This is a genomic window from Clostridium kluyveri (assembly GCF_001902295.1).
Taxonomy (GTDB): domain Bacteria; phylum Bacillota; class Clostridia; order Clostridiales; family Clostridiaceae; genus Clostridium_B; species Clostridium_B kluyveri_B.
The window spans coordinates 2,422,205-2,479,875 of record NZ_CP018335.1; the positions used below are offsets into that span (position 1 = coordinate 2,422,205).

Here is a 57,671-nt window from a genome sequence, read left to right on the forward strand (position 1 = left end):
TACCTGCATACTTCCACTGTTGACATATTTTCCTCCAATCCACAAAACACATGCTATTCCTATATTTATAACCAGGCTTCTAGTAGGAGAAAATACAGCCATTACACGCATTGCAAGGGCAGATAATCTTCCTAATTCCTCGTTTGCCTCTTTAAATCTTTCATTTTCATAATCAAACCTGTTGAAGGCTTTTACTACCCTTACACCAGATAAATACTCTCTCATCACAGAATTTACCCTATCTAAAGCTATCTGAACCTTCATAAAATACGGGTATCCTATATTCATATTGAAAAATATAAATACAGCTACAATTGGTATTACAATGAAAAGTATTACTGCCAGGTGTAAATCAAGCCTTGATGCCATAATAATACTTCCAATACACACAAGAGGTGATTTTACAAATATTCTCATAAGCCCATTTACAAAATTTTGCACTTGAGTCACATCATTTGTAAGACGTGTTATAAGAGAACTATTTTCAAATTTATCAATGCTGTCAAAAGAAAAACTTTGAATCTTTTCAAATAAATCTGCCCTTAACTCCGCACTAAATTTTTGAGACACCCTCCCAGATAGTATATTGCGTCCCGAGGCTCCCAATGCCCCTACAACTGTGACCATAAGCATTATCAAACCTTTTTGAATTACATAGTCCATCTGTTTGTTTGCCACACCTATATCAACTATTTTGGACATTATAGTAGGCTGCATTAAATCACATAATGCCTCAATAGAAAGAAAAAATATAGCAAGGCAGAATCCTTTCCAGTAATTATTTATATATTTTTTCATCAATTCCAATTTATACACCCCTAACATTACTCTATCCATTAATAATATTATTTCTATAAAATAAATTCAAATATAATATTTAAAATAATGCAAAAATGAAGATTATATTGTATAATTATCTAAAAATATATTGTTTTATTATGTAAACTCATATTTGATTCTAAAATTTTATTCCCAGAGACTAACTATATGAAGTCAAGTTAAAAATCAAAAGATTTTTATAGTTATTTAATTGAAAAAAGAAAGCATGACAAAAAGAGCAATGGAAAATTGCTTTTTGAAAAATATTAATTTTTATGGATAAGTTTATATTTGTGGAGCAAAAGTTGCATTGGTCTTTAGAAGATGAAATATTATACGTATCAATTTTTTAGCAACATGGCTCATGGCAACATAATAGTGCTTGCCTTCAGAGCGTTTCTTCGACAAATATGCAGAGAAAGTGGCATCTCTCATTGAAACAGTTCTCCCAGCCATAAGTATGGCCCATCTAAGGTAGGCAGAACCCCGTTTGACCATGGGTGTATGGGATGCAGTGTACTTTCCAGATTGATAGGTGGAGGGATCTAATCCGGCAAAGGCCAGGAGTTTACAGGGAGTGGTGAATCTTTTAATATCGCCGATTTCTGCCAATATTATAGCTGCCAGGGTATATGAAATTCCTGGAATACTAATAAGTGGGGAATTGATCTCAACAACGATTTCTTTTATGAGAAGCTCTAAGGAATCAATCTCGTGTTGTACTGACTGTATTAACCTAATGGTTTGCTTGAGTTCAAAACTTAGAGACCTTGAGTTAGTGCCAATAGAATTTGCAGCAGACTCCTTTAGAGAAATAGCTTTATCTTTTCCATACTTGCCCTTGGAAGCTGTATTTAGTATGTTTGTTAGCTTGGTCAGGTGGCAGGCAGCTATATCTTTTGGGCTTGGAAGTATGGATAAAAGGGCATAGGAAGAAGATTGATGAATTGACCAAAAAAGATCGGGCAGCTCGGGGAACATAATATCTACCAATCTATTGACAGATGTTTTCAACTTAGACCTATATCCAATTAAGCGATATCTATGCCTGGTTAATGACTTTAGCTCTTGAATCTGGTATGATACAGGAGAATAGGATTTTGTATCATCAGAAAAGAGCATTTTAGCAATAACCAATGCATCCGTTTTATCAGTCTTAGTTTTTCTAAGAGACTGGGCTTTACGGAAGAGATTTGTAGCTAAAGGGTTGAGAATGGAGAGCTTGAAGCCTTTAGCATACAAAAAGTTTTGGAGATTGGTGCTGTAATGACCTGTTGATTCAAGTCCTATTTTTACGTTGGAAATATCCTTGTCAGGCAGAATGGAAAGTATTGAAGAATAAAGTAATTCAAACCCTTGACGGGAATTGGATATACGTAAAGAATCATTATAAACAACACCATCTGAATCTATAATACAGCAATCATGTTTGTTTTTTGCTATATCTATACCAATATAAATCATAAGAACAACTCCTTTATAGTATTATACGCCATGTTCCACAAATCTCATGCAAATGTATCCTTGCTATATATAAAACGTCATGCGTTATCTAACTAATTAACAGATAAGCATAAGACAGTGGTTAGATCCTCAATTAAAATAGTCCAGCTATAGGTGATAAAACTAATCCACAGCGTCTTATGATAATTATAGTAAAAATCTCTAAGAAAGGAAAAGTATAATGAATTTTTACTATATGTTCATTATACAAGGTGATAACTTTGAACAAATTTTTAAATAAAATTTCCTATTATTTCAGAGACAGCTATGGTATGGATAAACTTTCTAAACATCTTTATATTGGAGGAATTATAATTCTCCTTATAAGACCTGCCTACACATTAGGGCTTGTATTTATAATATACAGCAGCTGGAGATGTATTTCAAAGAATAAATATAAAAGGTTCACGGAGTTACAGGCTTATGAGAATTTTATTTCGCCTTTAATTTATAAAGTAAAAAATTTTATAAATTCAAATAATCCACATAATCCCTATAAAGTATTCAAATGTCCAAATTGTGCTCAAAAATTGAGAGTACCAAAAAAAAAGGGGAGAATAACTATAACCTGCAAAAACTGCGGAACTTCATTTAAAGGTAAATCTTGATAACCTGACATAGGTAAAATAATTGAAGGGTTTATATTAATTTTTCTCATTGGACTAAAATTTAGGTGAGCATTTTCTCAATTAATAATGCTCACCTTACATCTTATTATATAATTTATCCGATCGCTACCATTGCTAACACCCCATCTTCTATCAAAATGGAGGATAAGCAGTGCTACGCGCCTGGATAAGTTCTTCTAAGGTTCAGCTGGAGAAAAGCAGTTCTTATAAGCAAACTCCACCTGAACCTAAGAATCACTTGATTTTAATGTTTATTGGCTAAATGTAACTTTTCAAGTATTTGTTTTCTGATCTCAATAAATTCGGATTCATTTCTATTTCTAGGCCTGTTAATTTTTACTTCTACCACATCCTCTATTTTTCCTGGACGTGGAGTCATAATTACTATTCTATCACTGAGATAAATTGCCTCATCTACATCATGGGTAACAAGCACTATAGTTGTTCCTCTTTTTTGCCAGAGTTCTATTAATTTATCCTGTAAATCCATTCTCGTAAAAGCATCCAACGCACCTAAAGGTTCGTCAAGAAGCAGTACTTTGGGATTATTTATAAGTGCACGGGCAAGAGAAGCTCTTTGGGCCATCCCTCCTGAAACCTGGTGAGGATATGATTTCTCAAATCCCTGAAGTCCTGTAAGTTTTATATATTCTTCAACTTCACCTTTATGTTCTCTATAAATCTTTCTGGCCTTAAGTCCTGCTGCAATATTATTTTCAATGGTTTCCCAGGGAAATAAATTTGCCTGTTGAAATACATATCCTCTTTCAAAATTAGTGCTTTCTATCTTTTTATCATCTAAAAACAACTCTCCAGACTGAGGCTTATCAAGGCCTGCTATAAGTCTCATAAGCGTTGTCTTGCCGCACCCGGATGATCCTACAAATGAAATAAACTCTCCCGCTCTAATACTTAGATTTACATTACGCAAGGCTTCAACTAAATTGCCATTTGCATCTATATAAGTTCTATCTACATTTTTTATTTCAATAGCAGCATTATTGAAAGCTGGAGATTTTTTCATTTTAACAGCCCCCTTTGCCATATAAGTACCTTATCTCTAATTTTAAATATAATTGCCAATACAATAGAAAAAACTACTGCCATTATGACTATGGCCGCATAAACTTTTGCATAATTCGACCAGCCTTTAGCCCAGTTTATATACCACCCCAGCCCTGCCTTTGCTCCTACCATTTCAGAAACCACAAGTGTAGTAAATGAAAGTCCTGTAGCTGTATAAATACCTGTAAATATGGATGGCATAGCACCGGGTATAGCTATTTTAAATATTAAGAATTTTTCATCTGCTCCAAGGGTTTTAGCTGCTTCAAAATAGGATTTAGGTATATTTTCTATACCTCCAGAAGCCATAAAAGCCACTGGAAACCATACACAAAGTACAATTAGAGCTGCCTCTGAAACCAAAGTTGATGGAAATATTACCATTACTACAGGTATCCATGCTACTGCAGGAACTACTCCTATGACTTTAAGTACAGGGAAAAACCAATAATACCATTGTCTGTACCATCCCATTAGAATTCCTGTTACCAATCCTAAAAATGTTCCTACTATAAAACCTATAACTAAAAGTCTCATGGAATAAGCAGTACTCATCAAAAGTGTACTCCAATCTTCAACAATTACCTGAATTATCTGAGCTGGTCCAGGGAAAAATGGCAGAGGCAGTATATTAGTTTTAGTAGACAATATATCCCATGCTGTAAATCCAATTCCTATAGCAAAATAAAATTGGGCTTTATGATTAAATTTTGCTCTTAGTTTTTCATTTGAAAAGGATATGATATATGTTATTCCCAGGTAAACTATAAAGAGTATCAGCATAACTCTATAGGGTAGTAAATTAACTTCCTGCACTGTAGGCAGTGCAAAATTTTCAATTAAAGCTACAATAAAAACAACAATTTGTAAAACTGTCCAAACTTTTGATCTGGGTTTCCAGTTTACTGTATCAGGCGCTCTTACTACATTTATTTTATCAGTGCCCTCTGGTAAAATTTTTGATTTGGATATAGCCTTTGAACTCACCAATTCACTTAAAATGCTCACTTTAATTCTCCTTCCTACTATATATGTGAAAATATGCCAATACTTTACTTGCCTGATGCATCATAATATACATCATTGGCAAATTTTTCAGGATCTGTATCCTTTTTTAAGAATCCAGTTTTATTTAACTGTCCTACAAAATATTTAACATCTTCTTTTGCAGCATCTGTAGTATATTGAAAATCATAATTTTTTATAAGTTCAGTAACAAGTTTTACATCCGTAGTTGATACATATTTTTTATCAACTTCAATTTTGGCAGCTTCTTCTGGATTCTTTGCTATCCAGTCATCTGCCTCTTTATATGCTCTTACAAGAGCTGCAATTTTTTCCGGATTCTCTTTGATTTCTTTATTAGATGCATATAAAAAACAACATGATTTTCCTTTAAACAATGGATCCTGTGCAATATCCGTTATAACTTTATAGTTATTATCTCGTTCAGCTAGGGTGGCAAATGGATCCCATGCAGCAAAAGCATCCACATCGCCTTTATCTACAGCTTTTGTCAATTGATCAAGTGGATAAGGTATCCATTTAACATCTTTGGTTGGATCAATTCCCGCATTAGCCAGTACAAGAGTGGTAATAGCCATTGGAGTTCCTCCTATTTCATCCACCCCTATTCTCTTTCCCTTCAAATCATTTGCAGTTTTTATAGGGGAATTAGGAGGTACAACCAATTTAATACAACCTTTATGCAGCCCACCTATAACTTTAATATCAAGGCCTTGTTGAACTGAAGGAAAAAATTGAAAATCACCATTGGTAACAGTAAACCCACCACTTGCAAGTCCGGTTTTTTGTTCTTCAAATGTTCCACTTACAAGAGTTACATCAAATCCTTCTTTAGCAAAGAATCCTTTTTCCTTGGCTATATAAGCTGGAGCACCACAAACTCCTCCTCCAAGAGCCTGAATTTGAAGTTTTCCATATTTGTATTTTCCTGTAGATCCAGTAGAAGAGTTATTTTGCCCACATGCAGTAAAAACTGGAATAGAAGCTGCTATTAAAAAAATAGCAGCTAAATTTTTAAATCTTTTCATGATAATCCCCTCATCTTTCTATTTTAATACTTCCTGAAGCTCTTCTGAGAAGGTTTTTTCAAATGCCTGCTCCAAATCCCAAATAAGATCTTCTGCATCTTCAAGTCCTATGGAAAGCCTTATTGTATTGGATTCTATATGTGAAAATTCTTTTTCCTTCGGAGTAAGCTCACTGTGAGTTGTCTTAGGTGAATTTACAATGAGAGATCTAGAATCGCCTATATTGGCATGATAACTAAATAATTTTATTGAATTTAAAAATTTATCTATTTGATCATCTGTGCCTTTAAGTCCAAAGGAAAATACAGAGCCAGCTCCTTTAGGCAAGTATTTTTTACTGAGTTCTTTATAGGGACTATCATTTAACGAAGGATATTTTATCCACTGAACATTACTGTTTTCTTGTAAATAGCTAATTATTTTTTTAGTATTTGACAACTGCTTTTCTATTCTTTCAGATAAGGTTTCCAGGCCCAATAACACCAGATAAGCATCAAAAGGACTAAGTGCTGCACCAAAATAATTCAAATAATTAAGTCTTATTCTCGTGATAAATGGAAAATCTGGGAATACCTCAATAAAATTCCTCGCTCTACCTTCAGGGTTTCTTAGAGTATAGTAAGGTTCCAAAAATTGTGGAAACTTGCCACTTTCCCAATTAAATTTGCCACTTTCCAGTATAATTCCAGCAATTACATTGCCATGACCATTAAGTGCTTTGGTAGCTGAATAAATTACAATATCGGCGCCATATTTTATTGGATTAAGAAGATATGGTGTAGCTAGTGTATTATCTACAATAAGTGGTATATCATGTTCATGCGCTACTTTTGCAATTTTTTCTATATCTGCTACAGCAGCATTTGGATTACTTATGCTTTCTACGAATATAGCCTTAGTATCCGGCTTTATTTGTTTTGCAAGAGCTTCTGGATTATTGAAATCATCAAACTTATCTATTTCAATACCAAATTTAGGATATAACTTTTTAAAACCATCCAATGTTCCTCCATAAAGATAAGGAGTTGTAAGTATCCTTCCTCCATCTTCAGCTACATTAAGAAGTGTATAGGTTATAGCGGCCATACCGGAACTTAGTGCAATGGCTGCTGCTGCTCCATCTAAAGCAGCAACCCTTTTTTCTAATACTTCAACTGTGGGATTACTAAGTCTTGAATAGATAAATCCCAGTTCTGAAAATGAGAACAATCTTCCTGCCCTGTCTGTACTTCCTAAATCAAATGCTGCAGTTTCATAGATTGGAACTGATACAGAGTGATTATGTTCTTTAGAATTATAACCTCCTCTTATTTTTATGGTATCAAATCTTAAATTTTCTTCTGACATTAAAAAACCCCCTTAAAAATTTATTAAAATTAATTTTATATAAAAAGGCCGCATCTTTTTAGGGATGCAGCCTCTGGTTTACCAGTGAGCTTTGCAAATATTATTTTTTAAAATTATATATTATTTTAATTATATATGATTATATAGCCAATTATGCAAATCCTTTATTACTTCGTCTCTATTTACCTCTCTAAGCATTTCATGCCTTCCATTTTCATATATCTTATAAGTTGCATCTTTAATACCATATTGTTTATATATTTTAAACAGTTCCTTTATACCCTTTCCATTATCTCCAAAGGGATCTTTACTCCCGGATATTGAAAATATAGGTAAGTCCTTAGGTATTCTTTCCACAACAGAAGGCTTGTGTATATCCTTTAAAGAATTAAATAAATCCTCAAAATAGCCGACCTTATATTCTACTGCAGCATAAGGAGAATTTAATGTATCCTCAAGCATTTTAGAATCACTTGTCAGCCAATCATAATCTGTTTTAGAAGGTTGAAATTCATCATTAAAATGCTCAAAAAATATATTTGAAGCTTCAATACTCACAGCCTTTCTTCCAATCTTTTTTGCCTCTTTACTTGCTGTTTCAATTAACTCTGCTATTTTTTTTATGTGAATCGGGCCTGTAGTCCCAGAATATATGATTCCATTTACCTCACTGCCATATTTATAGGCATATATCTGAGCTAAAACTGAACCTAAACTGTGGCCCAAAAGAAAATTTGGCAATGACGGGTTCTGCCTTTTTATAATATCCGTCAACAACTTTATATCTTCAACCATCCAATTTACTCCATCTTCTCCCATATATCCTGCATTTTCTGCATAGGATGGTTCATTTATGTCTCCTGCTGTTCTACCATGTCCACGTCCCTCATTAATATATACAATAAAACCAGCTTTAACCATCTCCTGGCTAAATTCTCTATAATAATCAGTAGTTTCTCCCATACCATGGGCTACTTGTATAACACCATATATATCTTTATCTTTAGTCGGATACCACTTTTCAGTAAAAATATCCACCCCCTGAGCATCCTTATAAAAGAATGTTTCAGATATATATACAGTATTTGATTTCACATTTGGAGTTACTTCTATATTATTTATACCCATATATTACACCTCTGTATTTTTAAAATTACCTATTTCAGACTTTATCTAAAGCCTGCTGAAAATCTGCTATTATATCTTCAATATCTTCGATTCCTACAGATACCCTGATTAATTCAGGTGTTACTCCTGCTTCTCTTTGTTGTTCTTCCGACAATGCCAAATGGGTTGTACTTGCAGGATGGATCACATAGGTTCTTACATCACCTAAATTAACAACTATAGAAGCTAATTTTAAATTTTCTCCTAAAGTTTTTGCCGCTTCAATTCCTCCCTTTACCCCAAAGGTTAAAATTCCACTTGCTCCTCCATTTAAATACTTTTTTGCTCTTTCATATTCTGGATCCCATTCCAGATAGGGATATCTAACCCATTGAATTTTAGGATGATTTGAAAGGTATTTAGCTAGATTTAAAGCATTATATGAATGTCTTTCCATTCTTAAATGTAGTGTTTCCAATCCCAGATTTGTTAAAAATGCATTAAATGGAGCTGGCGCTGCACCAAATTCTTCAACTAAATTGGTTCTTAATTTTCCTGAGAAAGCACGTTTTCCGAATTCATTGACAAATATCACGTTGTAGGGACCAGTGGGAGTAGTATAATCGGGAAATTTTCCATTTGCCCAATTAAAGTTTCCCCCATCAATAATTATTCCTCCAAGAGACACTGCATGCCCGTCTGAGTATTTAGTAGTAGAATGAACCACTATATTTGCTCCATATTCAAAGGGATTTATAAGATAAGGTGTTGCTATAGTGTTATCAACGATAAACGGTATATCCAATTTTACTGCCGCAGAAGAAAATTTATCAAAATCCAATACATTAAGTCCTGGATTTCCTATGGTTTCCCCAAATATCAGTTTAGTATTTTCTGTTGCTGCCTCTAAAATCTCTTCTTCAGAAGCTGTGGGGTCTACAAAGGATACATTAATCCCTAACTTAGGTATAATCGTATTAAAAAGATTATATGTACCTCCATATAGATTTGAATTTGCAATAATGTGATCTCCTGAATTTGCAATATTTATTATGGAATAGACTACTGCTGATTGTCCCGACGCAGTGGCAATTGCTTCAACACCACCTTGTAATTCTACATATTTTTTTTCAAGTGTTGTCACCGTTGGATTTCCTACTCTCGTGTACAGATATCCTCCTTGTTTATTTAATGCTGTTACATCTGCACTTACTGCCGCTACATTTGCCACTTCATCAAAAGTGTCATATTTATATGATGTACTTTGAACTATTGAAGCTACCCTTGGATCACCTGACTTAGGCGAATATCCTCCCTGTACTGCTTTTGTTCCTATTTTAAATTTTTCACTCATGAAAATCTCCTCTTTTCTAAATTTAGATATATTTTACAAGACATAGTAGATGTATGTGCACATTAGTTTTTATTTTACTAATAATTCTTTTGGAATATGGCAATATCCATTTGGATTTTTATCCAAATACTTTTGATGATATTCCTCTGCATCATAAAAATTTTTTAGAGGTTCTACTTCAGTTACAATAATCTTTTTATATTTTCTCTGCTCATTTTCCTTGGACTTTTTTATTACTTCAACATCTTTTCCATCAAAATAATAAATTCCTGTACGATATTGAGTACCTATATCATGTCCCTGTCTATCTTTTACTGTTGGATCAATTACCTTCCAATAATTACTAAGTAGTTGCTCTAATTTTATGATATTATCATCATATTCTATATAACAAGCTTCTGCAAAACCTGTATTATTTTTGCATACTAGTCCATAGGTTGGATTTTTTGTATTGCCATTAGCATATCCAACTTTAGTATAGACGACACCATCTATTGTATTAAAATAAGCTTCAATCCCCCAAAAACAACCTCCTGCTAAAACAATTTTTCCCATAAATTTAACCTCCCTGCATAATTTATAATTTTTTACTTTTTATGATTTTTAACTCAGATGCCATTTAAAATAAATAAAATAACTTAGACAACAGAAGCTTTTCTAATAAAAATGACTCTATAAGAATTTAATATTAATACAGAAAACATTAACAACCCATGAGCTACACTTTGCCAATAAAAATTAATCTCCTCTAAACTAAGACCATTGGATACAACTCCATAAAATATTACTCCAACCAATGTACCTGGTACATCTACAAAACCCTTCTCATTTAAAGTACTTCCAATAAAAACCGCACCTATAGCATCCATCAGATAGTAGCTTCCACTAAGGGGAACATAAGATTTTACTGCAGAAGCTCCAACTATTCCAGCTAATGCACAGATTACACTACATAGTACAAAAGCATAAAAGGTATATTTTTTTACGGGAACACCAGAAAGCTTCGCGGCTTCACTTTGAGAGCCAATGGCATATAAATATCTGCCCAATATGGTTTTCTTCAACAAAAAATGTACAAGTACTGATACCAAAATAGCTAAAATTACAGAAAATTTAAAATCAATTTGCCCTCCCCATTTTTGTACCACAAATATACTTCCATCTCCTAAAAATTTAAATACTCCATCCATCTCTGGCATATATACAGGTGTTCCTCCTTTAGTAATAATTTTTTCTATACTTTGTCCTATAAAAAGAGTTCCCAGTGTAGCTAAAAATATGGTAATCTTAACCTTCAACACCAAAAAGCTATTAAAAGCTCCTACAATAGCCCCTGAAAGCAGTCCAAAAATAATGGCTATTAGCCATCCAGAACCTGCTTCTAATAACAACACAGATACCATGCCTCCAATATCAAATGCCACAGCTACAGAAAGATCTATTCCTCCTGCTGCAACGACTAGACACAATCCTACAGATACTAAAGCAAGTATAGCTGATTGACTGAAAATATTTATTAAATTACCAGGATTCAAAAAATCAGGAGTAGTTACAGAAAGTCCTATAATTAATAATAATAATGCTATTATAGTGCTATATCGTATTAAAATATTTTTCAACATATTTTTAATTTAACCTCCTTTGCTGTGTAGTAGTAATTGCTACCGCCATCAATATTAAGACACCTTTAACTGCATAAACCCAATATGTTGGAACATTTATTAAGGTAAATCCATTTGTAAGCATTTCAACAAATAATGCACTAAGAATCGTACCTGGAATATTGGGTACAGAAGTATGTGAAAAAATAGCACTCATGTAAGCTGAAAGTAATATATCAAATAACATGACATCTCCTATTCCAGGCACACTGCCAGATAGCCGAGAAGCAGCTAGTACACCTGCAATTAATGCACTTATTGATGCAATAATATAAGTTAAAGATAAAATAAACTTTACATTAATACCTGATATTGTTGCAGCTTCAGGATTTCCTCCTACAGCATTTATCCAATTTCCAAATGCTGATTTATTTAAAAGTATATACAATATTATTTCAACTAATATAAATACCCAAACTGAACTTGGCAAGAATAAAAAACTTCCACTTGATAAAAATTGAAATATAGGATTAGACACATCTATGGGCTTATTGCCAGAAATAAGCAGTTCAGTTCCTTGTAATAAATACATCATTGACAATGTTGCAAGTAAAGGGATTATTTTAAGTTTTACAATCATAAAAGAATTTATAAATCCTATAAATAAACTGCAAACTACACTTATTCCTATTATCACTAAAAAAGAATAGTTTTTGCTTATTAAATAAGTTATAATAACACTGCTGATTGCAAGATTATTTCCTAGTGATAGATCGATTCCTCCTCTGATAACATGAGTACCGCCTCCAATTAATATTATAGTCATTCCAGAGGCAACAATTCCTAAGACACTAGCTTGATTCAATATATTTAATATGTTTTGCAATTGTAAAAAAGATGGTGAAATAATTGAAAATACTATAGCCAGAACAATAAATATTATATATCCACAATATTTAAATAAAATATTAGTAAACTTTAAGGACTTAGCATTTACTGCCAATTGAGTCATTTTTATTTCCCCCCATCATAGAAATAAATACTTCATTTGTTGTTATACTATTTCCATCAAATTCATTTATAACTTTTCCTCTATACATTACTAAAATACGATCAGACAATCCCACTAACTCCTGTATATCTTGTGAAATTAATATTATTCCTGCTCCTTGTTCGGCCATTTCACTTATAATAGAGTAAATCTCTACTTTTGCACCTACATCAACTCCTGAAGTTAACTCATTTAATATAAAAAGCTTAGAATCGCTATTTAGCCACTTTCCAATGGCAACTTTTTGTTGATTTCCACCACTGAGCAGACCGGCAGCCGTTTCCTGACTAAAAGTACGAATTCCTAATTTTTCTATCAGTTCATGTACCTTGTCATGTTCATATGTATTGTTAATTATTCCTTTGTCACTTATTTTTTTTAAGCTTGAAATAGTTATATTTTCTCGAACAGACATATTTTGAATTACACCTAACTTTCGTCTATCCTCAGGTATATATGCAATTCCCAGCGCTACTGATTTTTCAGGACTATTTTTTAATAATTGTCTCCCATTAAATTCTACAGCTCCACCAACTATTCCACTGCTATCATAAATAGCTTTGCCTACGTCAGTATGTCCAGATCCCATCAACCCTGTTATACCGATTATTTCCCCGCTATGAACTTGAAAACTCACATCAGTAAATTGCCCACTATGAGTCAATCCTTTCACATTTAACAGAACTTCTTTTTTCCATCTTTTTTTAGGTGGAAACTGATTTTCTATGTTTCGGCCAATCATCATAACTACAATATCCTTAACTTCCAGTCCGTTACAATCCATAGTTTTAACTTTTGTACCATTTCTGAGAACCGTAATCCTATGGCATAAATCTAACACTTCACCTAAGTAATGGGATATATAAATAACTGCAATTTTTTTACCTAATTCTCGTATAATTGAAAATAGTCTGTCTGCCTCTTGTTTTGGAAGCACTGCAGTAGGTTCATCGAAAACAATTATTTTAGGGTCATTAAGTAATGCACGGCAAATCTGAATTAACTGCTGTTCACCTACAGTTAAATTACCCATTAATCTATTTCCTGAAATAACAATTCCTAATTTTTCTTTTAAAATTACCTCAGCCTCTTTTTCCATTGATTTTCTATTCAATAATTTAAGATGAGAATATGTAGGCTCAATACCTAAAAATAGAGACTCTGCAACAGTTAGATGAGGAACTATATATCTTTCTTGATGAATAAAATGTATTTTCATCTTATCTACAATCTTCGTTGTTAAATGCTCTTTAATTTCCCCATTAAATTTAATCTGTCCACTATCTTGACTATAAATTCCTGCGAGTATTTTCATTAAAGTAGATTTTCCAGCTCCATTTTCTCCCACAATTCCATGAATTTCAGCATTACGGATTTGTAAAGTAACATTTTCAAGAGCCTTAACTCCTGGGAATTCTTTTTGTATATTTATCATCTCTAAAATATATTCTTCACTCATAAAATTTAACTATTCTCCTTTTAACCGCATATTATTATTTCAAGAGGATAGAAAATTTTCTATCCTCCATTTGGAATTTTATTTTTTATCATTAAATAAAATTTTTTCTGCCTCTTCCACATTATCCTTTGTCACAAGATATGGTTCCATATAAACTGACCTTGGAACTTCTTCACCATTTAAATATCGTGCCATTGAATCAATTACAGCTTGACCAATCTTATAAGGCTGTTGGGCCATATCTGCTGCAAAAGGAGAATCTTTATCTGCAAGTACTTTAATTGCATCAGGATCACCATCTACAGCATAAACCTTTATGTCAGTTCTTCCTGCTGCCACTAGGGCTTGAGAAGCTCCAATAGCAGGAATATCCCAACCTGCCCAAATAGCTTTCAGGTCACCTTTTTTAGGATACTTTATTAATAAATCCTGAACTTTCTTTTTGGAATCTTCAATAGTACCATTAATAATATCCTGCAGCTCTGGTTGAATAAATTCAATTTGAGGATAATCCTTGGCTACATATTTCATTTCATCATAGCGAATAGCTAAAGTTCTTTCACCATAGAATCCATTAAAGACTGCTATCTTTCCCTTTCCACCTATATCTTCAAACATCTTACGAGCTAATTCTTCTCCAATCCGATAGTTATCTGAAGAGGAATTAGTAATACTATATTCGCTAGGATGATCAACCGTAAATAATGGAATATTGGCAGCACGTACTTCTTTAAGTATAGGCGCATACACTTTTGTATCACCAAGTTGCTTAATTATTGCATCAGGTTTTTGAGTAATTAAATTTTTAATATCCCCTATATGTTTTTGCGCATTACGTTCACCATTAACTGAAATAGCTGTGCCACCAAGCTCTTTTATTCTATCAAGCTGTCCTTGATATGCCTGCCTCTCCCAATTATTGCTTATTCCTTCTATAGCAACTCCTATTTTCTTACCCTTAAGAGAAGGTACTGATTTGTTATCAATAGGACTGGTAACAGCGGAACTGCTGGAATTTTTATTACTGGAAGTATTTTGTTTACTTGTGTCACCAGAATTTTTATTAGATGTTGTTGTATTTGAGCATCCTGAAAAAAATACTATAGATAAGACTATCATACTTGCATAATAAAATAATTTAAATCTTCCATTCTTTTTCATCCCTTTTTCCTCCATTTACTTCATCAACTGTTATACACATTATTTCTTTTATTATTGATGGATAATATGTTAAAATACATATGTAGCAAAAACAAATATGTAGCAAAAACAAAAAGGTCAAATTTCACATACCATAGAGATTAATAAAAACTCTATAATAAATAAAATTTGACCTCCAGTTTGTCTAGCCAATCAAATAAAAAAACTTTCTACAGAGAAACTATAGAAAGTATATTAACTGTTTCTCTCATCTTTCAGGTTTAACCTGCTGGAATTAGCACCATTGAATATATATAAAATATTCAGGTTGCCGAGTATCATAGGGCCAGTCCCTCCACTACTCTTGATAAGAAATTTTCTTTTAAATTTTAACCGGTTAACTTTTAAATTTGTAGTTAATAATATACTTTTTTAATCATTTTGTCAATAGTAAATTAAAGCATATAAAGAGACAGGATAGTAATTCCTGTCTTACATGTTTAACTACTCAACTTATCCCCTTCACTGATTAAAAAATCCTGACATGTACTGCCTAACTCATCAAAGGACCATAATCCAGTAGAATTGAATTTATACCCAGCATAAGTTTCATAGTCACTGTAGTCCACATTATAGCTTTGTATTAAAGGATATATAGGCTTGTCCAGGCCATAGTATTGGTAATCCTGAATCATTTTATCCATACACGCAGTGACCGACCATTTCATTTCTCCCCAGTAACACTGCGGAGCAGCAAAATCGCAATATTTATTAAAAACTGAATAAGGTATATCCTGGTGATAACTTGCTATTGGAAAAGTAGTATATCCAATAATAGCATTAGGGCATTTACTCCTTACAATCTGGCATATTTCTTCTGCTTGTTTTGTCTTACCTGACACAGCATCTTCAGGATCAAAAACATAATAATCGCTATTATTAAGGGCATCTACTATTATATTAGCTTCTCCTTCAACATCATCAAAATGGTTATATCCCCAGGTACCTACTTTAAATCCTGCTTCTTTAAAATTGTTGACATACTTCAAAAAATCCTCTCTAAAATTCATACCTCCACCGGAAGCCCTTTCCCCTTCATTATACTTAATACAAACATTAGCTATTCCCAATGATTTTAATTTGGATATTAAATTATCTATACCCCCATATGCATCCACTTCATTTTGAAGCTGCCATATCCATGCAGATGTAGAAGTGACACTTGATGGAGCAGTTTCCGCAGAAGCATTTATTATTAGATTTAAATTCACCTTTTTATCATATCCTTCAACCTGGCCTTGGTAAACATAACTTCCCGGTATATTTAAATTTCCAAGAGGGTTGTCCCAAGTAACATTTACAGACTTTTTTTCTCCATTAGACATGTTGGCAGTAACCACATCCGGCAATTGATAGCTATCCCTTTGATTTATAGATACACTTATGTCATTTATTGAGGTTATTATTGAACCGGTCTTAAAAGTCATACTAAAGGAAGCTTTTAAAGTTCTATTATATGCAGACATCAATCCAGTACCTACACTTAACAGATACTCGTTGTCTGGAGCATAGGAGGAAGTACTGCTTGATATATTCACATAAAAATTGTTCTCGCTTAATGATATATTTATTGGAACTTCTTTATCAGTTTTTTTGTCTACAATCTTTATGTTTTCCTCAGCGGAAGATAAAACTATAGGCTGATTGAATTGTATTCTCCAGGTTTTATTTACTGATACATCATTAGCCTCATCCACATTGGATGCTGAAATAACAAAATTATTCTCTACGATGGTAGAACTAGAAGAACTTTGTGATATCGAATTCTCACTCATATTTTTTTCATAAGAACCAGACACATTCTGGGACGTTGAGGATTTGGCTCCGCTCTGAACTAACGAAGAATTGTCACCATCCTGTGGGCTTTGAGTATTAGATGCATTCTGAATTGATGTAGTTTGAACTTCAGAGGTAGGGGAAACATTATCTGCTAGTACTAAATTACATGGATTTAGCTGATACATCGCAATAATACTTGCAAACATTAAAAAATTTTTTAGTATTTTAACCAATTTTCTCTCTTCTTTCTATGTATGTAAATTTTAAAAAACACCTTTTTTCATTTTATTACTTTAAAATGAACTTTTTATAAACATAATATAGATATTTTGTTACAAAAGTAAATTAATTCTTTAAAAAATAAATTTTATAATTTATTATAATAAATTTTTATTTTTGAATAATTTCTCTTTTAATATGTAATAATAATTACTGTAAAAATCAAAAAAATTCAGGAGGTATAAATAATGATACAAATGAACACTAATACTTTAAATGAACAGAGAGTCAATACACAACAGCTAAGATTTACCCCAATATCATCAAACCACTTAAATTCATGTACTGCTTGTAACTACGGACTTCCTATGCAATCTTATAATAACCCTCAAGCCATGGGAACTCAGATGATGAGTTGTGGAATTAGTCCTTATCAGATGATCACACAACCATATACCTTATCATACCAGGGTACCCAGATGAGAAGTGGAAATTTTAACAACATGGTTCACCATCATCCAATCACAAGAAGCATTATGGTTCAGCCTACGGTAGATATTTCAGAAACATCTAGTGACATTATGATATCTGCATATGTATCAAATGCACCATTAAATGATTTAAATCTCAATGTTAGTAATGATTCATTAACCATTTCAGGCACACTGTCAAATGGAATCAACCATTTTGTACTAAATAGGACAGTTCCTCTTTCCACCAGTGTAAGAGCAGAAGCTCTAGAGGCTACTCTGCAAAGCGGAGTTCTTGAAATCAGATTGCCAAAATCAGAAAAACTCGCTAGAACAGTTCATACTTGTCAAAACACCGGCAATATGATAACAAATAATTAATTCTATATGTACTTTTAATTATTTAAAAGAGTGCCCTACATAAAGAAAATTCTATTAAAATTGGAGCTGTTGGAATATTTTTTACCTACAGCTTCAATTTTATTTGCCTATATTTTAGATATTTACTCCTCATTAAATTCTAAAATCATATCATACCATTTAGCTCCTCCATGTACTGATTTTGATATCCCTTTATTTTTATATCCAAATTTTTCATAATATTCAATAAGATTATCTTTACAGGTTAATATAATTCCTTTACGTCCTGACAATTTTGATGATTTTATCATATAATTCATCAACTGTGTAGCAATTCCCTTATGACGATAATTTGGCACTACATCGAGTCCAAAAATAGTCTGATAGTCTCCTTCTGGCACATGTAATGCAGAATCCTTATAGAGTTTATCATAGATAACAGTACCATTTATCACACATCCATTTATAAATCCAATTATTTCATTATGGATTTCTGCTACAAAAAAGCTCTCTGGGAATGTTTTAATACGCTCTTTTAAAGATGATTTCGCAGCCGCTTCTGCTTGTGGAAAACACTCTGCCTCCACTTTTGCTACTGGGTCTAAATCATTTATATTTACTTTTCTAATTGTAATATTCATTATAACCTTCCTCTCAAAATTATTGAATCCAAATCTCCTTTGCAGTTTCAACAATAAGTTCCAGTTTAGCCCACTGCTCTTCTTCTGTAATCAGATTACCTTCTTCTGTAGATGCAAAACCACACTGTGGACTCAAGCAGAGCTTATCTATATCTACATACTTACAGGCTTCAAAAATACGAGCTTTTAATTCTTCTTTACTTTCAAGACCTCCATGTTTTGTAGTAACAAGTCCTAATACTACTATTTGATCTTTTACAAACCTTAATGGAGAAAAATCTCCTGAACGTTCATTATCATATTCAAGAAAAAAAGCATCTACCTTGGTATTTGAAAAAAGTTCCCTAGAAACAGGTTCATACCCACCTGCTGCAAACCACATAGAATGAAAATTTCCTCTACATATGTGAAGTGCAATTGTCATATCCTTAGGGCAGCACGAAATTGATTCATTAATCAACCTCACATAATCTTTGGCCAGTTTATCTGGATCTACACCTAATTCCACATACCGCTTTCTGTGAATTTCACTGCACAATGTACCCCAGGTGGTATCATCCAGCTGAAGATACCTGCATCCAGCGTCATAAAAGGCTTTTATGGCATGTTTATAGACATCAATGATATCACAGAGAAATTTTTCATTATCTTTATAAAATCTATTTGAATTATAACTTTCTACAAAATGAAAGAGCGCAGGAGAAGGTATTGAAAATTTAGGAATACACCCCTCTGTAATACCCTTTAAATATTTAAAATCATCAATCATGGGATGATTTTTAAACTTTATATTGTCAATAACACGAAATGTTTCAGCTTTCATGAGTTTATTGTAAGAATTGCTGCCTTGACTTATTTTAATCCTTTCAGTTCCTTTGATTCCCAAAAAAAAATCCAGATGCCACCATCCCCGCCTGAACTCTCCATCAGTAACAGCTCTCAGTCCTATTTTTTTTTGTTTTTTTACAAGTTTTGCAATTTCTATATCTTCCACTTTTTTAAGTTCTTCTTTTGAGATTTCTTTTTTCTCATATTGTCTTCGAGCTAATCTTATTTCTTCTGGGCGCAAAAAACTTCCTACAATATCATATCTATATGGGGGAACATCTCTTTTTCTTCCTATAACTTGATTATTCATAATTTCCTCCTTCTCACTATAGTAAGCAATAATTAAATTCCAAATACTTGGTTGCAATATCATAATTTAAAATTTCTATATACTTGGATGCAATTTTACTAAGTTTTATATTTTTATGACAAATCCATCCAATTGTAACTATTTGATCACTTTCAATTGGAATAGATTGAATTTCATCCCCATTAAAGGCTGGAACTAATACTCCTGTTCCTACAGTATATCCATCACTTCCCGTTAATAAGTTAGATAACGTTGCTCTGTCATTGACTACAATACTCTTATTGGTATTTGAAAAATTCAAAATTTCCTCTGAAAAATTCAATGAATTTTTTTCTCCTTGATCAAATACTATAAAAGGAAAGGAAGTCAAATCCTCCATTGTAACAACCTTTTTATTTAACAATGGATGATTCTTACCCACAAATACATGGGGTGTTACATTAAATAAAGGTGTAAATTTAATATTACTGTCACTAAAAAGTTTATTCATCACCTTTGAATTCAAATCATTTGTATATAATATACCTATGTCGCTTTTCAATGTTTTTACATCTTCAATAATCTCATAAGTTTTAGTTTCCTTTAAGGTAAATTCATATTTTGAATTATCATTGCTCTTCATAAGCTTTATAAAGGCATCTACCACAAAGGCATAGTGCTGAGTTGAAAGGGAAAAATGCAATGCTTTAAATCTTTCTCCATGATATCTATTTTCCAATACCTCTGTCTGCTCTATAATCTGACGGGCATATCCTAAAAATTCCGCCCCATCTATAGATATACTAATTCCTCTGTTGGTTCTCTCAAAAATACCAATTCCAAGTTCCACCTCCAATTCCTTTATGGCCTTGGAAAGGCTTGGCTGGGATATAAAAAGCCGCTTTGCAGCTTCGTTAAAAGAACCACAATTGGCAATTTCTATTGCATACTTTAGCTGCTGCAGTGTCATAACATTTCTCACCTTCTTTTAATTGATTTTTAATGCTATAAATATAATACCATGACAAAAATATTTTATATATAAGATATAAATAAAATGACTACACAAGCCTCCTGATTTTTCTCTTGAATTAACACAATATTAAAATTATAATAATTATATTATTATTTTCAGAAAGGACATACTAAAATGAAAAATTATAAAATAAATACGAAATGCGTACAGGCCGGTTATAGACCCGACAATGGAGAACCACGTCAAGTTCCTATTATCCAAAGCACAACTTTTAAATATAATACTAGTGAAGATATGGGAAAATTGTTTGACCTTGAAGCCAGCGGCTATTTCTACAGCAGGCTGCAAAATCCAACAAATGACTATGTGGCTCAAAAAATTGCCGATATGGAAGGCGGCACTGCTGCCATGTTGACTTCTTCAGGACAAGCTGCTAATTTTTTTGCCCTGTTTAATATTTGCAACTGTGGAGACCACATTGTTGCTTCTTCCAGTATTTACGGAGGCACTTTCAATCTAATTTCCGTAACCATGTCCAAAATGGGCATTACCACTACATTTGTTTCTCCTGATTGCACAGAAGAAGAATTAAATGCTGCTTTTCAAACTAATACAAAGGCAGTTTTTGGTGAAACAATTGCTAATCCCGCCCTTACTGTACTGGATATTGAAAAATTTGCAAAGGCTGCCCATGCACATGATGTTCCACTTATAGTAGATAATACTTTTCCAACACCTATTAATTGTCGCCCTTTTGAATGGGGTGCTGACATTGTTACCCATTCTACTACAAAGTACATGGATGGACACGGTGCCGCTGTGGGAGGAGTCATTGTAGACTCTGGAAATTTTGATTGGATGGCTCATGCTGATAAATTCCCGGGACTTTGTACACCAGATGACAGTTATCATGGTATTACCTATGCTCAAAAATTTGGCAAGGAAGGAGCTTTCATTACCAAATGTACTGCTCAACTAATGCGTGACTTTGGTTCTATTCAATCCCCACAGCATGCATTCATCTTAAATCTGGGACTGGAAAGCCTTCATGTCCGTATGCCGCGTCACTGTGAAAATGGACAATCTGTTGCAGAATTTCTCCAAAACCATCCAAAGGTTGCTTATGTTAATTACTGTGGTCTGCCAGGTGATAAATACTATAAGATTGCACAGAAATATCTACCAAATGGTTCTTGTGGTGTTGTTTCATTTGGTTTAAAAGGTGGACGTGAAGAAGCTGAAATCTTTATGAAAAATCTTAAGCTTGTGGCTATTGAAACCCATGTAGCAGATGCCCGCAGTTGTTGTCTGAATCCTGCAACAAGTACACACCGTCAGATGAATGACGAAGAGTTAAAGGAAGCTGGAGTTCCAGCAGAATTAATCCGTATCAGCTGCGGCATTGAAGACAAAGAAGATTTGATTTCTGATATTTCACAATCACTAGATTGTATTGAATAGGTTTACTTATAATCAAGTGCTTCAGAGATTCAGGTGGAGTTTTCTCATAAGGAATACTTTTCTCCATCTGAACCTTAGAAGCACTTGATGTTAAAATCAATAAAAACACAGAAAACTATTTAAAACTTTCTGTGTTTAACAAGCTTATTACTCTTCTATATGAAGTTTAACCCGTTCTATTCTTTTTTCCTTCACTTCCTCTATGTCAAATGTAATATTTTCATACTTGAGTACAGGCTGCTCTCCATCCTCTGGTATGCGACCTATAATTTTAATCAATAATCCTCCCAGTGTATCGTAATCTTCAGAATCTTCATTCAGATTTAAATGTAAATCCTCATTTAATTCATCTATGGAAATACTGCCTTTAACCATGAATGTTTTATTATCAATTTTTTTTACACAGGGCTCATCTTCATCGTATTCATCATTTATATTTCCCATTACTTCTTCAATTAAATCTTCTATAGTTACTATTCCTGAAAATCCTCCATATTCATCTATCAATATAGCCATATGCTTTCTATAATTTTGAAGTTCCTTAAATAGTTCGTCTATATTTTTTCTTTCAGGTACAAAATATGCAGGATGAATTATACTTCTTATATCTACATTTTCAAAGCCTACTTTATGGGCTTCAATTATAAAATCTTTCATATAAAGTATACCTATAATATTATCACTATCACCTTCAAATACGGGAATCCTAGAATACCTTTTTTGGAGAAGTTCATCTATATATTCACTCAAAGGCTTATCTATATTTATTAAGTATACTTCCGTTCTAGGTGTCATTACTTCTTCTGCCAATTTATCGTCAAATTCAAATATACTATTTATCATTTCTTTTTCAGTGGAATTAATAACTCCATTTTCTTGTCCTATTTCTACCAATGACCTAATCTCTTCTATTGAAACTTTCTCTTCCAAATTACTGCTGTTCATTCCCGTAATCCTTATTAAAAGATTAGTAGATATTGAAAGCAGTTTAACAAAAGGTATTGCCAATTTTGATACAAATAAAATTGGTCTTATGGAAAGCATGGCAATTTCCTCTGATCTTTGTAGTGCCACTCGCTTTGGAAACAATTCTCCAAAAACCAACATGATATAGGATAAAATAATTGTTACTAAAAAAAATGAGATCTCTTGACCATAAGGAACATTAAGTTTATCTAGATAATTTCCAATTCTGTATGAAATACCAGTTGCTGCTGATGCACTTGAAAAAAATCCTGCAAGAGTAATTCCCACTTGTATAGTGGATAAAAACTTAGTTGGTTCCTTTAATAACTTTTCCAATAGTTGTGCCTTTTTATTACTCTGTTCTGCTAAAAGCTTTATTCTAGTTTTATTAAGTGATACAATTGCCATTTCTGCAGATGCAAAAAAAGCATTTAACAGAGTGAGTAATGCAATCAATCCTAATTGAGGCATTAAACCGGCAGGTTCTGGGTCTGATTCCATTTATTTCTTCCTCCTTGAAATAAAAATTTATTAGTTAATCTTATCACAATCTTATCATAATACTATACAAATATCAACTAGATTACTGATTTTACCATGACCAATAAATTCACTAACCAAGCTAATTTTTATAATTCTTCAATACCTCAAATATTCTCTTTGAAATAGCATCATAGCCTGCAGCATTTGGATGAAAATTATCAGGAGCCAGATAACTTTGTGTATTATATTTAAAAAGGTCATATGTAGGTACATATACACCATTATTATCTGAGGATACCAATTCATCAGTTTTATAATTCCAATTATTTAATAATTCTACCTTATCTGGGGTTATATCACTGCCGAAGGGATTATACAGACCAATAAACACAATAATACAATTTTGATTTTTACTCCTTATTGATTTAAAAATACTTTCTAAGTTATTTAGATATTGATTTTCAACTGACTTTACATTATCTGCTGGTGAAGACGTTGATTCTTTCGATTCTGATAAACTTGAATCCACAGAGGATATATCTACACTTTTAAAGTTTTTAATCTCATTACCTCCAATGGAAATAAATATAATACTGGAATTCTGTATATATTCTAGTGTCTGAGCACTATGTACAACATTAAGCAGACCAGAGGAAGTATCACCATTTACTGCAATGTTAGTAACTCTTAGGGGCTTTGAGGTTTTAGCTTTCCAGAGCTTAACAAAACCGCCTGCAAAACCTTCATTATTTTCATCTCCCGTTCCCTTTGCAAGAGAATCCCCCATGACTAACACATTATATGAGTTAGCATCTAATTGATTTATAACTTCTTCAGTTTTATTTTCAGTATTTTCAGTATTTTCACTATTATTCTTAATATTACTTTCATTTACAGAACTATTTGTAATGGAAAGTGAATATGCAAATCCTATGCTGAATATACAAGTACTTGCTGCTGCAATAGCTAATATGGTAAGCCATTTTACCTTTTTATACATAATACTCTGCCTCCCTTCCCACATCTAAACTAATACATCTTGCTTGTTAAATACAATAAAACTAATTACTAATGCTATCAATGACCATATACATAACACACCTACAGAAAAGGAAAGGCTCATTCCTGCTATTGGTTCATAGGATGCTGTTAAATATTTAGGTAAATCTAAATTAATGGCAAAGAAATACTTGACTAAGGGCCAGTCGGATAAAAACAACTGAAGAAATTCCCCTCCAATTAGTGAAGCCAGCATTATACCAATAGAAGTTGCCGTACTTCTAACTAATGTAGAAATCATAAAGGCCAAAGTTGCAATATTCACAGAAGAAAACCATCCTAAAGAATATACTAAAACTGCATATTGCCATTGATACACCTTTACTACTGCAGAAGAATCCAGCTTATTTGCTATAACCCTAAAACCAGTTGCTACAGGTTCATTCCATCCCCAATTATGAAATACAAAAGATGATACTAAAATACACATAACGGCTGCCTCTAAAATAACTATACAGGATAAAATCAAAACTGCAATATACTTACTTAATAATATTTTCCATCTAGGAATAGCCCTGGTCAACAGAACTTTTATAGTCTTTGAAGAAAATTCTCCAGATACTACATCAGCTGCTAAAATTACTATAAGCAAAGGTAAAAACAAGTAAACAGCCTGCTGCATAAATTCCACAGTAAACTTTCCGGTACTTGGGGTGACAGGGTTTATATTATGCTCCAAATAATACTCTAACTGCTCAATTTGTATATTTATAGAATTTTTTCTATTGTCATTCATATATGGCCTGTTTAGACTATCTTTTAAATCGGATATTTGCTGATTGACTAATGACTTCCAATTATAACCTTGAGTTTGTCCTGATGCCCTTGTATACCTTTGTATTGTATTTTTATAAGAAGAGTTCTCCCCATAACAAAAAAGTGATACCAATATTAACAAAATGGCTGAAATAAGTATAAGCTTCTTTTTAGACAGCATTTTAATTACTTCGTTTTCCACTAATTTTAACAAATTAATCATCCTAACTATTAAATTATTTCACTTTGTTTTGTCACACTCAAAAATAGATCTTCTAGAGTTTTATGTTTTTTATCCACATATTTTAGCAATAGCCCCTGTGTTAAGAAATAAGAATTTATTTCTTCTAATTTAGATGAATCCACAGCAGCCTCAAGTCTGTCCTCAACTATTTTGCTTTCTAATTTCCATACTTCATTTAGTAATTCTTTTCCTTTTTTATTGTCATTCAGTATCCAAAATACCTCTTGATTATTTAAAAGTTCACTTACATCTGCATTTTTTAAAATTGTTCCATTCTTAATTATAGTTACTTTATCACATATAAGTTCTATTTCAGAAATAAGATGACTGGATACCAGTACAGAAATACCCTCTTCTTTTGCAATTTTCTTTATTAAATTTCTCATTTCACTTATTCCGGATGGATCAAGACCATTGGTAGGTTCATCTAAAATGAGAAGTTTAGGGTTATGCATTAATGCCTGTGCAATCCCCAGTCTCTGTTTCATTCCCAGGGAATATGTGCTCACTTTATCCCTTATTCTATTTTTTAATCCTACTAGCTCTACTGCACTCATAATATCATCATTACTGACATCCTTGCTCATGGATGCCAGAATATTTAAATTATCAATGCCGCTGATGTAATTGTATAAATCTGGTCCCTCTATTATGCATCCAACATTTGACATAGCTTTTACATAATCATTCACAATAGAATGTCCACATATTTCAATTCTTCCAGAAGTAGGTTTTAAAAGTCCTACAATCATTCTTAAAGTGGTAGATTTACCTGCTCCATTTGGACCAAGAAAACCTAAGACCTCACCTTCTTTTATTGAAAAACTTATTCCATTAATAATATGTTTCCCTTTTATAGTTTTACATACATTATCTAAAAGCAGCACTTCCTTGTCCATATGGAACCCTCTCTTTCTTTCAAATAACTTTTATACCTTTAATTATGAATTATTCTCCAATTATCTTTACTAAAGCTCTCTTTTTTCTCATACCATCAAATTCCCCATAAAATATTTGCTCCCAGGGTCCAAAATCCAGCTTGCCCTCAGTTACTGCCACTACTACTTCCCGCCCCATAATAGAACGCTTTATATGGGCATCGGCATTATCTTCATACCCATTATGATGGTACTGGTCATGAGGTTTTTCAGGTGCAATTTTCTCCAAAAAATTTTCAAAATCTTTATGCAGTCCACCCTCATCATCATTTATAAATACACTGGCCGTTAGGTTATTAAAATTATTAAAGTAATCAAACAATATCAAAAACTTTAATAAAAATTATTCTTATACCTTCTGTTACTTCATTAAGCAACATTCACTATAACTGGATGTAACCCACATTCCTCTATTCCATCAGCAAAAACTTTTGGAAATACTTTTTTCATTATCTGATATGATCCATTTACATCAGAATTAATTTTTATACCTAAGTTAGATTTAAATAATCCTCTAAAAATTCTACGATTCTTCTTGTAGTTCTCTTTTATAGGCAGTTTCCGTCAAGAAAACTTGTTCCTGATGTATATGATTCTTCTGTAATTATAACTTTTATACCCACATTCTCAGCTTTATACGCTATCATTTGAATAAATATATGATACGGAATACCTACAAAGTTTTGATTATTGCGACTTCCTAAATTAACCTCTTGTTTCCATCCTTTATTATTACCAATTACAATTGTATCAAAATTATTTTTAATACAATAATCAATAATAATTTTACTTGCTTTATGTAAATAATTTTTTACTTTATTATTCCTTTTAGTCGTTAATATATCAAGGCTTCTGCACCAATCCTTATTATTATTTGTTTTTAATATAGAAACTATCTTGGATTTTTGTTTATTAAAATATTGATTTATAGATTTTAACGGTTTGCCATTTATAATGACAGGTATTATCCCTGCATTATTGGTCAATGTAGGCAGGTTGTCTAAACCCAAATCAATACTACAAATGTTTTTAGATTCAAACTCCAAATTTCCAATTTCCTTTTGATAAACTATTTCAATCAAATATTTGCTTCCTAATGGTTTTATTCTTACCTGTTGTAATTTACCATTTATTTTAGTTTTTAATAAATATTGGTTTAAGCATTTAGGGAATTTAATAGAATCTCCTACAAACTTACAATTTTGGTTTGTAAAATAAACATTGAATCTGCCTTTTGTTTTATGTTTATACTTGGGTAACTTTGGTCTCCCTGTAAATCCATCTTTACATTTCCTCCATTTATTCATACTTTGAAAAAACGATTGCCAGTTTTTATCTAAAACCCTTAAAGTTTGTTGTGCCACCTGTGACATTAAAACTCTATAATCTTCAGAGTTTGAGCATAAAAATTCTAAAAAATCATAACCTAAATATTTATGTTCCCCATGGAAGTAATCTAAGGCTTTAAGCTGTTTATCTAAATTTTTTCCTTTAAATTGTTTTTTCTTTAAAACTTCTTGCTTTTTAACATTAAATTCATCAACTTTTAAGTTTATCCAGTTCAAAAAGCTTTGTTGCTCCTGCGTTAGCTCCTTATTATCTTTTAAGTTTGAAGTTATAATAAAAGTTTGTCTAACTAAATAATTAGCATAATTGTAAAGATTTTTAGATTTAAAACTATATTCATCAAGTAATTGAAATAATTGATGATTTTTATTGATTTGATGTTGTTCAACTCTATTTACTTTCAACCTTTCTACCACCTTTTTATATAGATAACTTCAATTATTTTAATAGTTTCATAATCTTACCACAATGGATGTCAATTGAATATCTTTTAATCCTACTCTACTTAGCCTATCTTTATAGGTTATAACAACTCTTTGAACTTTTCCACGTAATCATATCTACCATTTGGAAAAGTTATTGTTTTAATTAATCCTTCTTTTACGTATTTAGTTAAAGTTGGTCTTGTTATTTGTAGTAATTCCAAACCTTCTTTTGACTTCATAAATTATAATCACCTAATAATTTATGTTAGCACGAAATATAGCTAATCACAGTCTGTTTTATTAAAATTTTTAATATTTTTTATTCTTTTTAATATATGTTTATACGATATGCATGGCATTACACAAAAGCAGTCCTTCTTTTATGCCGCTCTCTTTTAAACACTTCTCTATTTGTGGAGTTATGTTTATAAAGGCCCTTCTTTTTGGAATATCAAACCATAATTCTTTTCTATAACTTTTCATAAATAATCACTCACTCCTAATATATCTATTTTACATCAATTAAAGCTCTCTAAACAGTTAATTTTTATTGAAATTCAAATATATGTATACTAATATTATATATGAGGTGATTACAATAAAAGATAGAATATCCATTACAGACCTTGCAAGACTTAGAAACGTGACCACTGAAACTTTGAGACATTATGATAGAATAGGTCTTTTTAAACCCACTTATGTAGATCCTAAAACCGGATATAGATACTATTCAGTACTGCAATATGAAAAATTAGGTACAATTAAAGAACTACGCCAGCTGGGTATGAGTCTTAAAGAAATAAAAGAATATTTTAACAACAGACATGTAAGTAAATCCCTTTCCATGCTTATAAATAAACATAATGAGTTAGGAAAAAAAATAAAAGATTTACAGTTATTGGAAGAAACCCTTTCTGAAAAAATACAATTTTTACAAAATGTTATTACTGAATCTAAAATGAAGGAAATTATAATTAAACAAATACCAGAAAGAGAAATTGTAACACTTGGAAAAACTATTAACAATGAACTGGAGTTGAGCTATGGATTTCTTGAACTTGAAAATGCCCTTAAAGAAATTTCACCTATTTTGGCCAGTAATAGATTAGGGTTCATTATATCAAAATCTGATATTGAATCCTGTGAGTTTAATAAGTCCAGTGACATTTTTGTATTTACAAAAGCATCTAACCAAGTTAATAAAAAAAATATACAGAAAATAAAAGGTGGAAAATATGCTTGTATTTATAACAGCGGTAAACCCTGGGATAGAGAAGAAAGCATAAAAAAAATTATAAAATTTATTTATAATAATCATTATGTTATAGACGGTGAGCTTCTCGAAATAGCTCAAGTAGACATTACAGTAACAGATATTGTTGAAGAAGAGTGTTTTGAGATTCAAGTTCCCATCAAATGATCAAATATATTATAACAGCCTTAGTATGGGAATCACTCAAAAATTTAATATTGACCTTTGTGTAACACAAAACTTTATAATTATTGTAACGAAACATATCATAAAAAGGGGCAGTGATTATGAAGAAAAATTATGTGAAAAATTCAACAAATACTTTAAGAAAGGTACTGCTGTGTGCTCCCACATATTTTGAATTTGAACCAATCAACGTAATAACAGAAAAATGGATGGAAAAAGGTGAAAAATCCAATAGGGATATTTGTTTGAGAGAACACGCAGAAATTGTACAGGCTTATAGAGAAAATGGAGTAGAGGTAGTTTTAATGGAACCAGATCCTAATTTACCCTACCAGGTATTTGCTAGAGATTTTGGAGCTTGCATATCTGAAGGTTATATAATGGGGAAATTCAGAGAACCTGTACGCAAAAACGAAACTACAGCTTATGAAAATAAAATGAAAGAACTTGATATTCCCTGCGCTGCCAGGTGTACTGCAGGTGCCTTTGAAGGTGGCGATTTTTGGTTTTTAGATGATTATACCATGGCCCATGGTGTAATTGCCAGAACAGATTGGGATGGAGTGAAAAATATTAGAACGCAAGTACACGAACTAGGTTATGAGTTAATTCCTGTACCAGCTTTAAGAGAAAATTTGCATTTAGATATGTGTTTTAATATAGTAGCTGAAAAAGTAGCTATAGTATGTAAAGAAGCTCTTCCTTATGATTTTTTAAAGATGCTGGAAAAACGAAATTTTACTTTAATTGATGTCCCTCAGCAAGGGGTTTTCAAACATTATTGTAATTTACAATGTCTTGGAAATGATAGGGTATTGACTTTCGCCAATAATAAAGATGTAAACCATAAGCTGAAAGTATTGGGCTTAAAAACCATTGAAGTTGACCTGGTTGAAATATTAAAAGGCGGAGGAGGTCCCCACTGCATGACATTTCCTTTGGAGAGAGAATAAAGGTATATTGGGGGTAAAATGCTTTGAAATAAATAATCAGCAAGGTACACCTTATTATAATAACTTAATAGGATATTTTTAAAGACTTAGCTGATTATCTATTTCTACATGATGGTAACTTATTATATCTTCAGACAATATAAGATTATTAAATTGTATTTTTATTCTCCTGATTAAATCTTTATCTTTTTGTAAATTCAAGCCATGATATCTCCCACCATTGTATTCACCATCATAAGTAAGAACATCCTCTACAGAATGATTCTTATTATATATCTCCTTGATTTTTCTACACTCTTTATCCTTGGGATTTATAAGTAAAATGGAATAAAAAATAGCACAAGCTGCACCAAATTCAATCATAGGAGTAGGTATGTTAAACTTTTGTGCCAGAGTGATAGTTCCAAAAATTCTTTCTTCACACTGTAATTTTCTCATAGGATCACGTCCCACACGAATACAATTATCTTTAAAAGAGCTCCTACACCTTTTAATAAAATTTGAAATAAATTCATCAACATATGGAGATAATTCAGAATTATCTTTAATAAGGGAAGGCTTAATTTCTTTTTCAATAATACTCCTCACCAATGAAAGTACTTTTTTATCTCCCATTCCCTGTCCAATTGTTTTGTAACCAAGTAAAGCAGAATACCATGCTATTATTGCATGAGGACCATTTGAAAGTCTATTTTTTATCTGCTGCATTTTTTCAATATTATCTACAACTTTAACCTGCCGTAATCTTTCAAGTAAAGGACTTTCATTACTTGCATACAACGGAATATATGGTTCGCTGCTAAACAAAGATACATTAAATCTTGATATATATTTATCAAATCGAGACATAATAGATAATTTTTTTGATATATCTCCAACCTTCAACAGAGTTTTTTCATCAATTTTTTTTACTGTCTTTTTAGAATTAACTAAAATACTTTCGCCCTCTTGAAAGTATTTGAAGAGCCCTGTAATATCCGGTTGAAAATAGGAAATAGTCCTTTTAAGATTTGATAATTTTTTTTGAATCTGTGTAAGTAATGTTTTTTCAGGTATTGCAGAAACCATTCTATTTACAACAGTCTCACAGAAATATGTTCTAGATATTGTTTCTTCTGCTTTTTCTTCACCCACTAAATTCTTAAGAGCATTTTTAACATTTTTTTTAATAAATTTTGCTCCTTTTATTTTATTTATTACCACAAGTATTGTAAGATTGGTGTTATTTTTACTATAGCGTTCAATGAGACCTTTAGCTATAATTTCAGACTGGGACTTCACTGCTGTTTCTGGAATAGCAAGACCAATGATTTGAGACTCCGTATACATCTTTATCATTTCCGTTTCATCATCCATATCAATAATATGAACGTTACTTATACTTTGAAAATATGCCCTACTTTCATATTTCACATTAAATTTTCCTAATGAATTTATTAACTCTTTAATTACAACTTTTTTAGTTGCTCCAATTATTTCCTTGGGCCTGGTATAGCCATCCCAATGGGAAAAAATCTGTGTAAGATATCCTCCTCCTATTGCGCCAAAACCATGAATGCCTGCTTTTACATACCCAAAACTTTGTGGAAAATGTTCATTTAGTTTGGGCATGGACATTTTGGGTGTAAATTTAACCAGCTCTTCGTGAAATTCTACCATACTATTATATGCTTTAAAAGCACGATTTTTTATGTGTTTTTCAGGCTCCTTTATATCTTTTATAAATATAGGGATTCCTCCTGAATCTGCTGCTGCAATCAGACCATTTTGTGAATCTTCAAATATAAGGCAATGTGATGGATGACAATTTAATTCATCTGCTGCTTTTAAAAATATTTCTGGATGGGGTTTCCCTTTTGTAACCTCATTACCACATACAATAACATCAAAAAATCTCATCACTCTTGCACTTAAAAGATATTCTTCTGCTATGGCCCTTCTGCTTGAAGTTGCAAGAGCAATTAGAATCCCGCTTTTCTTCAATCTTTCCAGTACATCATATAATCCTTCTTTAACAGGTACACCATTATGTCTTATATATCTCACTTCGTATTCATCAGCTTTTTTTCTTATGTCCTCATAAGGATAATTCTCTCCATATTGTTTTTTTGCAAGTTCTTCTGCCATTTTGGCATTGACTCCCAGTGAATCCAGAAGAAGCTTGTCTGACATGCTCTCTCCATATATGAGTTTGGATGATGACTTTAACATATTAATTCTCAGTCTCTCAGTATCAAACATAGTTCCATCCATATCAAAAATTGCTGCATAAATTTGTTTACTTTCAAAATTTATAAGACATTCTCCTTTCTGTACTTTTGACATCTAACAACTTTATTATACATAACAAGTTGTTAGATGTCAAATTTAGTTACTTCTGCTTCAATTCTATTTTAATATTTTTATCTACACCATTTTTCTTATAAGTAAATCCCAAATACAGTTTTTTTACATTTTTAAAATATGGACTTTGAAAATTTGCTGTTATCTCTTTAACTCCACCATTATTATACCCTGTTCCAGATTCTTTACACTCATATATATTACCTTCATCATCTTGAAGATAAGGGTTTTTAAATGTCCAATCATTCGATATAAAAAAACTGCCATATGCACTAATAGGATATAAATTTACACTGTCTATTTTTATAGAAGAATTTTCACTTGTTTCTTGTGCCTTTATATATTTAATTTCTTTAGCATTTATAAATTTATCATCTATTTTTATATTTATGGACCAGTTTCCATTGACTATTTTGGGGGACTTATGAAAAATCCTATAAACATAGCCATGTCTATAATAATCCCTCACACTCATAATATCCCTATCAGAGCAGTAAGTAAATTTAATATTAATACTCTTTGGAATGGTACTTAACTTCGTGCTTCCTGTAGATGCAAATCCCATTATCATTTGTTTTTTTCTGGAACTTTTAAAATTTCCTTCGTCTATAAATATTTTACTGGAACCATTATAAAAAACTATCTGATCATATGTTTTTCCTGTATTTTTTTTATCATTCATAATTTCATCAAAATCTCTTCCATCATATAATAGCCTTCCACTATCATCTGTAATTTGCAGTATTTCCTGGTTTAAATCATTCCATTTATAACTGTTATCGGCTTTAGAAGTATAGCCTACAATAAGTTCATTTTTATCTATAGCAAGCTGATTAATTGTCACCGTAATTCCCTTATCTGAAACTGAATTACTCAATTCATTTTTATCTTTAAAACTACCCTGTACAAAGCCATTTTTAACAGCAGTATTTATTCCCCTATCATTAAATTTGCTAAATAGATTTTTTATTGTCGTAGAGGTATCATCTACATATTTAGCAAAAGTAGGAGAAATATTATTTAATACTACAAATAAGGCCAAGGTTGCTGCTAGCACTGCAGCAGTTTTTACAACAAAATTTTTGTGCCTATTTTTAGCTCTTCTTATTGCTTTTTCTATGATTAGATCTATCTCTTCTGGAATCTCTATTTTATTTAATTCATCTTTATAATCCAACTTAATTACACCTCTAATTCAATTTTTAATTTTTTTATAGCCTTATGGATATGGGTCTTTACTGTACCAATAGGACACTCCAGTATATCTGATATTTGTGAAACAGTTAAATCTTCAAAATATCTAAGTATTATTACTACTTTTAATTTGCCATCTAATTTATCAATAGCTTTGTATAAATCTAACCTGTCTTCTAAATTTTTATCTTCTCTGCTTCCCTTATATATGTTAGCAATATTAATACCCAAAAGAGCAACTCTTTTCTTCTTGTTTAAATAATTTATACATTCATTTATGAGTATTCTCATAATCCAGGTATTAAAATATTTGCCCTCTTTCAATTTTTTAATTGATACATAGGCTTTATAAACAGCCTCATCTAATATTTCCAATGAATCATGTTTATTTTTCGTATAAAGATAGGCAGTTTTGTACAGAATCTCTTTATTAATTTTCATAAGTTCACAAAAAGCATTTTCATCACCACTTTTTGCACTTTTAACTAATGTCTCAACGTTCATCTATAGTCCTCCAAACAATTTATCAAGTTATAACCGGTAACAACTTTCACTTATTAGACAATGAAGTGTTCAATTTAGTTTTATCTTTTTAAAAATTTTTTCAAAAATTTATGATATAATATGTGTGATTTAATATCAGATCACATTGGAGGTATAAAAATGAGTATTGCAGATAAACAGTATTTACATATTGTAAGAAATATTTTAGAAAATGGATACCACGATCAAAACAGGACAGGTATTCCCACATTTAAACTTCCCCATCAAATTATGCAATTTGATTTATCCTCGGAGTTTCCCATACTCACTACCAAATTTGTAGCTTTTAAAACAGCAGTAAAAGAACTTCTGTGGATATACAAGGAACAATCAAATGACGTAAGAAAACTGCAGGAACAAAATGTACACATTTGGGATGAGTGGATGAGGGAAGATGGTACCATAGGAAAAGCTTATGGTTATCAGGTTGCAAAATTCAAACAAATTGACAATTTAATAAATACCCTAATGACAGATCCTCAAAGTAGAAGAATGATAATATCTTTGTGGAATATAGAAGACCTACCAGATATGGCGTTATACCCTTGTTGTTATGAAACTCTCTGGGATGTGAAAGAAAATACATTGAACTGTATGTTGGTACAAAGAAGTGGAGATTTTCCAATAGGCGTTCCTTTTAACATGTGTCAATATGCAGTTCTCATTCATTTAATCGCTCATGTAACAGGGCTTAAGCCTGGACTTTTTACCCATGTTATAAATAACGCCCACATTTATGAAAACCAAGTTGAAGGTATGAAACTGCAGCTTACAAGAGAAAATAATGCTTATGACCCACCAAAACTCTGGATAAATCCAGAAATTAAAAATTTTTATGACTTTTCTATAGATGACATAAAACTTATAAACTATAAGCACCATGAAAAAATCAGTATGGAGGTGGCTGTATAATGCTAAATATAATTGTAGCCGTTGGTGAAAATTATGTAATAGGACATAATAACAAACTCATATGGCATATATCAAGGGACTTAAAAAGATTCAAAAAAATCACCTATGGTAAAACCGTTATAATGGGAAGAAAAACTTTTGAATCTCTTCCAAGTATACTTCCAAACAGAAAACATATTGTCATTACAAGAGACCATAGCTACAATGTTAAAGATGAAAATGTTCTAGTAGTAAATAATATTGAAGATGTTCTGAGATATGTGGATTCTGACGAAGAAGCCTTTGTAATAGGAGGCGGAGAAGTTTATAAGCAGCTGCTCCCCTACTGCAGCAGACTATATTTAACTAAAATAGCTGCTAAAAAAGATGGAGACACATATTTTCCTGAATTCGACAAAGATAATTACAGCATAATTGAATGTGAAAAACATAATGAGGACAATATGGAATACAGCTTTGTAACTCTTGAAAAACACACGTGATCTTTTCAAACTAAAATCTGCTGATAATATATTCTATCAGCAGATTTAAATTTCTAAACAGAAAATTTTTCAATCACGAAATTCGCACATTGAACACAAAGATTTAATGGTATTTATTAACTCTTTTTCAATATTTGAAACACGATGTCTTTTATTACGTACCATTATTATTTCTACTTCTAAACTAGCATCATTTATGAGCAAAGTATTTATGGAATTAGCTCCTTTATAATAGTCCATCATGAACTTAGGTACAAAAGCTATACATGTGCCGCCAGCTACAACTTCTTCAATTATATTTAAATTATCAAATCTATAGGCAATATTTAACTTTCCATATTTATTTAGTATTTGAGAAATAGCACAGGTTGTTTCGTATCCAGTATTATATAACACCAGAGGTTGTTCTAATGCCTGTCTTATGGAAATATCTTTTTTATTTCCCTGTGAAAAACTTTTACCTGTAATTATCATAAGTTTATCTTTAAATAATTTTTGTATAATAATTTCATCAGATTTTATAGATTGTTCCGTTTTCAAAATTATGCTTATATCTGCCTTTCCAGAGAGAACATCATGTAAAATATCATTGGATTCTCCAACCTTTACCATAAGGTTCACTTTAGGGTGTTTATATTTAAAAGTTGTAAGTATATTTACCATTATTGTATTACAAAAGCTGGGTTCAACTGCAATACTAATATTTCCAGTAAGCTCTACAGCATTGGTTCTTGCAATATTCTTTATTTCCTCTACCTGGTCAATAATATTGGATGCCTTTTCTATTACATTTGTTCCCACTTCCGTAGGTACCATTCCCTTATTAGTTCTTTTAAACAATGCAACGCCTAATTCAAGTTCCAATTTTGCAATGGATGAACTAATTGCAGGTTGGGATATATAACTACGTTCAGCTGCTAAAGAAATAGATTTAGATTGAGAAACCTCTACTATATAATACAATTGCTCTAAACGCATAATATAATTTTCCCCCTTTAAAGACCTGCTTAAAATCTGTTATCATTAAAACAAATATATATAATAGCATAATTATTTTAGGTAATTATATCATGCAGTAATACTATTTACAACTTTGTAAGATCTTCCTTACATATTAAATAGAGTCATACAAAATTTTATCTATTATTTTAATTAAAGTTTCCCGTGAATTAAGTCCCCGAATTTTTTCTACAACCTCACCTTTGCTAAATATGATTATATTAGGTATTCCCTGGAGTCTGAATCTATAAAATAAATCTTCATGCTTATCTACATCTATCCAGTAAGTTTTAACTTTTTCTCTATATTCATAAGCAACCTGTTCTAATATTGGAATTTGTTCTCTGCACACTTTACATCGTATAGCTCCAAAAAATACTATTGAATCCGTATTGCTTTCAAAAATAACCTTATCAAATTCTCTTTCTCCAATTATCTTTAATGCTAATTTTTTCATATGAATATACGCTTTATTTGCCTAAGAATCACCTGATTTCAAGGTACCTAAAATTCCTTTCCATCATCCTCTTGTATTTCATCTATTAAACATTCTCTCATTTTTGAAAATTCTTTCCTGGATCTAATCACTTTAAAATCTTCTCCTTTATATTTAGCTAATGGATTTTTATATTCCTTAACTATTCTTCCCGGATTGGAATGCATAATAATAATTCTGCTGCCCAGTAAAAGTGCCTCATCTACATCATGCGTAATAAAGAATAAACACTTCTGAGTTTTTTGCCATATAAAATAAATATGCCTCTGCATTTTTTCACGTGTAAGTGCATCAAGGGCACTAAAGGGCTCATCTAAAAGTATTATTTTAGGATCTGCTGCCAGAGTTCTTGCAATGGCAGCTCTTTGTTTCATGCCTCCTGAAAGCTGATGAGGAAGCAATTTTGCAAATTTTTCTAAACCAACCAGTTTTAGATAATGAGAAGCTATTTCTGTTCTTTTAAATTTAGGCAGCTTTTTCATTTTTAATCCAAACTCAATATTCTTTTCTATGTTTAGCCATGGCAGTAAATTAGGCTGTTGGAATACCACACCTACCTGGGGATCAGGTTTTACATGCACCTTTCCATTGATAGAAACAATGCCTTTTGATGGCTTCTCATAACCAGCAATAATATTTAGAAGAGAAGATTTTCCACACCCTGAAGATCCTAAAATACATATAAAATCATTATCGTATAATTCAAGATTAATATTTTCAAGAGCTTGAATATGGCTGCCACATTGATTATACTTTAAACTTATATTTTTTAAAGATATATTCAAACCTGGTTCTAATGTTTCATTTACTAATCCGGATTCTATTGAATTCATTAATACTACATCCCCTTATTTGTTATCTTCATCATATAACTTTGTTAATATAGCTTTTTGATATACGGATAAATCCGGTGAAGATTTTACTGCCTTCTGCGTTACCAGATAATCTCCAGTACTTTTCAATAATTTTGCAAAATCTCCTGGTTTCTTTGAGGTTCCAAGATATTTTTCATTTACCTGATCCTTAGCATCAAGAACAATTATTTCATTCATGGATTTAAGTGTATCCTCTTCTGATAATCCTAATTCCTTTGAAAGAGCTTTAGCAGATTCTTCTGGTTGTTCTTTATATTGATGTACAGAATCATTCAAAACTGAGACATACTGTTTAAGTATTTCAGGATATTTATCTCCAAAATCTTTACGAACAATACTAAGCTCACCTGTAATAGCTCCCTTTTTAGCTAAATCCCCAGATGTTATAATAACCTTTCCTCCATCAGCTATAAGCTTGGACTTAGTTGTCTCCCATACATAGCCCCCTTCAATATCTCCTCTTTGCCATGCAGCCAATATATCAGGCATCTGCATGTCAAGAAGCGTCAAATCAGACTCTTTAATACCATTTAATTTTAACGCATTTAATAAACTGAAGTGGGAAGTTGAACTAAAAGTAGTAGCTATTTTCTTTCCTTTTATATCATTAATTGAATTTATTCCAGAATTGTTTTTTACCACTAAAGCTTCACTATCTCCTATAATGTCGTCAATATAATATACATAGTATGGAAGATCATTTGCTATTCCAGATGCTGCAGGGGGAGTGCCTATGGTTCCAAGATCCAATGATCCGCTGGCCATAGCTGTAATTATATCACGGCCTGCATCAAATTTTATCCAGGAAATTTTTATGCCTGGAAATTTCTTTTCCACAGCGCCCGTGGCTTTCGCAAGGAGTTCTCCATTTGGAGATGTCATGTATCCAATACGAATTTGTTTGGGCTTATTATCTTCGGCGTCAGAACTTTTACTACCGTTTTGACATCCTACTGTAAATGCTAAAATTCCTATAGTTATAAATGTTAAAACAATTTTAAGATGTTTTTTTATTATCATTATTATCTCTCCTCATAATTATAAATAACGCATGCTGTTCTCTTTAAATATTTTTACTTTATAATCTGTCTTCTGCTTCAATCCAGGGTGAAATCTTTCTTAAGACAAGCCTAATACAAGCATCAATAAATATAGCAATTATACCCATAATTATAATTCCCATGTATACCACATCATTTCTTAAAAACTTACTGGCATCTAATACCATCCAGCCAATTCCAGAAACAGCCGCTACCATTTCTGCAGCTACCAATGTAGCATATGCCACTCCTACTGCTGTTCTAAACCCTGTAAGCAAATCTGGCAAACAAGATGGAAATATAACATAAACAAATAATTTAAATTTAGATGCTCCAAGAGATCTGCATCCATTTATTCTATCTTGGGGTATCTTTTTTACACTGAATACTGCAGTAATAAAAAGAGGTGCAAATGCACTTAAAAATAGAAGTATTACTTTAGAAACATCAGTTATGCCAAACCACAATACTAAAAGTGTATAGTAAGCAAGAGGAGGAAGTGGTCTATAAAATTCAATAAATGGATCCAATATAGCAAGCAGCAACCTAGAGCTTCCAGCTGCAAGCCCTAATGGCACAGCTGTTATAAAAGCTAAAAACAGAGCAGTAAACAATCTTCTCATACTTGCAAATATGTGAAAATATAGAGGATATCCTTTATATCCTTCCTTTAAAGTTTCAACAAATACAGACCATACAGCACCTGGGGATGGTAAAAATACAGGATTGAACCAATTAAATTTACTGCCTATATACCAGAGCAGAAATACTACAACAACTGATATTATAGAAACCAGTTTATATCTGTGCTTTACGATATTAGTTTTTAATAGATTAAATATTTTCTTTAACATAAAAATCATTCCTCAAATAGTGAATTTATTCTCTATATTATCTATTGCTGTTTTAATTATTTTATCCAGTGCATCTCTATTATGAAAACCAGTAATTTTTTCTACTATTTCTCCTCCTTTAAATATTAAAAGAGTAGGTATGCCACTTAGCCTGAATCTTTGTGCTAATGCGTCATGTTTATCCACATCAACTGAATAAACATTTAATTTGTTATAATAATTCTCAGCCATTTCCTCTATAATTAGATGCATTATATTACATACTTTGCATCTCTCCGCGTTAAAAAATACCACTGCAGGAGTATTATTTTCAAAAGTTAGATTATCAAAATTATCTTCATTTATACTTGAAATAAATTCCCTATCCATAAAATTAATTACTCCTCCAATGCCTGATATATTATGCCGCCTTCTGTATTTTTAGGAACAGACACTCCAGTCAAATAGCTTATAGTTGGAACTATATCCTCCACCCCAACATTTCTATCAATGCTAACTCCTCTCTTTATGCCGGCCCCTACAGCTGCAAATAATGCTTTCATAGAATAGCCCAGCAGTGTATGATTGCTTAACCCATTTCCATGGCATCTGGTAAACTCAGGTTCTAATATATAAAATATATCTCCTGAATTCTCCCCTCCAAGTCCTAAAACCTCCATATCATTTCTATTTAAAGCAAAACTTATTATTCTTTTACCTGTTTTGGGATCTCTATAATTGTATAAATCATCTATTATTTTTTGTACCAATCTGTCATAATCTTCTGGTTCTACAATTCCCTCAGGATCTCTTCCCTTTAAATTTATATAGATAAATGCAGCCCTCTGTGAAACCGCTGTAGTCTTCTCCCAATCTATCTGGAGTTTCCCATTGACTTCTTTTAATTTTGTATATCCCATATCTCCCATTATTCCAGTATTTATGCCCCACATATCTCCTATTAGAGGATATTCTGTATATGGATTTTTACCAACACCACCATGATCTGAAACAATGAAAATGGCAGTATCTCCATCAAGCCGTTTTAACATTTCCCCGATAAAATTATCGCTTAATTCGTAAATCTTATATATCAACTCCTGATATCTCTTATATTCTCTAGAAACCTCTTTAAATGTATAATCCAAATAAAAATGATTGTACATATCTATGCCGTGCATATGAAGATACAAAAGATCCCATTCTTTATTATCTAACAAGTAATCAATAGCCTTTACATGCCAATCATACATTTCCGTAATGGACTCAAGCATAATTTTATCCGCAGTTTCATTTAACCTATCGTAATTGGCTGGCTGCAGCATAGGTCCAACTTCATCATATATTTCCCTGCCTATTTCAGATGGATAAAAATATTTTCCATTGTATAAATCAAGTGCAAATGAATAATAAAAGGTCAGCTTACTTCCATCGCTTTTTAAATCAATTACTCTTATTTTATAAGCTACTTTAGTGATTTTGCCATTAATCCTATAATTGTCATAAATCCAGTGACTCCACTGATTTACCTCTGTCTCTCCAATTGGATTATCATCCTGTTTACTGACATATATTTTTATTTTATTATAGTTTTTTCCATCCTCTGCTACTATCAATCCATATCGCCTTGTCATACCATTATTAACTGGCAAAATAACTTCTTTTGATTTATTAGGTGCATTCTTCCATCCATCAGCAGCTTTGATAGGAGTGATTACCTTATCTGAATTTGGAATATCTGCAGATGATTCACCATCTGCTTCTGAAGTCACAATATCAGATGGAGTATACCCGTACCCATCGTATTCAGACTTGCTTATATCTGCTTTTATAGAGGATACCTCACCTTCAACTCTACAGTCGGTACCAGTATTATCCAGCACATGAGGTATTTCTTTTATAGGAAAATCACCCTCAATACAGCTATATACTTTTTCATAATCTACGTATCCCCTTAAATTTGTATAAATACTTGTACCATCTACATAAATATCATTTTGGGTCTTAGGTGGCCATGCTGTAGGATAATTAAACAATATACTTTTTTTACCTTGCCTTGCATAAGCCTCCCATATAGTTTCTGCTTTTAATAATCCTGAATCAAATCCATACTCCAATTGATCTAAAGCATTCCCGAGAGTATGATTCCAAAAACGAATTCAATGACCATAGACATAAACAGACAAACTTGTCTAAAGCTAGTGGTTAAACCATTTGTAGCTTAAATATAAAATTATCGTTTGGCTAAAAAAGACATGTTTTGAAAATTATTTTTGACGAATTTTTGACGTCAAAAGAAAAAAGAAAGGGGATAATAAGAATGAATAAATACAAGATAAGAAGATTTAAACACAAGCATCTTAAGGAAGTCGTTGGAGGTTTAATTACAGTTATATTAGTATCTTGTTTGATATTGTTAATTAATCAATAATGGACTTTGATGAGTTTATAACTAAGATTAGAAATGCAGAACCTCCAGAAGTTATTAATAAAGATGGTAAACAACTAGTAGTAACACATGATTATCATATGATAAAAGATAATTTAAAGAACATGGACAACCCTCAGTTGTACAGGTATCAATTAGCTAGAAATGCTGGATTTGAACATAATATGGCTTTAGAATATGCCTTAAAGGGATATAAATTTATTAGAAAGTTATTTGATTAGAGAGTATGAAATCTATATGTATAAATATGGATTAACTGGATATAATGCTTGATATCACAAAAATACTTTACGTCTTGCTCAACTTAATATATTTTAATACAAAGCCATGGTAAACTCCATGGCTTTGTTATTTTATACAGTTTGAATGGCATTGGTGTTTTGGGGTGTTTGCACAGCACTTGAAATTGTTTGAATCTGCTGTTCAAGCTGCAGTTTTTGATTCTCCAAATTTGTCTTTTCTGCTGTAAGCTGAGTTACCTGTGCTTGGAGTTGTGATACTTGTTGGAGTAAATTATCTTGGCGTTGATTGCGCTGTTCCTCTGGTGTCTTGGAATCTAAAACTATCTCTTCTACGCTAGCATCTATGATTTTTTCTATTGCAGGTGTGATCTTTATATCAAAGGCCTTTAACCCTTCCTTTATAATTTCTATAGCTTTATCTTTTCTTTGCTCTGCAGGAAGTTGAGAAGATATATATAGTTGCTGTACTGCTTTTGTTGCTTTTAATACCAACTTATCAAGTATGTTTAGGAAACTTAAAACTTTACTTGACTTATTAGTTATTAGACTTTCGCCCATCTGTATAATAGTTTCTGCACTATCCAACCCTGTTTCTGCTGTTTTAAGAAAAGTAGATGCTGTTATTCCTTTCTTCTTAAAAAATACAATACCCAATCCTCCTATAACCACAGTAAGTACAGCTATAACAATTTGATATACATTCATCTTTTTCATTCCTCCTTAATTTATTTAATTAAAATTTTCTTTGTCTGGAAATACTTCTGGATAAACAGATTTACCTTTTTTAATAGTTTCAGTAACAATTTTTTTGATATCATCAGTTGTATCAGATTGCAATATTCTCAATAAACCTGCCAATAAATAAATATTTAATTGTTTAGATTGACTCCTATCCTCTTCAATTACTTTAATTTGTTCGTCTGTATACACTTTACATTCCTCCATTTTTTATAAATTAAAAGAGAGCCCTTTACAGCTCTCTAATTTGTTAAAAATATTGTCCATGTGTCCTTGCCAATGATACCATCAGTGCTCCTACCCCAATTCTTTTGAAGTTCTGTGATGGCCTGAAAACAAGCTTGTGTCCAGTAACCAGTGCCATTGCCTTTCCCTAGATACCCCCATTGAATTAATTTTTGCTGTAACCATTGATTAACAACATTGTTAGAATTTATTTCTATAGGATAAGAATTAAGAGTATTAAGAGTTTTAGTCCCTGCAATACCATCTACAAGCAAACTTGTACCATGCACCAAATTACAATCATATTGCAGATTAGCAATACTTTCTTTCAGCGCATCTGTAGTGACCTTAGTTAGTGCTGTAGTACTCCCGTTTAATCCACTATAAAAAGCATTATCTGCTTCATCTAGATCCCACGCTCCAAAAAACTTAAATCCGTAATTTTTAAAAGTGCTGTATGAATCTGTGGTAACTCCATAGGTCTGTATGCTTGGATATATTGGGAGTGTTAGACCTAATGATGCATAATCACTTTTGGTTCTTTCTATGGCTTTTGGCGCGCTCCATTGCAATTCACCCCAATAAATCTGTGGAGAAGTGAAATCACAATATTGATTGAACACTGAATATGGAATGTCTTGGTGATAAGTAGCTATAGGAAATGTGCTGTAGCCTATAAGCTTATTGGTAGAACGTCTTACTGTAGCACATACATTTGCTGAAGCTGTCCATTTATTACTTACATCTACCTCGGGATCGTAAATATAATAATCTGAATTCTGCAAAGCTTCCACTATTATATTTGCTTCTGTTCCGGGATAATTGAAATAGTTGTAACCCCAAGTACCAACCGCAAATCTAGCCGCCTTAAATGCATCATAATATTTTAAATAATCGTTTTTAAAGTTTATGCCGCCACCTGTATAGCTTGCACCCTCATGATACTTTATGCACACATTAGTTATACCAATGCTCTTTAAATGAGATATTAAGGCTTCTATGCTTCCATACTGATTTACTTCGTTCTGAAGTTGCCATATCCATATGAAATTATTTAGATTATCTTTTGTAACTTGCTGTGCTTGAACACTTTTGGGCATAAAAAAAACACCAACTATAAAAGTTAGTGTAATGATAAATGATATTATTTTATTCCTTCTCGTAAAAATTCCTCCTTTACCAATGAAATGTTTTTAAAATTTGCAATAAAAAAGTAGCTATTACGGTTATAGCTACGCCGCTTGCTATTCCTGTTAGGAATTTATTTTTTGACTTATTGATTTCATCTACACTTTTCTCTATTTTAGTGAGCATATTAAATATTGTTTTAACCTGTCCTTTTGTTTCCCCTGCCCATACTTCCATCTCCCCCACCCTCTTATCCGTGTCTTTAATATTTTCCTTTATTTCACTAACATCTTTGTTAAGGTTGAGCATGTAAGCGCAATCCTTGCAGTTTTCCATTTTGCACCTCCTATCTTAAATATTAAAAAGAGTTCTGGAGAAATCCAAAACTCTGAATGTGTTATGTCGCATTAATTTTCTATTGCGTAGTCTGTCCTTCGTCTAACAAATCTATAGCATCTTTAAATTCATCTAGCGTTTTCAAGTGTTCATATCCTTGTTTTATAAAATTCGGTGCTGAATCTTCAATGGATGGCGCAAAATGATAGAACTTTTGTTCTAAATATCCTTTACCCCCTTGAAAATCTGCTTGCGATATATAAGAATTTACTGATATATCTAATCTGCCTTTATATCCATTTATTGTATCTATTCTTATATAGGCATTTGAAGCAACTAAACCGTTACTTAAATTTATTGTTTTTTGTAATGCCATAAGACTCACTCCCATCTTAATTTCCTGTTAAAATTTTAAGTGCTCGCCAGGTACCAGGGGTACCTCCTGTAATACATATCCATCCGAAAACAATATACATATTACCACTCGTACCTGTTTCGACAGGATTAATATTTTTAACGACTTGGCCCTTTGTATATGTTCCGCTAGTTGGCATTGCTGTAGCATATATATCATTAGATATATTGTAAAACTCCGGTGATGCAATAGTACCATACGAAAAAAATGAATTGTATTCTACTGGTACACCAATACCTTTATACTGATTTTTTATAATTAAATCTAATATATTACACGCAAGATGTATACCGTCAAAGTAATTATCAATAGAATTGTCTACTATTTGCAGTTTTTCAATTTGGAACAAAGTATTATCCGTTCTGTTATCTATGCCTATGGCTCGTTTAACATTGTAGAAATTATTTTCAGTAATATCTACATTTTTGGTAATAGTGGTATCATAACCAACGATTCTTAATGCCCCATCTATATTATCACAATTATATATATCATTTTTTGATACTCGTATAATAGGCGATTCTCCTATTAATAGCCAATTCAATCTATCTGTTACCCCATCTAAACTTTTCCACGTATTTTGTTCTACATTTATATTATTGCTTTGTGTAATAAACCATGTCGCGCCTATACCGATATCTTTATTATTTTTTATATCAATAAAATCACTTATACAATTTATATTGATAAAACCACTGGAAATATTGTTGCCATTATATTTATTATCATATATTTCTACATTTCCTAAATTAGCATTTGATGATTGGTCACTTGCACGAATACCATATCCCGTTGTGTTAAAAGTATTGCTTTTAATTTTTACATCTTTAATTGAGTTAGCAGACTTATTTACTATTAAAATAGATGTAATAACGTTATTTATATTGAATATATTATTTTCAATTTCTATGTTTTTAATATATGTTCCATCATTGTTGTTAGGCTCTATATCTATTGCGGAAACAAATGTATTATTTTTACTTATTTGATTATCTTTTATTTTAGGATTTTCAGAAGAAACTAAAGCGACACTACAACGATAGGGATTTATAAAAATATTATCATGTATATTGGGATTGTCAGATGTATTTTTTATTTTAATAGTGTCGTCAAATGTATATGCTCCTACATACACACAATCACCTTGTGGTGTTTCAAAAATATTATTACATATTTCAACATTATCAGATGCACAGACAGCTATAATATGACTATGTTCAGTAATAGTACTTATACCATCCCAATTACCAATACAATAAGTGCCAGAAATTTTTATCTTACTATTTATTTGATTTACTGCTCTAAAAATTTGTGATTTACCTGCATTATTTACTGTGTCTTGTGGATTAACAGGAAACATTTTAATTTTTGGTAGTCCTACTCCTACTACATTGTTAGTTATTATTAATACTTCACTTATTTTATAGAATGAATCAGGATTAGTATTAGGTATTATAACTTCTTTTCCTGTCGCAAAAGCATTCTTAAAAGCAATTGTGTTGTCTGTTATTCCATCACATTTAGCTCCAAACCATGTTACTAGTACAACATCTGCCAAATGTGACGCTTGATTATCTAATCTTTGTCCTATAGTATTGTAAGTTGTATTATTTACATTATCTGTTCTAGCTGCTACGGTTTCCATGTTAGAGGGGTTTTCTACACTTTGATTTGCAATTTCCTGGTTGAATACATTTTCTAAATTTGTTTGCCTACTATTTATAGAGACTTCAAATTGTGCTTGCTGTTGTGTGGAAGTAGTTTCAAAATCATTCACATCATCAGCTATATCCTCAATGCCTCCTGCTAAATTCTCTCTTACGTCTTTTCCATACTCTGCAGTCCTAATTTGTGCGACTCTTTGACTTACATCAATTGACATTCGCATCACCTCTTTTTTAAAAATAAAAAAGCACCTGTAACTTTTAATTACAAATGCTTTTATGATATTGGTTGAAAATTATCTGATACCCAATTTCGAGTTGCTATAGTTTCACCGTCAATTTTCCCTTGATCCTCTTTTATATAACTTTTGGTATCTCCCGAACTATCCAAGATGAATATCCCTGCACCTTGGTTGCTATCTGCATATATCGCAACTCTAACGCCAGAATTATCTTTTAAATTTATAGTTCCAGAATCATAATCTTTTGATATTCCAAGTTCAATACGCGGTTTATCTTCTGAATCATTATACAAAATAAAAGTACCGCCATTATTATCAGAAGTACCATTTTCAGATCCAGCTTTTAAATTTAAATTACCGTCATTGTCATATATCTCAAATAAACCTCCATTGTCGTTGGTAGTATTTTCAATGATTACTTTTCCGGCTTTAGTTATCTGTTGTATTCCGTCCATAGTTAATGTCCTATTTTCGATATCTATAAAGAACAATTTAAGATTATTAACTGCGTCTTCTATAGAAATACCTTCGAGGGCATTAATTGTAATAATAATTTTATCATCACTACTTTTTACTCTAATACCAAAATCATCACCGACTTGCACACCATTGTGGACACTATTATTGCTTATACTGCTATTCCTAGTATCGTTAATAATATCGCTAGAAGTCTTATAGTTAGCCGATATTGTTATATTAGGGTTGTAAGGTTCTAATAGGTTCAAACTCAATTTAACTATCCTATATTTAGCATCTATACCCATAAGTGAATTTGTTATGTGTAATGTTGCCCCTAGTTCAAATTCCTCTGTTTTTTCTCCTGTAAGATAGCTTAAATCTAATGCTGTAGTAGATAATGTTAAAGTTGGTTGAGTATATTTGCCATCCTGTATATCTGTCAAACAAGCATCATATAGCTCTTGTGCATCCGTTGTATCGCTATAAGATACAGTCATTTCAATAGCTCCATACAAAGCCTTTGCAGTGGCATCCTCTATATAGTCAAGCCCTCCATTAACATCTTCTATAGTAAGATTATTAGCACCTAACGGAATTATTCTAGTTCCAAAGTTGTCCATATCCTTATCTAAGATCATCTTTTGGATATTAGTACCTAAATAAAGTTCGATAACTTTATTTGTAAAAGGTGTAAGCCAATCAAGGTATAAAAGTCCATTATTTTCTCTGATTCTTATATCTCCATCAATATTATTCTTTGATTTCATATCCGTAATAGTAGCTAAACAGGATTTGTAATCACATTGGTATGCATTACTTGAAGTAACTGCAATGGTACCCAAATATATTTTTTTTGAACTATCTACCTTGGAATTATGACTTGTTAGGATAATTTGTAGCTTAGTGCTTAAGCTTCCTAAAAGTGCTTCATTTCTCATTTTAGTATCATTTAAATATGTCAATGCACTCTCACATTCAATCTCTTTATATATGCTCGTACCATCCATATTGGGAGTAATATCTGAAATTCTACCTGTAAATCTTATAGAATTATCTCTGCTATCAATTACTTTTATTTTAGTAGTCAATTCGTACAAAAGATTATATCCTGGATTATTTGGATATATAGGAAATTTTAATGTATAGATTTCGCTTAAACTTTCGTCAAGAGGTAATTCCTTTAGATGCGGTGATGAATCATCTGGTATTGGATAATGTATTAATGTTTCAACTCCATTATTATAAATACAAACTTTATACAAATAACCACCTCCTCATAATGATTCTGCTCTAAATTTTACTTGTATAGTTCCATTACCCGTTATGATTAAATCATTCTCTCCATTTACAAATCTTACACTATATAAAATGTTATCACCAGTTGTTAAATTGTATGTTTTCCCGCCAAAAGTTAATGTCATTGTAGAACTACAATTTATAACAGGGCTTACATTTCTACCATTATTATAAATTTTAACCGTAGTGGTGCCACTTATAGAAAACTCATTTGTATATGCTGTATAATCAGTAAGGAAACAAAAATCATCCCAAATATCATCTCCAAAATTATCAATATTATATTTGAATGGATCGGCTATAAAGTCTATTTTTAAAGTTCCTAATCTTTCTAAGTTATCCCAACTTGGGACATCATCTACTTTAGCCATGTAATACCATGTAGGATCGTTTGATTGAATTAATTTTTGCTTGCCTGGCCCCATAAGCCACTCTAAAATCTGAGAATATCTAATGAACATCTCTGTTTTTTTAAGCCCTACAAATTGAAATTGTGTCTCTATTTTTCGATCTGCATAGGTAATTTCTCCTTGGCTTCCAACGGTGCTAAAGTCATATGAGCCGCTCATAAAAGGTACTTGAATTTTAATTACATTTGGGGTTGGAGGCTGTGGCTTGAAGTAATTAAGGACTAGCCCAAAATCAGTAAATGACTTTTTACCATTATAATTTATTTGCATTACCATTTAGCCTGTCACCCCTTTTAATTTCTTTCTAAGATTCTTACCTTGCAATATTTCAAGCCAAGGCATTACTACTTGCGCTGTTGCTTTTCCTTCCATTTCAAGAGTTATGCTCACATCTCCATCTATATTTAAATTAGAGGATGAATTTTGTGTGGTTGTATTGGTATTTACTGTACTTGGTGTTGCTAATTTCATACCAGATAAAGCATTATTCATTAGGTTTATTGCGCTTGCAGCTTGATTTAACATATCAATACTATCTTGATGACTTTTTATAACTTCACCGCCTGAGAAGTCTACATACTCCCATCCTTTTTCGTTTATATATGCTGGCCCTGCTGCTGCATTATTAGTTCCACGTTCATAACCTACATAAGCCCCACCGCTTGTAAAGAGTGGAGTATTATATACACTTCCATATGTTTTTTTAATATAATTTATAGCTGCTACAGCATTGTGTATAGGATTTAGAATATTATTTAATCCTTTCATAGCATATGAAGCGAATGTACTTGGTAATGTTTGTAATAATCCTGTAGCATGTTCTTTATTCTTTCCGACTGGTATCGGATTCCATGCAGAAGGATCACCTCCTGATTCAGCCTGTACTAATTTCTCTAACCCAGGCAACCAACTCATAGATGTTCCTGTGAGTGCTAATGCTGTACTTAGCCACCCTGCCACATTTCCAGCTACTCCAGATATAGCACCACCTATTTTATTTTTGAAAAAAGCTAATGCATCTTTAGAAGACATACCGTTTATAAAACCTTGAATAACGTTTGCGCCTATTTCAAATAATTTTCTTGAAGGTGAATGTATATCAAATCCATCTTTACCTGTAAAAGCTTCAATTACCTTTTGGGTTAAATTATGCACTATGCTTGTTAAATTATCTTGGCTTGATTTTATTCCTTCACCTATAGAAGTAACAATCGCAGTTCCTATAGAAGTGCAAGAACTAACAAAAGTGTTTAATATGCTCGTAACATTACTTAATAAATTACTTATAGCTCCTGTAACTGCGCTTGCTGTATTGGTTATACCACTTGCAATGGATGTATCTGTACCTTGCCCATATTGTACCGCACATACAGCAAAGGTATTCAGACTATTCCCTAAAGTTGTGATTACATTATTTACTGCTCCTGTAACTGCTGCTGAATTATTGGTTACTCCAATTCCCAAATTTGTATCTGTATCCTCTCCATGACCTATACATGATTGTGTAAAAGTTTTTACATTATTTGTTACTGTAGCAATTACATTATTTACGGGATTTATAGCTGCACTAGAATTATTAGTTACTCCTACGCCTAAATTTGTATCTACGTCTTGACCAGTTTTATTCATAGATGTTGCCATATTAGTCATTGTGGTGTTTACGGTAGATACCAAACCGTTAATAGGAGTAGTAACCTTATCCGTACTATCTGTTAAACCTTTCCCCAAAGATTCATTTAAGTTCTGTCCATTTTCTTCGTTGATTTTATCGGGATCTTCAGTATCAGTTGGGGTAATTACATTTGCTATGGTACTGGTATTGGTTATTTCAACATCTGAGGACGTATCTGTAAGCCCCTGCATTGCATTTGTTATAAGCCCCTTATTATCTATAATACCTTTGGCTACCTGCGCTACTGAATCAGTCACTTTTGGTATTCCATCAACAATACCTTGAGCAACACCTGAGGTTATATTTTTTCCAACTTCCTCACGCATGATACGAGAAGGAGACTTTATGCCTAGTGCATCCTTAAATCCTTGCACAACCCCTTTAGCAAATTCCCCTATTTTATCTTTTACCCATTTTGCCATGCCAGTTATGCCATTCCATAAACCTTTTACAAGATCTATGCCTATATCAACTAAATTTCCAGGCAAACTTTTAAAGAAACTTACTATATTACTTATTACTCCCGGAAGATTAGCAGCAGCCCAACTTATGATATTTTTACCCCACTCCCCTATATGAGTAATAGCACTTACAAGAATATCCCATAACTTACCTGGAAGACTGGCGAAAAAAGTAATTATATTGCCAATTATTGTTGGGAGATTAGCTGCAGCCCAAGCAATAATATTACTCCCCCACTCTCCTATATGACTAATAACATTTGTGAGTACATCCCATATCTTCCCGGGGAGTTCTAAGAAAAAGTTGACTATATTCCCTATTATGACTGGTATATTCGTAACAACCCAGGTTCCAATATCAACAGCCCATTTTACTAACGTCCCTATAACAAAACCCAGAGCATATCCAATATTAGCCGGCAATTGGCTAAAGAATGTACCTATGGACGTAATTATATTGGGTATGGCTGTAGCAACCCATGTTACAACATTTGCGCCCCAATTTACTATAGCCATAAGTGCTTGCATGAATAAATTTCCAATAATAGAAGGTAACTGCATAAAAAAACTTCCTATTTGACCAGGAAGTTGAGCTATAAATGTTATAAAATTATTAAATGCTGTCGGTATAGTGACGGTAAAGAAGTTCACTATAGCTGTCACTACTCCACCTACCGTACTACTAATTGATGTCCATATTCCAGCAACCACATTTCTAAACCCCTCATTAGTGGCTATAAAAATCCCTAGCGCGGTAGCCGCCGCTGTTATACCTATTATAATTAAACCAACAGGACCTAATATCATACTGAATCCTGCTGATATCAAAGGAAGCATACCGACTAATATTAATAATGGCCCAGCCACCAATGTTGTAACAGCTGTTACAACTCCTATTATTGCTATAGTACTTTGCATGCTAGGACTTAAATTATTAAATCCGTCTATTACCCCTTGTATCATATTAGATAATCCTTTTAATATTGGGATCAAAGCATTTCCTATAGAAATTTTGGCAGTTTCAACCGAGCCACTAAGTTGTTCTATTGCTCCATTTAATGTATTCATTTTTTGTGCTGCTACATCTTTCGCGGAAATCTTTCCTATAGAAGTTGCCATATCGTCCGCGCCCTTAGCTCCTTCTTTAAAAAGAATATTTGCAGCACGTATAGCATCAGAACCAAAAATAGTTTCCATATACGTCAAACGTTGCGCATCAGTCAATCCACTCATAGATTCTTGAAGTATATTGGAAACTTCTGATAGATTTTTAAAATGTCCCTGAGCATCAACGAATTTATTTGAACCGTCTGCTGTAATAATACCTAGTTTTTTCATAGCATTTGCAGATGCATCTGTTGAAGGTTGTAAATTCATAAGCATAGTTTTTAAAGATGTACCTGCATCTGAACCTTTAAGCCCATTTTGTGCAAATTCTGCCAACGCTGTAGTTGTATCTTTAAAGCTCCACCCTACGCTTGAAGCAACTGTAGAAACAGCTGAAAGCCCAAGTTTTAGTTCAGAAACAGATGTGGCAGATGCATTGGCTGCACCTGCCAAAATATCTGCTGCTTGTTGAACTGATAATCCATCATTTTTAAAAGCATTTAATGCAGTTGATGCTATTTCGGCAGCATCTGCTAGATTGATTTCTCCTGCTGTTGCCAATGACAACGCACCATTTAAGCCTCCATTTAAAATATCGCTTACACTAACACCAGCTTTGATCAATTCTTCTATCCCTTGAGCTGCTTCTGTAGCACTATATTTAGTTTCAGCACCCATGGTAATTGCAAGGTTTTTGAGTTCTGCACTAAATTTAGTAACTTCATCTGGTGCTATAACCGAATAAACATTAGCCATGCTTTGTTCAAAGTCAGCTGCACCTTTTGCCGCTACCCCTAAGCCTGCTGCTATTCCAACGCCTATTCCTGTCATTGTTTTTCCTATGTTTTTTACCTGTTCAAAAAGATTTCCGGTAGATTGTTTTGCCTTATCAAAAGATTCTTTATAATCATTACCTAATTTACTTACAACACTACTTTGATTTTTTAATTCTTTTGTTGTATTTTCTAATTCTTTTTGATTTTTATTTAATGTTGCAGTTTCATTGTTTATTCTTGCCTGAAGATTTTGAGCTTCCTTACTGTCTTCTCCTTTAGCCGCTGCAATTAATTTGTATTGTTGTGTCAAGTTGGCTATTTTCTGTCTTTGAAGATCTGTTACCTGATTTAAAGAGTTTATTTTTACTCGCAATCCTTCTTCCGATTTACCCCATTCATCCATTCCCGCGCTCGCAGCACGAAATCCACTTTCAATTACTCTTATTTGGCGGTTTAGATCCGTGACGCCCGCCTTAAAATTGGTCGTATCAAGTGACACGGAACCGCCAATATTATTACTATCATCAGCCATTTATCTCACCTACCTTTCTATTATCTTCCAAAGGTTTTGGTATTATTTTGTAGAATTATCACCTTTAAGGAGGTGAATATTATGTTAGACAAAAACCAAATCATTCATGATATAGTAATGCTCCATCTAAAGAAAACTTTTGATTTTAGTGCTCCAACTGGTGATGAAGCATCACTGGCAATTGATTATGAAATGAAATTCGGTGTTGTAAAAGACCAACTTATCGATTTCAACCCTGAAGATTGACTTTGCTGTAATCCAATAAATTTTCAGCTGCTTTTATAGCAGATTTGGCTTGATTAATAGTACAATCATTCTCTGCAAAAAGATTTACTATTTTGATGGCCATTTCTTTTACTATTTTTTTATTCTCTATATATTTTTCTTTGTTTTTATTAAGCCCCATAATCCTCACCTTTCTTTAAATAAAAAAAGAGACGCTTTCGCATCTCTAAATTTCATGATATTATTTTGTTTTTATCTACACCTAATAAGGCAAATATTAAATCCCAAAGTTCACCATTTGTTAAATCATCAAAATTTCGTATTGGTCTGCCTACTATTTTAGATATTCCTATCAAGCTTCCGTTTTGCTTCTGTTCAGGTATATCACATTCTCTTTTCACATCACCCCTTTCAAAGAGTTTAAAAAATTTATAAGTTCCATGAAGGTATTTTCATAATAAAGAGGTTGAGTTTGTCTTTCACTTCCTCTTGTACTAGTTTCGTTTTTGCCATATTTCAAACCTTTATCAGTTAAATGATTATAACTTTTAAATTTCCTTCTACCTGTAGACGGTCTAGTTTTTCTTTCCAAAAATCCATGTTCCACCATAAGTTTATTGAATTGTCTTATATTCATTGGAATATTGAATTTTTGCAATAATGCTGTAGCAGATATTCCGACTTCTTCATCCACATATTCAGGTAAATATATTGTACTTAACCCTTGAGAGGTATTAAAGTCTTTTAACATTTTTACTGTAGATGATTTACTAGGCTTTAATAAATCTACCGCAAGCTTTAAACCTTCCTTTTCTAGTTTTAATTTTCCCAGCTTTTTATCGAAAACCATATTTTCTGAAATGCTTTTTATCTCCTGTAATTTAAAATACCCTTTAACTAGTTGCCTTTGTACTTGCCAAGACAATTCATCCTGCATTGGTTTAGTCATCATTAAGTATCCACTTTCTGTGAATATTGGGATGTTCTTCGAAGCATTAAGCGCTTGAACCGAAATTTGTTTGCTTATACTCAAAGTATGAGCAAATTCACTTTCTTTTGGTACTAGAAAATAATCTTCTTTTTCAATAAGTTTCTTTATATTCCTGTCAAAATTATTTCTCGCATTTACTATAGGAACTTGGTGCAACTTTGCTATATCCCATAACGTAACAACTCTCTGTTCTTTATATTCTTTAACCATTAAATCATTATTATTTATTTTTACAATTTCATTCATGCTATCACCTTTCTTAATTTGAATATCTCAACTAAAGATGATATAATAGATTTACCAACTTTAGTTGGCAGGTAGAGGAAGGTTTAATTACTTTGAACGGTATAAACTTTCCTCTATTCGTTTCTAAAAGTTATCTCACCTTTTACATACATATCCATTAATTTTTCTAAAACTTCATTCATATTTTCATTATTAGTCACACAAGCCACTTTAAATTTTTTTGAAATTGTCGGATATATTGTAGTTGAAAAGGTTCTTCTTTTTTCATCAGCCAAATAGTAATACCTCCTTTCTAAGCTGTTAACCTTATTATACAGTTAAACAGTTTAACAGTCAAGAGGTATTAGAATATTTTTCTATTAAAAAAGAGAGAGTATTCACCCTCTCAATTATTAGGATATAACATTTGTAAATTCTTCTGTGATAATTCTTTTCTTATCGCACTATTTAATCCGGTTGTATATTGCCCTTGTAATATAACTAATTGATCAATGCTTATGTTATCAAAGTTTTGCACCTTTTGTAATTCGCTTTGATCAAAAGTTAAAATCATACCAGGAACCGAAAGTGTTTTACCATATTGATCAGTTAATTCACACATAACATTTACATGTATTACATTGTATTGTTTAAATTCATCAGTTTTATAAACTTTTTTAAAACATTCAATTGTCTCCATCAAGCCACCTTCTACAAGCATATTTTCACTAAGATTTCCACCCGAAAATTGTATAGTAAGTTCATTGGCTTTTGGAATTATTTTACCATGGTCTAAACTTTCAGCCACTAATTTAGCTAAACTTTTTTCTTTAGGAGCAGTCTTTGGTGTTGTTTTTGCTTTAGATTGAGTGGCAGGCTTAGTATTAGTAGTTTTTGTTGTTGTTTTAGGAGTAGTCTTTGTAGCTGTTTCCTTAGCTTTTTCCTCTGCTTCCTTCTTTGCTTTCTCTTCAGCTTCTTTCTGTTTCTCTATCTGTTCTTGTTTTTGTTTTTCAACCTTTACCTTTTCTGCTTGTATTTTTCGCTGTTGAAACAATACAGGATCATAAGTCACTGCACTCACGCCCAATATAAATATAAGCACTAAACCAACCACAGCTATTGCTTTTACTTTTTTACTTTTACTCTTAAATTTTTCATTCTTGGTAAATAAGTATATACCACCTGCAATAGTTCCTAGTATTGTTAATGCTCCAGCAAATTTAGTCACATAGGCAATTAAAATAAGCCACATTATAATAATTATTGGTATTATTACTTTTTTCTTTTTTAAAAAATTCACATCATCATCCCCCTTTTTATTCCATAATACAGCATTTAAGGAGGAACTTCTATTAAAATGTATTTGAAAAGGGGTTTGTATTTTACGAATACCCCTTAAGCTATCAATCTTTGTGGTGGTAAATAACTTAACTCAACCATTAAATTACACTTTCCTTTGCATATCTGGTATATATCTTTATAATAAGTTTCCTTGTCAACTTCTTCTGAAATAACATGCTCTATCAAATTTTCTAAGTTA

At 32.1% G+C, this 57,671-nt stretch carries 56 protein-coding genes, 3 pseudogenes and 1 riboswitch (2 of these 60 running past the window's edge); of the genes and pseudogenes, 9 read left to right on the top strand and 50 right to left on the bottom strand.

Annotated elements, in window-relative coordinates; translation table 11 throughout:
• Together BS101_RS11635 and BS101_RS11640 are read right to left on the bottom strand one after the other, a co-directional pair.
• Positions 1 to 807 carry the beginning of an ABC transporter ATP-binding protein gene (locus BS101_RS11635; protein WP_073538975.1) on the bottom strand. The gene continues 912 nt to the left of window position 1, outside the view, so only the first 807 of its 1,719 coding nucleotides appear in the window; it begins with the start codon at positions 805 to 807; the stop codon falls past the left edge of the window.
• A 297-nt stretch (positions 808 to 1,104) separates the two neighbouring features.
• A complete protein-coding gene (locus BS101_RS11640; RefSeq protein ID WP_073538976.1) occupies positions 1,105 to 2,283 on the bottom strand; it encodes an IS110 family transposase in 1,179 nt (392 codons plus the stop codon).
• 260 nt (positions 2,284 to 2,543) lie between these two features.
• On the opposite strand from BS101_RS11640, the gene BS101_RS11645 reads away from it, so the two are divergent.
• Entirely contained in the window at positions 2,544 to 2,930 is a 387-nt protein-coding gene (locus tag BS101_RS11645) for a hypothetical protein (protein ID WP_156876032.1), read from the top strand.
• 265 nt (positions 2,931 to 3,195) lie between these two features.
• Here BS101_RS11645 and BS101_RS11650 read toward each other — a convergent pair whose 3' ends face one another.
• The 12 genes from BS101_RS11650 to BS101_RS11705 all read right to left on the bottom strand — a co-directional run bounded on the left by BS101_RS11650 (position 3,196) and on the right by BS101_RS11705 (position 17,201).
• The gene (locus BS101_RS11650; protein WP_073538977.1) at positions 3,196 to 3,996 is read right to left on the bottom strand and encodes an ABC transporter ATP-binding protein; all 801 of its coding nucleotides are present in this window, start codon (positions 3,994 to 3,996) and stop codon (positions 3,196 to 3,198) included.
• Positions 3,972 to 5,024 carry an ABC transporter permease gene (locus tag BS101_RS11655; RefSeq protein ID WP_083585707.1) on the bottom strand — a complete coding sequence of 351 codons (1,053 nt, stop codon included), beginning with the start codon at positions 5,022 to 5,024 and terminating at the stop codon, positions 3,972 to 3,974. The genes BS101_RS11650 and BS101_RS11655 overlap by 25 nt, the downstream gene beginning before the upstream one ends.
• Before the next feature lie 44 nt (positions 5,025 to 5,068).
• Positions 5,069 to 6,070 carry an ABC transporter substrate-binding protein gene (locus tag BS101_RS11660; protein WP_073538978.1) on the bottom strand — a complete coding sequence of 334 codons (1,002 nt, stop codon included), beginning with the start codon at positions 6,068 to 6,070 and terminating at the stop codon, positions 5,069 to 5,071.
• Positions 6,071 to 6,088: 18 nt separating this feature from the next.
• Positions 6,089 to 7,417 carry an O-acetylhomoserine aminocarboxypropyltransferase/cysteine synthase family protein gene (locus tag BS101_RS11665; protein ID WP_073538979.1) on the bottom strand — a complete coding sequence of 443 codons (1,329 nt, stop codon included), beginning with the start codon at positions 7,415 to 7,417 and terminating at the stop codon, positions 6,089 to 6,091.
• Between the two features lie 129 nt (positions 7,418 to 7,546).
• Positions 7,547 to 8,545, bottom strand: coding sequence for an alpha/beta fold hydrolase (locus BS101_RS11670; RefSeq protein ID WP_073538980.1), 999 nt, complete (start codon positions 8,543 to 8,545; stop codon positions 7,547 to 7,549).
• Between the two features lie 34 nt (positions 8,546 to 8,579).
• Complete coding sequence (locus tag BS101_RS11675) at positions 8,580 to 9,878, bottom strand: O-acetylhomoserine aminocarboxypropyltransferase/cysteine synthase family protein (protein ID WP_073538981.1); 1,299 nt, start codon at positions 9,876 to 9,878, stop codon at positions 8,580 to 8,582.
• A 69-nt stretch (positions 9,879 to 9,947) separates the two neighbouring features.
• The gene (msrA, locus tag BS101_RS11680) at positions 9,948 to 10,433 is read right to left on the bottom strand and encodes a peptide-methionine (S)-S-oxide reductase MsrA (protein WP_073538982.1); all 486 of its coding nucleotides are present in this window, start codon (positions 10,431 to 10,433) and stop codon (positions 9,948 to 9,950) included.
• Between the two features lie 83 nt (positions 10,434 to 10,516).
• Positions 10,517 to 11,500 (bottom strand): ABC transporter permease, encoded by a 984-nt coding sequence (locus BS101_RS11685; protein WP_073538983.1) that lies wholly within the window; start codon positions 11,498 to 11,500, stop codon positions 10,517 to 10,519.
• Between the two features lie 4 nt (positions 11,501 to 11,504).
• Positions 11,505 to 12,491 (bottom strand): ABC transporter permease, encoded by a 987-nt coding sequence (locus tag BS101_RS11690; RefSeq protein WP_073538984.1) that lies wholly within the window; start codon positions 12,489 to 12,491, stop codon positions 11,505 to 11,507.
• Complete coding sequence (locus BS101_RS11695; RefSeq protein ID WP_073538985.1) at positions 12,466 to 13,989, bottom strand: sugar ABC transporter ATP-binding protein; 1,524 nt, start codon at positions 13,987 to 13,989, stop codon at positions 12,466 to 12,468. The genes BS101_RS11690 and BS101_RS11695 overlap by 26 nt, the downstream gene beginning before the upstream one ends.
• A gap of 78 nt (positions 13,990 to 14,067) precedes the next feature.
• Positions 14,068 to 15,150 (bottom strand): sugar ABC transporter substrate-binding protein, encoded by a 1,083-nt coding sequence (locus tag BS101_RS11700; RefSeq protein ID WP_083585708.1) that lies wholly within the window; start codon positions 15,148 to 15,150, stop codon positions 14,068 to 14,070.
• Between the two features lie 244 nt (positions 15,151 to 15,394).
• Positions 15,395 to 15,503, bottom strand: a riboswitch (SAM riboswitch).
• A 126-nt stretch (positions 15,504 to 15,629) separates the two neighbouring features.
• Positions 15,630 to 17,201, bottom strand: coding sequence for an Ig-like domain-containing protein (locus BS101_RS11705; RefSeq protein ID WP_073538986.1), 1,572 nt, complete (start codon positions 17,199 to 17,201; stop codon positions 15,630 to 15,632).
• Positions 17,202 to 17,435: 234 nt separating this feature from the next.
• Between BS101_RS11705 and BS101_RS11710 the strand changes: the two genes are divergently transcribed.
• Positions 17,436 to 18,038: an Hsp20/alpha crystallin family protein gene (locus tag BS101_RS11710; protein ID WP_073538987.1), complete on the top strand. Its 603-nt coding sequence runs from the start codon at positions 17,436 to 17,438 to the stop codon at positions 18,036 to 18,038.
• Between the two features lie 122 nt (positions 18,039 to 18,160).
• Here the strand turns inward: BS101_RS11710 and BS101_RS11715 are convergent, their stop codons facing one another.
• Genes BS101_RS11715 through BS101_RS11725 form a run of 3 tightly spaced genes read right to left on the bottom strand, consistent with a single transcriptional unit; the run spans position 18,161 to position 20,745 of the window.
• On the bottom strand, positions 18,161 to 18,658 hold the full coding sequence (locus tag BS101_RS11715; RefSeq protein WP_073538988.1) for a GNAT family N-acetyltransferase: 498 nt from the start codon (positions 18,656 to 18,658) through the stop codon (positions 18,161 to 18,163).
• A gap of 19 nt (positions 18,659 to 18,677) precedes the next feature.
• Positions 18,678 to 19,796, bottom strand: a complete 1,119-nt coding sequence (locus BS101_RS11720) for a 5-methyltetrahydropteroyltriglutamate--homocysteine S-methyltransferase (RefSeq protein ID WP_073538989.1) — start codon at positions 19,794 to 19,796, stop codon at positions 18,678 to 18,680.
• A gap of 16 nt (positions 19,797 to 19,812) precedes the next feature.
• Entirely contained in the window at positions 19,813 to 20,745 is a 933-nt protein-coding gene (locus BS101_RS11725) for a LysR family transcriptional regulator (RefSeq protein ID WP_073538990.1), read from the bottom strand.
• A gap of 180 nt (positions 20,746 to 20,925) precedes the next feature.
• Here BS101_RS11725 and BS101_RS11730 point away from each other — a divergent pair, with 180 nt between their 5' ends.
• On the top strand, positions 20,926 to 22,212 hold the full coding sequence (locus BS101_RS11730; protein WP_073538991.1) for an O-acetylhomoserine aminocarboxypropyltransferase/cysteine synthase family protein: 1,287 nt from the start codon (positions 20,926 to 20,928) through the stop codon (positions 22,210 to 22,212).
• A gap of 147 nt (positions 22,213 to 22,359) precedes the next feature.
• Here BS101_RS11730 and BS101_RS11735 read toward each other — a convergent pair whose 3' ends face one another.
• From BS101_RS11735 to BS101_RS11770, 8 genes and pseudogenes are all read right to left on the bottom strand, one after another.
• Positions 22,360 to 23,679 carry a hemolysin family protein gene (locus BS101_RS11735; RefSeq protein WP_073538992.1) on the bottom strand — a complete coding sequence of 440 codons (1,320 nt, stop codon included), beginning with the start codon at positions 23,677 to 23,679 and terminating at the stop codon, positions 22,360 to 22,362.
• A gap of 121 nt (positions 23,680 to 23,800) precedes the next feature.
• Complete coding sequence (locus BS101_RS11740; RefSeq protein WP_073538993.1) at positions 23,801 to 24,661, bottom strand: SGNH/GDSL hydrolase family protein; 861 nt, start codon at positions 24,659 to 24,661, stop codon at positions 23,801 to 23,803.
• Between the two features lie 24 nt (positions 24,662 to 24,685).
• Positions 24,686 to 25,690, bottom strand: a complete 1,005-nt coding sequence (locus tag BS101_RS11745) for an ABC transporter permease subunit (RefSeq protein WP_073538994.1) — start codon at positions 25,688 to 25,690, stop codon at positions 24,686 to 24,688.
• A 17-nt stretch (positions 25,691 to 25,707) separates the two neighbouring features.
• A complete protein-coding gene (locus tag BS101_RS11750; RefSeq protein ID WP_073538995.1) occupies positions 25,708 to 26,619 on the bottom strand; it encodes an ABC transporter ATP-binding protein in 912 nt (303 codons plus the stop codon).
• Between the two features lie 49 nt (positions 26,620 to 26,668).
• Positions 26,669 to 26,962, bottom strand: a pseudogene (locus BS101_RS11755) (secondary thiamine-phosphate synthase enzyme YjbQ); the annotation flags it as partial.
• 244 nt (positions 26,963 to 27,206) lie between these two features.
• Complete coding sequence (locus tag BS101_RS11760; RefSeq protein ID WP_242951247.1) at positions 27,207 to 28,409, bottom strand: RNA-guided endonuclease InsQ/TnpB family protein; 1,203 nt, start codon at positions 28,407 to 28,409, stop codon at positions 27,207 to 27,209.
• A gap of 146 nt (positions 28,410 to 28,555) precedes the next feature.
• Positions 28,556 to 28,669: pseudogene (locus BS101_RS11765) on the bottom strand (IS607-like element ISCbo10 family transposase); the annotation flags it as partial.
• Between the two features lie 106 nt (positions 28,670 to 28,775).
• Positions 28,776 to 28,913 (bottom strand): annotated as a pseudogene (locus tag BS101_RS11770) (secondary thiamine-phosphate synthase enzyme YjbQ); the annotation flags it as partial.
• An 82-nt stretch (positions 28,914 to 28,995) separates the two neighbouring features.
• On the opposite strand from BS101_RS11770, the gene BS101_RS11775 reads away from it, so the two are divergent.
• Both BS101_RS11775 and BS101_RS11780 read left to right on the top strand, forming a co-directional pair.
• The gene (locus BS101_RS11775) at positions 28,996 to 29,850 is read left to right on the top strand and encodes a MerR family transcriptional regulator (RefSeq protein ID WP_198039467.1); all 855 of its coding nucleotides are present in this window, start codon (positions 28,996 to 28,998) and stop codon (positions 29,848 to 29,850) included.
• A gap of 119 nt (positions 29,851 to 29,969) precedes the next feature.
• The gene (locus tag BS101_RS11780) at positions 29,970 to 30,821 is read left to right on the top strand and encodes a dimethylarginine dimethylaminohydrolase family protein (RefSeq protein WP_073538996.1); all 852 of its coding nucleotides are present in this window, start codon (positions 29,970 to 29,972) and stop codon (positions 30,819 to 30,821) included.
• A 78-nt stretch (positions 30,822 to 30,899) separates the two neighbouring features.
• Here the strand turns inward: BS101_RS11780 and mtlD are convergent, their stop codons facing one another.
• Genes mtlD through BS101_RS11795 form a run of 3 tightly spaced genes read right to left on the bottom strand, consistent with a single transcriptional unit; the run spans position 30,900 to position 34,862 of the window.
• Positions 30,900 to 33,146 carry a bifunctional mannitol-1-phosphate dehydrogenase/phosphatase gene (gene mtlD, locus BS101_RS11785; protein ID WP_073538997.1) on the bottom strand — a complete coding sequence of 749 codons (2,247 nt, stop codon included), beginning with the start codon at positions 33,144 to 33,146 and terminating at the stop codon, positions 30,900 to 30,902.
• A gap of 46 nt (positions 33,147 to 33,192) precedes the next feature.
• Entirely contained in the window at positions 33,193 to 34,341 is a 1,149-nt protein-coding gene (locus BS101_RS23840) for a DUF4179 domain-containing protein (protein WP_242951249.1), read from the bottom strand.
• A 5-nt stretch (positions 34,342 to 34,346) separates the two neighbouring features.
• Positions 34,347 to 34,862, bottom strand: a complete 516-nt coding sequence (locus tag BS101_RS11795) for a sigma-70 family RNA polymerase sigma factor (protein WP_073538999.1) — start codon at positions 34,860 to 34,862, stop codon at positions 34,347 to 34,349.
• A 159-nt stretch (positions 34,863 to 35,021) separates the two neighbouring features.
• Between BS101_RS11795 and BS101_RS11800 the strand changes: the two genes are divergently transcribed.
• Both BS101_RS11800 and BS101_RS11805 read left to right on the top strand, forming a co-directional pair.
• Complete coding sequence (locus tag BS101_RS11800; RefSeq protein ID WP_073539000.1) at positions 35,022 to 35,813, top strand: thymidylate synthase; 792 nt, start codon at positions 35,022 to 35,024, stop codon at positions 35,811 to 35,813.
• Positions 35,813 to 36,295, top strand: coding sequence for a dihydrofolate reductase (locus BS101_RS11805; RefSeq protein WP_073539001.1), 483 nt, complete (start codon positions 35,813 to 35,815; stop codon positions 36,293 to 36,295). The genes BS101_RS11800 and BS101_RS11805 overlap by 1 nt, the downstream gene beginning before the upstream one ends.
• Before the next feature lie 69 nt (positions 36,296 to 36,364).
• On the opposite strand, the gene BS101_RS11810 is transcribed toward BS101_RS11805, so the two are convergent.
• From BS101_RS11810 to BS101_RS11840, 7 genes are all read right to left on the bottom strand, one after another.
• Positions 36,365 to 37,273 (bottom strand): LysR family transcriptional regulator, encoded by a 909-nt coding sequence (locus BS101_RS11810; protein ID WP_073539002.1) that lies wholly within the window; start codon positions 37,271 to 37,273, stop codon positions 36,365 to 36,367.
• A gap of 136 nt (positions 37,274 to 37,409) precedes the next feature.
• On the bottom strand, positions 37,410 to 37,751 hold the full coding sequence (locus tag BS101_RS11815) for a thioredoxin family protein (protein ID WP_073539003.1): 342 nt from the start codon (positions 37,749 to 37,751) through the stop codon (positions 37,410 to 37,412).
• A gap of 47 nt (positions 37,752 to 37,798) precedes the next feature.
• Positions 37,799 to 38,623: an ABC transporter ATP-binding protein gene (locus BS101_RS11820; protein WP_073539004.1), complete on the bottom strand. Its 825-nt coding sequence runs from the start codon at positions 38,621 to 38,623 to the stop codon at positions 37,799 to 37,801.
• Between the two features lie 15 nt (positions 38,624 to 38,638).
• Entirely contained in the window at positions 38,639 to 39,685 is a 1,047-nt protein-coding gene (locus BS101_RS11825; protein ID WP_073539005.1) for a glycine betaine ABC transporter substrate-binding protein, read from the bottom strand.
• A gap of 58 nt (positions 39,686 to 39,743) precedes the next feature.
• Positions 39,744 to 40,559, bottom strand: a complete 816-nt coding sequence (locus BS101_RS11830) for an ABC transporter permease subunit (protein WP_073539006.1) — start codon at positions 40,557 to 40,559, stop codon at positions 39,744 to 39,746.
• 12 nt (positions 40,560 to 40,571) lie between these two features.
• Entirely contained in the window at positions 40,572 to 40,928 is a 357-nt protein-coding gene (locus tag BS101_RS11835) for a thioredoxin family protein (RefSeq protein WP_073539007.1), read from the bottom strand.
• Positions 40,929 to 40,936: 8 nt separating this feature from the next.
• Entirely contained in the window at positions 40,937 to 42,655 is a 1,719-nt protein-coding gene (locus BS101_RS11840; protein WP_242951250.1) for an alkaline phosphatase family protein, read from the bottom strand.
• Between the two features lie 313 nt (positions 42,656 to 42,968).
• Here BS101_RS11840 and BS101_RS11845 point away from each other — a divergent pair, with 313 nt between their 5' ends.
• Positions 42,969 to 43,208 (top strand): hypothetical protein, encoded by a 240-nt coding sequence (locus tag BS101_RS11845; protein ID WP_073539008.1) that lies wholly within the window; start codon positions 42,969 to 42,971, stop codon positions 43,206 to 43,208.
• A gap of 132 nt (positions 43,209 to 43,340) precedes the next feature.
• Here the strand turns inward: BS101_RS11845 and BS101_RS22350 are convergent, their stop codons facing one another.
• The 9 genes from BS101_RS22350 to BS101_RS11890 all read right to left on the bottom strand — a co-directional run bounded on the left by BS101_RS22350 (position 43,341) and on the right by BS101_RS11890 (position 54,690).
• Positions 43,341 to 43,943 carry a hypothetical protein gene (locus BS101_RS22350; protein ID WP_156876034.1) on the bottom strand — a complete coding sequence of 201 codons (603 nt, stop codon included), beginning with the start codon at positions 43,941 to 43,943 and terminating at the stop codon, positions 43,341 to 43,343.
• 15 nt (positions 43,944 to 43,958) lie between these two features.
• The gene (locus BS101_RS11855; RefSeq protein ID WP_073539009.1) at positions 43,959 to 44,159 is read right to left on the bottom strand and encodes a hypothetical protein; all 201 of its coding nucleotides are present in this window, start codon (positions 44,157 to 44,159) and stop codon (positions 43,959 to 43,961) included.
• Between the two features lie 50 nt (positions 44,160 to 44,209).
• Complete coding sequence (locus BS101_RS11860) at positions 44,210 to 45,292, bottom strand: peptidoglycan-binding domain-containing protein (RefSeq protein ID WP_073539010.1); 1,083 nt, start codon at positions 45,290 to 45,292, stop codon at positions 44,210 to 44,212.
• Between the two features lie 76 nt (positions 45,293 to 45,368).
• On the bottom strand, positions 45,369 to 45,656 hold the full coding sequence (locus BS101_RS11865; protein WP_073539011.1) for a hypothetical protein: 288 nt from the start codon (positions 45,654 to 45,656) through the stop codon (positions 45,369 to 45,371).
• A gap of 79 nt (positions 45,657 to 45,735) precedes the next feature.
• Positions 45,736 to 46,047, bottom strand: coding sequence for a hypothetical protein (locus BS101_RS11870; protein WP_156876035.1), 312 nt, complete (start codon positions 46,045 to 46,047; stop codon positions 45,736 to 45,738).
• Position 46,048: 1 nt separating this feature from the next.
• Complete coding sequence (locus BS101_RS11875) at positions 46,049 to 47,953, bottom strand: hypothetical protein (RefSeq protein ID WP_073539012.1); 1,905 nt, start codon at positions 47,951 to 47,953, stop codon at positions 46,049 to 46,051.
• A gap of 59 nt (positions 47,954 to 48,012) precedes the next feature.
• On the bottom strand, positions 48,013 to 49,698 hold the full coding sequence (locus BS101_RS11880; RefSeq protein ID WP_073539013.1) for a phage tail spike protein: 1,686 nt from the start codon (positions 49,696 to 49,698) through the stop codon (positions 48,013 to 48,015).
• Between the two features lie 12 nt (positions 49,699 to 49,710).
• Positions 49,711 to 50,418 carry a distal tail protein Dit gene (locus tag BS101_RS11885; RefSeq protein WP_073539014.1) on the bottom strand — a complete coding sequence of 236 codons (708 nt, stop codon included), beginning with the start codon at positions 50,416 to 50,418 and terminating at the stop codon, positions 49,711 to 49,713.
• The gene (locus BS101_RS11890) at positions 50,419 to 54,690 is read right to left on the bottom strand and encodes a phage tail tape measure protein (protein ID WP_073539015.1); all 4,272 of its coding nucleotides are present in this window, start codon (positions 54,688 to 54,690) and stop codon (positions 50,419 to 50,421) included.
• Between the two features lie 81 nt (positions 54,691 to 54,771).
• On the opposite strand from BS101_RS11890, the gene BS101_RS22735 reads away from it, so the two are divergent.
• Positions 54,772 to 54,936, top strand: a complete 165-nt coding sequence (locus BS101_RS22735) for a hypothetical protein (protein WP_156876036.1) — start codon at positions 54,772 to 54,774, stop codon at positions 54,934 to 54,936.
• Here BS101_RS22735 and BS101_RS22740 read toward each other — a convergent pair.
• From BS101_RS22740 to BS101_RS11905, 6 genes are all read right to left on the bottom strand, one after another.
• Positions 54,920 to 55,096 (bottom strand): hypothetical protein, encoded by a 177-nt coding sequence (locus BS101_RS22740; protein WP_156876037.1) that lies wholly within the window; start codon positions 55,094 to 55,096, stop codon positions 54,920 to 54,922. The genes BS101_RS22735 and BS101_RS22740 overlap by 17 nt on opposite strands.
• Before the next feature lie 52 nt (positions 55,097 to 55,148).
• Positions 55,149 to 55,316 carry a hypothetical protein gene (locus BS101_RS22745; RefSeq protein WP_156876038.1) on the bottom strand — a complete coding sequence of 56 codons (168 nt, stop codon included), beginning with the start codon at positions 55,314 to 55,316 and terminating at the stop codon, positions 55,149 to 55,151.
• Positions 55,313 to 56,152: an ORF6N domain-containing protein gene (locus tag BS101_RS11895; RefSeq protein WP_073539016.1), complete on the bottom strand. Its 840-nt coding sequence runs from the start codon at positions 56,150 to 56,152 to the stop codon at positions 55,313 to 55,315. The genes BS101_RS22745 and BS101_RS11895 overlap by 4 nt, the downstream gene beginning before the upstream one ends.
• A 113-nt stretch (positions 56,153 to 56,265) precedes the next feature.
• Positions 56,266 to 56,427, bottom strand: coding sequence for a hypothetical protein (locus BS101_RS22750; RefSeq protein ID WP_156876039.1), 162 nt, complete (start codon positions 56,425 to 56,427; stop codon positions 56,266 to 56,268).
• Positions 56,428 to 56,537: 110 nt separating this feature from the next.
• Positions 56,538 to 57,431 carry a hypothetical protein gene (locus tag BS101_RS11900; protein WP_073539017.1) on the bottom strand — a complete coding sequence of 298 codons (894 nt, stop codon included), beginning with the start codon at positions 57,429 to 57,431 and terminating at the stop codon, positions 56,538 to 56,540.
• A 95-nt stretch (positions 57,432 to 57,526) separates the two neighbouring features.
• Positions 57,527 to 57,671, bottom strand: the 3' portion of a protein-coding gene (locus BS101_RS11905) for a Rha family transcriptional regulator (protein WP_073539018.1). 542 nt of this gene lie beyond the right edge of the window; the window shows 145 of its 687 coding nt (coding positions 543-687); the start codon falls outside the window, past its right edge; its stop codon occupies positions 57,527 to 57,529.

What these genes read in the sequence shown, in the direction of transcription:
- mtlD (WP_073538997.1), bottom strand. Translation starts at nt 33,146, where the DNA reads ATGTCAAAAGTACAGAAAGGAGAATGTCTTATAAATTTTGAAAGTAAA.
- BS101_RS11860 (WP_073539010.1), bottom strand. Translation starts at nt 45,292, where the DNA reads ATGCCCAAAAGTGTTCAAGCACAGCAAGTTACAAAAGATAATCTAAAT.
- msrA (WP_073538982.1), bottom strand. Translation starts at nt 10,433, where the DNA reads ATGGGAAAAATTGTTTTAGCAGGAGGTTGTTTTTGGGGGATTGAAGCT.
- BS101_RS11820 (WP_073539004.1), bottom strand. Translation starts at nt 38,623, where the DNA reads ATGAATTCAATAGAATCCGGATTAGTAAATGAAACATTAGAACCAGGT.
- BS101_RS11780 (WP_073538996.1), top strand. Translation starts at nt 29,970, where the DNA reads ATGAAGAAAAATTATGTGAAAAATTCAACAAATACTTTAAGAAAGGTA.
- BS101_RS11815 (WP_073539003.1), bottom strand. Translation starts at nt 37,751, where the DNA reads ATGAAAAAATTAGCATTAAAGATAATTGGAGAAAGAGAATTTGATAAG.
- BS101_RS11690 (WP_073538984.1), bottom strand. Translation starts at nt 12,491, where the DNA reads ATGACTCAATTGGCAGTAAATGCTAAGTCCTTAAAGTTTACTAATATT.
- BS101_RS11670 (WP_073538980.1), bottom strand. Translation starts at nt 8,545, where the DNA reads ATGGGTATAAATAATATAGAAGTAACTCCAAATGTGAAATCAAATACT.
- BS101_RS11835 (WP_073539007.1), bottom strand. Translation starts at nt 40,928, where the DNA reads ATGGATAGGGAATTTATTTCAAGTATAAATGAAGATAATTTTGATAAT.
- BS101_RS22735 (WP_156876036.1), top strand. Translation starts at nt 54,772, where the DNA reads ATGTTAGACAAAAACCAAATCATTCATGATATAGTAATGCTCCATCTA.
- BS101_RS11875 (WP_073539012.1), bottom strand. Translation starts at nt 47,953, where the DNA reads ATGTCAATTGATGTAAGTCAAAGAGTCGCACAAATTAGGACTGCAGAG.
- BS101_RS11640 (WP_073538976.1), bottom strand. Translation starts at nt 2,283, where the DNA reads ATGATTTATATTGGTATAGATATAGCAAAAAACAAACATGATTGCTGT.
- BS101_RS11740 (WP_073538993.1), bottom strand. Translation starts at nt 24,661, where the DNA reads ATGTATAAAAAGGTAAAATGGCTTACCATATTAGCTATTGCAGCAGCA.
- BS101_RS11710 (WP_073538987.1), top strand. Translation starts at nt 17,436, where the DNA reads ATGATACAAATGAACACTAATACTTTAAATGAACAGAGAGTCAATACA.
- BS101_RS11805 (WP_073539001.1), top strand. Translation starts at nt 35,813, where the DNA reads ATGCTAAATATAATTGTAGCCGTTGGTGAAAATTATGTAATAGGACAT.
- BS101_RS22350 (WP_156876034.1), bottom strand. Translation starts at nt 43,943, where the DNA reads ATGAAAAAGATGAATGTATATCAAATTGTTATAGCTGTACTTACTGTG.
- BS101_RS11735 (WP_073538992.1), bottom strand. Translation starts at nt 23,679, where the DNA reads ATGGAATCAGACCCAGAACCTGCCGGTTTAATGCCTCAATTAGGATTG.
- BS101_RS11700 (WP_083585708.1), bottom strand. Translation starts at nt 15,150, where the DNA reads ATGAAAAAGAATGGAAGATTTAAATTATTTTATTATGCAAGTATGATA.
- BS101_RS11730 (WP_073538991.1), top strand. Translation starts at nt 20,926, where the DNA reads ATGAAAAATTATAAAATAAATACGAAATGCGTACAGGCCGGTTATAGA.
- BS101_RS11750 (WP_073538995.1), bottom strand. Translation starts at nt 26,619, where the DNA reads ATGGACAAGGAAGTGCTGCTTTTAGATAATGTATGTAAAACTATAAAA.
- BS101_RS11890 (WP_073539015.1), bottom strand. Translation starts at nt 54,690, where the DNA reads ATGGCTGATGATAGTAATAATATTGGCGGTTCCGTGTCACTTGATACG.
- BS101_RS11845 (WP_073539008.1), top strand. Translation starts at nt 42,969, where the DNA reads ATGGACTTTGATGAGTTTATAACTAAGATTAGAAATGCAGAACCTCCA.
- BS101_RS11870 (WP_156876035.1), bottom strand. Translation starts at nt 46,047, where the DNA reads ATGGGAGTGAGTCTTATGGCATTACAAAAAACAATAAATTTAAGTAAC.
- BS101_RS11895 (WP_073539016.1), bottom strand. Translation starts at nt 56,152, where the DNA reads ATGAATGAAATTGTAAAAATAAATAATAATGATTTAATGGTTAAAGAA.
- BS101_RS11800 (WP_073539000.1), top strand. Translation starts at nt 35,022, where the DNA reads ATGAGTATTGCAGATAAACAGTATTTACATATTGTAAGAAATATTTTA.
- BS101_RS11660 (WP_073538978.1), bottom strand. Translation starts at nt 6,070, where the DNA reads ATGAAAAGATTTAAAAATTTAGCTGCTATTTTTTTAATAGCAGCTTCT.
- BS101_RS11830 (WP_073539006.1), bottom strand. Translation starts at nt 40,559, where the DNA reads ATGTTAAAGAAAATATTTAATCTATTAAAAACTAATATCGTAAAGCAC.
- BS101_RS11725 (WP_073538990.1), bottom strand. Translation starts at nt 20,745, where the DNA reads ATGACACTGCAGCAGCTAAAGTATGCAATAGAAATTGCCAATTGTGGT.
- BS101_RS11720 (WP_073538989.1), bottom strand. Translation starts at nt 19,796, where the DNA reads ATGAATAATCAAGTTATAGGAAGAAAAAGAGATGTTCCCCCATATAGA.
- BS101_RS11665 (WP_073538979.1), bottom strand. Translation starts at nt 7,417, where the DNA reads ATGTCAGAAGAAAATTTAAGATTTGATACCATAAAAATAAGAGGAGGT.
- BS101_RS11885 (WP_073539014.1), bottom strand. Translation starts at nt 50,418, where the DNA reads ATGGTAATGCAAATAAATTATAATGGTAAAAAGTCATTTACTGATTTT.
- BS101_RS11650 (WP_073538977.1), bottom strand. Translation starts at nt 3,996, where the DNA reads ATGGCAAAGGGGGCTGTTAAAATGAAAAAATCTCCAGCTTTCAATAAT.
- BS101_RS11695 (WP_073538985.1), bottom strand. Translation starts at nt 13,989, where the DNA reads ATGAGTGAAGAATATATTTTAGAGATGATAAATATACAAAAAGAATTC.
- BS101_RS11675 (WP_073538981.1), bottom strand. Translation starts at nt 9,878, where the DNA reads ATGAGTGAAAAATTTAAAATAGGAACAAAAGCAGTACAGGGAGGATAT.
- BS101_RS11810 (WP_073539002.1), bottom strand. Translation starts at nt 37,273, where the DNA reads ATGCGTTTAGAGCAATTGTATTATATAGTAGAGGTTTCTCAATCTAAA.
- BS101_RS11775 (WP_198039467.1), top strand. Translation starts at nt 28,996, where the DNA reads ATGTATACTAATATTATATATGAGGTGATTACAATAAAAGATAGAATA.
- BS101_RS11715 (WP_073538988.1), bottom strand. Translation starts at nt 18,658, where the DNA reads ATGAATATTACAATTAGAAAAGTAAATATAAATGATTTAGACCCAGTA.
- BS101_RS11825 (WP_073539005.1), bottom strand. Translation starts at nt 39,685, where the DNA reads ATGATAATAAAAAAACATCTTAAAATTGTTTTAACATTTATAACTATA.
- BS101_RS22740 (WP_156876037.1), bottom strand. Translation starts at nt 55,096, where the DNA reads ATGGGGCTTAATAAAAACAAAGAAAAATATATAGAGAATAAAAAAATA.
- BS101_RS11865 (WP_073539011.1), bottom strand. Translation starts at nt 45,656, where the DNA reads ATGGAAAACTGCAAGGATTGCGCTTACATGCTCAACCTTAACAAAGAT.
- BS101_RS11685 (WP_073538983.1), bottom strand. Translation starts at nt 11,500, where the DNA reads ATGTTGAAAAATATTTTAATACGATATAGCACTATAATAGCATTATTA.
- BS101_RS11795 (WP_073538999.1), bottom strand. Translation starts at nt 34,862, where the DNA reads ATGAACGTTGAGACATTAGTTAAAAGTGCAAAAAGTGGTGATGAAAAT.